45 protein-coding genes, 1 tRNA gene and 1 pseudogene are annotated in these 48,507 nt (G+C 55.2%); 32 read left to right on the forward strand and 15 right to left on the reverse strand.

From position 1 onward, the window contains the following. The first annotated feature begins 19 nt into the window (after positions 1 to 19). Positions 20 to 96, forward strand: a tRNA-Pro gene (locus tag RDN66_RS19380). A gap of 439 nt (positions 97 to 535) precedes the next feature. On the opposite strand, the gene hemY is transcribed toward RDN66_RS19380, so the two are convergent. Genes hemY through hemC form a run of 4 tightly spaced genes read right to left on the reverse strand, consistent with a single transcriptional unit; the run spans position 536 to position 4,629 of the window. Further along, positions 536 to 1,732, reverse strand: a complete 1,197-nt coding sequence (hemY, locus tag RDN66_RS19385) for a protoheme IX biogenesis protein HemY (protein WP_202216801.1) — start codon at positions 1,730 to 1,732, stop codon at positions 536 to 538. A gap of 3 nt (positions 1,733 to 1,735) precedes the next feature. After that, positions 1,736 to 2,929 carry a uroporphyrinogen-III C-methyltransferase gene (hemX, locus tag RDN66_RS19390; RefSeq protein WP_202216800.1) on the reverse strand — a complete coding sequence of 398 codons (1,194 nt, stop codon included), beginning with the start codon at positions 2,927 to 2,929 and terminating at the stop codon, positions 1,736 to 1,738. Between the two features lie 21 nt (positions 2,930 to 2,950). Further along, positions 2,951 to 3,691, reverse strand: a complete 741-nt coding sequence (hemD, locus tag RDN66_RS19395) for a uroporphyrinogen-III synthase (protein WP_035896457.1) — start codon at positions 3,689 to 3,691, stop codon at positions 2,951 to 2,953. After that, complete coding sequence (gene hemC / locus RDN66_RS19400; protein ID WP_123651774.1) at positions 3,688 to 4,629, reverse strand: hydroxymethylbilane synthase; 942 nt, start codon at positions 4,627 to 4,629, stop codon at positions 3,688 to 3,690. The genes hemD and hemC overlap by 4 nt, the downstream gene beginning before the upstream one ends. A 417-nt stretch (positions 4,630 to 5,046) precedes the next feature. Between hemC and cyaA the strand changes: the two genes are divergently transcribed. Continuing rightward, complete coding sequence (gene cyaA / locus RDN66_RS19405; RefSeq protein ID WP_035896459.1) at positions 5,047 to 7,593, forward strand: class I adenylate cyclase; 2,547 nt, start codon at positions 5,047 to 5,049, stop codon at positions 7,591 to 7,593. 97 nt (positions 7,594 to 7,690) lie between these two features. Here the strand turns inward: cyaA and cyaY are convergent, their stop codons facing one another. Beyond that, entirely contained in the window at positions 7,691 to 8,011 is a 321-nt protein-coding gene (cyaY, locus tag RDN66_RS19410) for an iron donor protein CyaY (protein WP_035896460.1), read from the reverse strand. Between the two features lie 139 nt (positions 8,012 to 8,150). On the opposite strand from cyaY, the gene RDN66_RS19415 reads away from it, so the two are divergent. From RDN66_RS19415 to corA, 8 genes are all read left to right on the forward strand, one after another. Beyond that, positions 8,151 to 8,354 carry a lipoprotein gene (locus RDN66_RS19415; protein ID WP_035896461.1) on the forward strand — a complete coding sequence of 68 codons (204 nt, stop codon included), beginning with the start codon at positions 8,151 to 8,153 and terminating at the stop codon, positions 8,352 to 8,354. A 35-nt stretch (positions 8,355 to 8,389) separates the two neighbouring features. Continuing rightward, a complete protein-coding gene (gene dapF, locus RDN66_RS19420; RefSeq protein WP_035896462.1) occupies positions 8,390 to 9,214 on the forward strand; it encodes a diaminopimelate epimerase in 825 nt (274 codons plus the stop codon). Then, positions 9,211 to 9,918, forward strand: a complete 708-nt coding sequence (locus tag RDN66_RS19425) for a DUF484 domain-containing protein (RefSeq protein WP_035896463.1) — start codon at positions 9,211 to 9,213, stop codon at positions 9,916 to 9,918. The genes dapF and RDN66_RS19425 overlap by 4 nt, the downstream gene beginning before the upstream one ends. Beyond that, the gene (xerC, locus tag RDN66_RS19430) at positions 9,915 to 10,817 is read left to right on the forward strand and encodes a tyrosine recombinase XerC (protein ID WP_035896464.1); all 903 of its coding nucleotides are present in this window, start codon (positions 9,915 to 9,917) and stop codon (positions 10,815 to 10,817) included. Before RDN66_RS19425 ends, xerC begins: the two co-directional genes overlap by 4 nt. Then, entirely contained in the window at positions 10,817 to 11,533 is a 717-nt protein-coding gene (gene yigB, locus RDN66_RS19435; protein ID WP_202216799.1) for a 5-amino-6-(5-phospho-D-ribitylamino)uracil phosphatase YigB, read from the forward strand. The genes xerC and yigB overlap by 1 nt, the downstream gene beginning before the upstream one ends. A 63-nt stretch (positions 11,534 to 11,596) precedes the next feature. Next, positions 11,597 to 13,759, forward strand: a complete 2,163-nt coding sequence (gene uvrD / locus RDN66_RS19440; protein WP_035896466.1) for a DNA helicase II — start codon at positions 11,597 to 11,599, stop codon at positions 13,757 to 13,759. A gap of 147 nt (positions 13,760 to 13,906) precedes the next feature. Beyond that, a complete protein-coding gene (ysgD, locus tag RDN66_RS24355) occupies positions 13,907 to 13,963 on the forward strand; it encodes a YsgD/CorL family protein (protein ID WP_368301982.1) in 57 nt (18 codons plus the stop codon). Between the two features lie 149 nt (positions 13,964 to 14,112). After that, on the forward strand, positions 14,113 to 15,063 hold the full coding sequence (gene corA / locus RDN66_RS19445; protein WP_035896467.1) for a magnesium/cobalt transporter CorA: 951 nt from the start codon (positions 14,113 to 14,115) through the stop codon (positions 15,061 to 15,063). 89 nt (positions 15,064 to 15,152) lie between these two features. Here the strand turns inward: corA and rarD are convergent, their stop codons facing one another. Both rarD and yigI read right to left on the reverse strand, forming a co-directional pair. Continuing rightward, the gene (gene rarD, locus RDN66_RS19450) at positions 15,153 to 16,046 is read right to left on the reverse strand and encodes an EamA family transporter RarD (RefSeq protein ID WP_202216798.1); all 894 of its coding nucleotides are present in this window, start codon (positions 16,044 to 16,046) and stop codon (positions 15,153 to 15,155) included. Positions 16,047 to 16,096: 50 nt separating this feature from the next. Further along, on the reverse strand, positions 16,097 to 16,564 hold the full coding sequence (gene yigI / locus RDN66_RS19455; RefSeq protein ID WP_035894400.1) for an acyl-CoA thioesterase YigI: 468 nt from the start codon (positions 16,562 to 16,564) through the stop codon (positions 16,097 to 16,099). A gap of 161 nt (positions 16,565 to 16,725) precedes the next feature. Between yigI and pldA the strand changes: the two genes are divergently transcribed. From pldA to rhtC, 3 genes are all read left to right on the forward strand, one after another. Next, a complete protein-coding gene (pldA, locus tag RDN66_RS19460; protein WP_308538123.1) occupies positions 16,726 to 17,592 on the forward strand; it encodes a phospholipase A in 867 nt (288 codons plus the stop codon). A 117-nt stretch (positions 17,593 to 17,709) separates the two neighbouring features. Next, on the forward strand, positions 17,710 to 19,539 hold the full coding sequence (gene recQ / locus RDN66_RS19465) for an ATP-dependent DNA helicase RecQ (protein WP_202216796.1): 1,830 nt from the start codon (positions 17,710 to 17,712) through the stop codon (positions 19,537 to 19,539). A gap of 81 nt (positions 19,540 to 19,620) precedes the next feature. Next, the gene (gene rhtC, locus RDN66_RS19470; protein ID WP_202216795.1) at positions 19,621 to 20,244 is read left to right on the forward strand and encodes a threonine export protein RhtC; all 624 of its coding nucleotides are present in this window, start codon (positions 19,621 to 19,623) and stop codon (positions 20,242 to 20,244) included. A gap of 45 nt (positions 20,245 to 20,289) precedes the next feature. On the opposite strand, the pseudogene RDN66_RS19475 reads toward rhtC, so the two are convergent. Beyond that, positions 20,290 to 20,646 (reverse strand): annotated as a pseudogene (locus RDN66_RS19475) (Rpn family recombination-promoting nuclease/putative transposase); the annotation flags it as partial. A 210-nt stretch (positions 20,647 to 20,856) separates the two neighbouring features. Continuing rightward, positions 20,857 to 21,477, reverse strand: coding sequence for a homoserine/homoserine lactone efflux protein (gene rhtB / locus RDN66_RS19480; protein ID WP_202216793.1), 621 nt, complete (start codon positions 21,475 to 21,477; stop codon positions 20,857 to 20,859). Positions 21,478 to 21,586: 109 nt separating this feature from the next. Between rhtB and pldB the strand changes: the two genes are divergently transcribed. The 3 genes from pldB to RDN66_RS19495 all read left to right on the forward strand — a co-directional run bounded on the left by pldB (position 21,587) and on the right by RDN66_RS19495 (position 24,406). Continuing rightward, positions 21,587 to 22,579 (forward strand): lysophospholipase L2, encoded by a 993-nt coding sequence (gene pldB / locus RDN66_RS19485; RefSeq protein ID WP_202216792.1) that lies wholly within the window; start codon positions 21,587 to 21,589, stop codon positions 22,577 to 22,579. Positions 22,580 to 22,620: 41 nt separating this feature from the next. Further along, entirely contained in the window at positions 22,621 to 23,421 is an 801-nt protein-coding gene (gene yigL, locus RDN66_RS19490) for a sugar/pyridoxal phosphate phosphatase YigL (RefSeq protein WP_308538124.1), read from the forward strand. 85 nt (positions 23,422 to 23,506) lie between these two features. Beyond that, on the forward strand, positions 23,507 to 24,406 hold the full coding sequence (locus RDN66_RS19495; protein WP_035894414.1) for a carboxylate/amino acid/amine transporter: 900 nt from the start codon (positions 23,507 to 23,509) through the stop codon (positions 24,404 to 24,406). Here RDN66_RS19495 and metR read toward each other — a convergent pair. Next, positions 24,294 to 25,247: an HTH-type transcriptional regulator MetR gene (gene metR / locus RDN66_RS19500; protein ID WP_035894415.1), complete on the reverse strand. Its 954-nt coding sequence runs from the start codon at positions 25,245 to 25,247 to the stop codon at positions 24,294 to 24,296. The two genes, RDN66_RS19495 and metR, sit on opposite strands and share 113 nt — an antisense overlap. 235 nt (positions 25,248 to 25,482) lie before the next feature. Here metR and metE point away from each other — a divergent pair, with 235 nt between their 5' ends. Then, positions 25,483 to 27,744: a 5-methyltetrahydropteroyltriglutamate--homocysteine S-methyltransferase gene (metE, locus tag RDN66_RS19505; RefSeq protein ID WP_115074968.1), complete on the forward strand. Its 2,262-nt coding sequence runs from the start codon at positions 25,483 to 25,485 to the stop codon at positions 27,742 to 27,744. Between the two features lie 45 nt (positions 27,745 to 27,789). Here the strand turns inward: metE and RDN66_RS19510 are convergent, their stop codons facing one another. After that, a complete protein-coding gene (locus tag RDN66_RS19510) occupies positions 27,790 to 28,602 on the reverse strand; it encodes a dienelactone hydrolase family protein (protein ID WP_202216790.1) in 813 nt (270 codons plus the stop codon). 237 nt (positions 28,603 to 28,839) lie between these two features. On the opposite strand from RDN66_RS19510, the gene udp reads away from it, so the two are divergent. Next, positions 28,840 to 29,601, forward strand: a complete 762-nt coding sequence (udp, locus tag RDN66_RS19515) for a uridine phosphorylase (RefSeq protein WP_035894418.1) — start codon at positions 28,840 to 28,842, stop codon at positions 29,599 to 29,601. Positions 29,602 to 29,648: 47 nt separating this feature from the next. Here udp and RDN66_RS19520 read toward each other — a convergent pair whose 3' ends face one another. After that, positions 29,649 to 30,086, reverse strand: a complete 438-nt coding sequence (locus tag RDN66_RS19520) for a CZB domain-containing protein (RefSeq protein WP_035894419.1) — start codon at positions 30,084 to 30,086, stop codon at positions 29,649 to 29,651. 416 nt (positions 30,087 to 30,502) lie between these two features. On the opposite strand from RDN66_RS19520, the gene rmuC reads away from it, so the two are divergent. The 8 genes from rmuC (at position 30,503) to tatD (ending at position 37,598) form a co-directional block, all read left to right on the forward strand. Then, on the forward strand, positions 30,503 to 31,912 hold the full coding sequence (gene rmuC / locus RDN66_RS19525) for a DNA recombination protein RmuC (protein ID WP_202216789.1): 1,410 nt from the start codon (positions 30,503 to 30,505) through the stop codon (positions 31,910 to 31,912). 100 nt (positions 31,913 to 32,012) lie between these two features. Then, positions 32,013 to 32,768 (forward strand): bifunctional demethylmenaquinone methyltransferase/2-methoxy-6-polyprenyl-1,4-benzoquinol methylase UbiE, encoded by a 756-nt coding sequence (gene ubiE / locus RDN66_RS19530; RefSeq protein ID WP_202216788.1) that lies wholly within the window; start codon positions 32,013 to 32,015, stop codon positions 32,766 to 32,768. Between the two features lie 14 nt (positions 32,769 to 32,782). Continuing rightward, positions 32,783 to 33,388: an SCP2 domain-containing protein gene (locus RDN66_RS19535; RefSeq protein ID WP_202216787.1), complete on the forward strand. Its 606-nt coding sequence runs from the start codon at positions 32,783 to 32,785 to the stop codon at positions 33,386 to 33,388. Continuing rightward, positions 33,385 to 35,025 (forward strand): ubiquinone biosynthesis regulatory protein kinase UbiB, encoded by a 1,641-nt coding sequence (gene ubiB, locus RDN66_RS19540; protein ID WP_202216786.1) that lies wholly within the window; start codon positions 33,385 to 33,387, stop codon positions 35,023 to 35,025. The genes RDN66_RS19535 and ubiB overlap by 4 nt, the downstream gene beginning before the upstream one ends. Before the next feature lie 201 nt (positions 35,026 to 35,226). Then, positions 35,227 to 35,481 carry a Sec-independent protein translocase subunit TatA gene (tatA, locus tag RDN66_RS19545; RefSeq protein ID WP_035894425.1) on the forward strand — a complete coding sequence of 85 codons (255 nt, stop codon included), beginning with the start codon at positions 35,227 to 35,229 and terminating at the stop codon, positions 35,479 to 35,481. Positions 35,482 to 35,484: 3 nt separating this feature from the next. Beyond that, on the forward strand, positions 35,485 to 36,006 hold the full coding sequence (tatB, locus tag RDN66_RS19550; RefSeq protein WP_035894426.1) for a Sec-independent protein translocase protein TatB: 522 nt from the start codon (positions 35,485 to 35,487) through the stop codon (positions 36,004 to 36,006). A 2-nt stretch (positions 36,007 to 36,008) separates the two neighbouring features. After that, the gene (gene tatC / locus RDN66_RS19555; protein ID WP_035894427.1) at positions 36,009 to 36,773 is read left to right on the forward strand and encodes a Sec-independent protein translocase subunit TatC; all 765 of its coding nucleotides are present in this window, start codon (positions 36,009 to 36,011) and stop codon (positions 36,771 to 36,773) included. A 30-nt stretch (positions 36,774 to 36,803) separates the two neighbouring features. Beyond that, positions 36,804 to 37,598, forward strand: a complete 795-nt coding sequence (tatD, locus tag RDN66_RS19560; RefSeq protein ID WP_167540414.1) for a 3'-5' ssDNA/RNA exonuclease TatD — start codon at positions 36,804 to 36,806, stop codon at positions 37,596 to 37,598. Between the two features lies 1 nt (position 37,599). Here tatD and rfaH read toward each other — a convergent pair whose 3' ends face one another. Then, positions 37,600 to 38,088: a transcription/translation regulatory transformer protein RfaH gene (gene rfaH, locus RDN66_RS19565; protein WP_035894429.1), complete on the reverse strand. Its 489-nt coding sequence runs from the start codon at positions 38,086 to 38,088 to the stop codon at positions 37,600 to 37,602. A 163-nt stretch (positions 38,089 to 38,251) separates the two neighbouring features. Between rfaH and ubiD the strand changes: the two genes are divergently transcribed. Together ubiD and fre are read left to right on the forward strand one after the other, a co-directional pair. Then, positions 38,252 to 39,730: a 4-hydroxy-3-polyprenylbenzoate decarboxylase gene (gene ubiD, locus RDN66_RS19570; protein WP_035894430.1), complete on the forward strand. Its 1,479-nt coding sequence runs from the start codon at positions 38,252 to 38,254 to the stop codon at positions 39,728 to 39,730. A gap of 87 nt (positions 39,731 to 39,817) precedes the next feature. Next, positions 39,818 to 40,519, forward strand: coding sequence for an NAD(P)H-flavin reductase (gene fre, locus RDN66_RS19575; RefSeq protein ID WP_035894431.1), 702 nt, complete (start codon positions 39,818 to 39,820; stop codon positions 40,517 to 40,519). A gap of 172 nt (positions 40,520 to 40,691) precedes the next feature. Here the strand turns inward: fre and fadA are convergent, their stop codons facing one another. Next, positions 40,692 to 41,855, reverse strand: coding sequence for an acetyl-CoA C-acyltransferase FadA (gene fadA / locus RDN66_RS19580; RefSeq protein WP_035894432.1), 1,164 nt, complete (start codon positions 41,853 to 41,855; stop codon positions 40,692 to 40,694). A 9-nt stretch (positions 41,856 to 41,864) separates the two neighbouring features. Continuing rightward, positions 41,865 to 44,054: a fatty acid oxidation complex subunit alpha FadB gene (gene fadB / locus RDN66_RS19585; RefSeq protein WP_202216784.1), complete on the reverse strand. Its 2,190-nt coding sequence runs from the start codon at positions 44,052 to 44,054 to the stop codon at positions 41,865 to 41,867. A gap of 191 nt (positions 44,055 to 44,245) precedes the next feature. Between fadB and pepQ the strand changes: the two genes are divergently transcribed. The 4 genes from pepQ to hemG are packed head-to-tail and all read left to right on the forward strand — an operon-like array spanning position 44,246 to position 48,231. Next, positions 44,246 to 45,577: a Xaa-Pro dipeptidase gene (gene pepQ / locus RDN66_RS19590; RefSeq protein ID WP_035894434.1), complete on the forward strand. Its 1,332-nt coding sequence runs from the start codon at positions 44,246 to 44,248 to the stop codon at positions 45,575 to 45,577. Beyond that, the gene (locus tag RDN66_RS19595; RefSeq protein ID WP_202216783.1) at positions 45,577 to 46,191 is read left to right on the forward strand and encodes an IMPACT family protein; all 615 of its coding nucleotides are present in this window, start codon (positions 45,577 to 45,579) and stop codon (positions 46,189 to 46,191) included. Before pepQ ends, RDN66_RS19595 begins: the two co-directional genes overlap by 1 nt. Positions 46,192 to 46,233: 42 nt before the next feature. Then, positions 46,234 to 47,685, forward strand: a complete 1,452-nt coding sequence (gene trkH / locus RDN66_RS19600; RefSeq protein WP_035894436.1) for a Trk system potassium transporter TrkH — start codon at positions 46,234 to 46,236, stop codon at positions 47,683 to 47,685. 12 nt (positions 47,686 to 47,697) lie between these two features. Continuing rightward, entirely contained in the window at positions 47,698 to 48,231 is a 534-nt protein-coding gene (gene hemG / locus RDN66_RS19605; protein WP_202216782.1) for a menaquinone-dependent protoporphyrinogen IX dehydrogenase, read from the forward strand. The last annotated feature ends 276 nt before the right edge of the window (positions 48,232 to 48,507 follow it).

The raw sequence follows: 48,507 nt of genomic DNA on the forward strand, positions 1-48,507 counted from the left end.
AATTCAAAAAGCAGTATTTCGGCGAGTAGCGCAGCTTGGTAGCGCAACTGGTTTGGGACCAGTGGGTCGGAGGTTCGAATCCTCTCTCGCCGACCAATTTTGAACCCCGCTTCGGCGGGGTTTTTTGTTTTCTCTCCTCGCCCCATCTCATCTATTTTTATTACCTCTACAGATTAATCCTGTTGTGAAACAAAGGGGATGTTATCAGTAACTGACTGTGACATAATGCGCCGCGTAGATGCTCATTCCACCTCTTATGTTCGCCTCAGGCCTCATAAACTCAGGAATGACGCAGAGCCGTTTACGGTGCTTATCGTCCACTGACAGATGTCGCTTTTGCCTCATCAGACACCATGGACATTACGTTGAGTGAAGCACCCATTATGTTGTCGAATTAAACCTGTTTAACGCCTGCTCCCAAAAGGAGCAGGCGTTTTTTTATGTCCAGCTTGTAGCCCGGCCAAGCGTAGCGCCGCCGGAGCCGCACAGCGGCCAAAAAAAAGGGGCCATTCGGCCCCTTAATTAGTGCTCTACCTTAGGCAGGCGGGTTATTCTGCAACGTCAGCATCAAGCCATCACGGCGCATTGCTGCGGCTTCTTCCGGCTGCTTCAGACGGTCAAGCGTATCGGCAAGCCACGCATAGTCGAACGCGTCCGGGCGCTGCTTGAGCGCGGCGCGGAACGCCAGGCTCGCTTCCTGCCACTCGCCGTGCTTCATTAGCGACTGCCCCAGCGTACTCCACAGCAGTGGACGATCGCCCACCGTTTTGATCTGCTGGCGCAGCAGTTTTTCCATCTGCTCCGGATTGTTGGTATGCAGACGCGGGATCAACATCACCAGACGATCGTCATACTGGCGCTTCAGCCCATCGATAATGATCTGCTGCGCGGTGTCATGATCGTCACATTCAATCAGGTGATCGGCCATGGCGACCTGCAACGCGACCTGATGGCGGGTTTTGCGGCTCTGGTTTTTCCACCAGTTACGCAGCCCTTCGCTACCCTGATCGGCACGTGCCTGGTCCATCAGGCCAATCCACGCCTGCTGTTCCAGCGCGGCGCGGTGTGCGTCGTCGCCAACGTGGGCTTTCGCCATGGATGGGATGATATCCAGCAGCGAGCTCCAGGCTCCGGTCTGAATATAGGCTTGTTCTGCCAGACGCAGCACTTCCGGGTGACGCGGCGCCACTTCCAGAAGCTTATCAATGCCATGACGCGCCGCGTGGTTTTCGTTGCGGGCAAGCTGCAGACGAACGCGAGTGATTTCAACCGGGATCAGATCGTTGCCCGCGTTCTCAGCCGCACGCTGAAGGTGCTGATTGGCGCGCGCTTCGTCACCACGCTGCTGGGCAGCTTCGGCGGCTAGCAGATAATTCACCACCGGTTGCTCGGCGTGATCGGCATTTTTCGACATCAGCTTCTCAACCTGCTGATAGTCGCCTTCTGCCAGCTTCAGCAGTGCCTGTTCGGTCTGCTTGCGCGCACGACGACGCTTGCGTCCAACGAACCAGCCGCGCGTGTGGGCGCTGGTGCGGAAGATACGGCGCAGAATCCACTCCAGGGCGAACAGCACCACCATTATCAGGATCATGATAATGACTAAGCCGGTTACGCTGGTCTCAATGTTGTAGTTGTCCGTCTGGATAAGCACATAGCCCTGATGGCCTGCGATCATCGGGCCAATCACCACGCCAGCAATTAACAGTGCAAAGAGTAAAAGAACTTTTAGCATCGATTACTCTCCTTGTGCTGGGGCGGGAGCTGGCGCTGGCTGCACGGGAGCAGCAGGTTCCGCTGTCGTGACGGCAGGTTGCGCCATCAGGTTACGCACGCGGGTTTGCATCAGCTTTTCCAGAATCGGCTGGCTTTGCAGCGTTTCCGGGATATTCATGGAGATACTCTGCTGGCTGAGCTTGTCTATCTCATCGAGGAACGTCTTCGTGGCGGCATCGTCGGTATCGTAGTAGGCCCGTACCCAGGTCGAGACGTTATCCAATGCCTGTTTGAAGGTTTCATCCTGGTGACGCGGCACCGCTTGTGATGCGGAAAGTAGCTGGGCGCGGATGTTTTCTCGCAGGTAGATATCCTGATTCGGCGCCAGCAGCGGAACGGCGGTCTCATCGCGGCGGCGAATAGTAATAAAGCTGTCCATAAAGTTCTGCCAGCTTTTTTGCAGATTCACGCGCCATTCGCTGAGCGACGCCGACAGCTCGCTGTCGTCGTTATCCATTGGAGAATCATCGGTATTGTTGTCTGCCAGGCGCAGGTTATCGACCTGGTTGGCGAGCTGATTCACCTTGAGGATGATACCGTCGTAATCCACCTGTGAAACGGCGGAGAGGCTGGCAATATCCTCGGTGATCGCGCGGCGAGCGGCGATTAAGCTTGGGTCGTTCATATCCGCCAGGCTGGCGTCCGCGCTTTTTAGCAGCGCCGCGGCGGTGGTGACATCCTGATCGCTCCACAGCTTGCGTCCGGCCAGCTTCACGAGGAAGTCAGACTGGGCCAGCAGCCAGGTTTTTGAGTCAGTGCCGGAAATAGCCGCCACTTTCTGCTGCATTTCATCCAGCTGTTTTGCCATGTCGGCCTGCTGGGTTTTGGCTTCCTGCAGCTGTTCAGCCTGCTGTTTAAGCGTGGCTTCCAGCGCCTCTTTTTGCGCATCCTGCGTTTTTTGCAGAGCAATCAGCTGATTGGCGAGGGTATCGCTGGTCTGAGTCTGGGTGACGGCCTGCTGTTTGCCCCAGCCGTACAGGCCTATACCTGCCGCCAGCGCGATGGCGATAGCGACGGCGCTAAGCGCCAGACTGGTTTTCCCGCCGTTATTTTTCTTCTCAGCATTTTCCGGCTTACGAGCTTCGGGCTGCGGCGAGGTTTTCACCGCATCTTCGGACTCTTCAACCACGGCGGAGTTTTCTTTTTGTTCCGTCATTATGGCTTCCAATTTTGAGAGTTATTGTAGTGCGCGCAGCAGCGCATCGTTGTCTGCGCCATCGGCAACCTGAATATCCTGCCAGCCCAACTCCTGGGCCAGTTTTGCAATACGCTCACTCACCACCAGTAGCCGACAGGTGAGCAGCCAGCGCTCGCGGTACCAGAGGGGAATCAGCGTCCAGAGTTGTTGCAGCATCTCACCGCTGGTCACCACGAGGGTGTTGACCTCTCTCGACTGCCAGCGCATGGCTTCTTCGGCACCGTCGTAGTGAATAGCGCAGCGTTGATAGCATTCGCAAAGGGTGACATCGGCACCGCGTGCGGTCAGCGTCTCGGCCAGTAGTTCGCGTCCGCCGTTGCCGCGCAGAATCAGCGCCTTCTTGCCCGCAATAGTTTGCAATTCAGGTAATTGTAGCAACACTTCGCTAATTTCCCGATCTAATGGGTAGCGAATATCGAGGCTGCTCACCTGATGGAGCGCCAGCGCCGTGGTACGGCCGATAGCAAAATAACGAGGCGTCGTAGGCCAGTTCAGGTGCTGTTGCTGGAGCTGTGCGTGTGCAAAGCTCACCGCATGCTGCGAAAGGGCGAAGACTAAATCACCTTCCCGCAGCTCGCTCAGCGCGGGTGCCAGCCTGTTCAGCTCGCGCCCGGGCGTGAAATCAATCAGTGGAAAACTCCAGGCTACTCGGCCCTGCGCGCGCAAACGGCTGACTAACTCTTCACCTTGCGGGGAGGGACGGGTAACCAGGATGGTCATACGGCGGCGTCTCCGTCGTAAACGGCGGTAAGAATTGCGCGAGCCCCGTTATCCAGCAGTTCATCCGCGAGCTCAATGCCCATACGCTCGGCATCTTCCGGCTTGCCGCGTCGCTCGCCGCACACCATTTCGCTACCGTCCGGTGCGCCAACCAACGCGCGCAGCCACAGCTCACCGTCGTTAAGCTCGGCGTAGCTGCCGATAGGAACCTGACAACCGCCTTCCAGGCGCGTATTCATAGCGCGCTCTGCGCGAACGCGAATGGCGGTGTCATCGTGGTTTAACGGCGCGAGCAGCGCGCGGGTCTGTTCATCATCCAGACGGCATTCAATGCCGACGGCGCCCTGACCGACGGCCGGAAGCGACTCTTCTGGCGACATCGGCTGACGAATACGATCGTTGAGCTCAAGGCGTTTTAGCCCCGCGACCGCCAGAATAATGGCATCGTACTCACCGTTATCCAGCTTGCTGAGGCGCGTGCCGACGTTGCCGCGCAGCGAGCGGATCACCAGATCCGGACGGCGCTTGGCCAACTGGCACTGGCGGCGCAGGCTGGAGGTGCCGACGATACTGCCTGCCGGGAGGTCATCCATGCAGGCGTAATGATTGGAGACGAAGGCATCGCGCGGGTCGTCTCGTTCGCAGATGGTCACCAGCCCAAGCCCTTCCGGGAACTCAACCGGGACATCTTTCATTGAGTGCACGGCGATGTCCGCACGGTTTTCAAGCAGCGCAAGTTCAAGCTCTTTGACGAACAGCCCTTTACCGCCCACTTTGGCCAGCGGCGTATCGAGGATGATGTCCCCTCGCGTGACCATCGGCACGAGCGTCACCGTAAGCCCTGGATGGCAGGCCATCAGGCGTTCTTGTACATAGTGCGCTTGCCAGAGAGCGAGCGGACTTTGGCGTGTGGCAATTCTCAAAACTTTGTCTAACATGCTTGTTACCGTCGTTATCATCCATTGACCATCCTAACATTGTTGCCCTAATGATGTTAGTTTTCACGGTCTTCGTAAAAATTCTTGCTGGGAATTAAGGGGTATGCACGAAGCGTGCCTTGAGAGCCTGTGAAGGTAAGCATAAACGGGGTTGTGTTTACCGTTCATTACTGGCACTGTCTTGATCGTATGCCGGGGTTTACAGCTGCATTCAATGCTACACTTGTTGTAGTGCAACATTCTTTACGGTCAACCGGCAAGGTGTTAAATTGATCACGTTTTAAACCATTTTTTGTCCAAAATTCGATAATCACAACGGCGGACAAAAAACGGTAACGGTTCTTCTTGTTGAAATATTAAAACCTCCGTACCGCTCTGACAGGATACGTCGAGGTTTTGAACATCAGGCGATATGTCTTGTACCTCTATATTGAGACACTGAAACAGAGACTGGATGCCATCAATCAACTGCGTGTGGATCGCGCGCTTGCTGCCATGGGACCTGCTTTCCAACAGGTTTACAGTCTACTGCCGACATTATTACATTATCATCATCCGCTGATGCCGGGTTACCTCGACGGTAACGTTCCCAAGGGCATCTGCCTCTACACGCCTGATGAAACCCAACGCCATTATCTTGATGAGCTCGAGCTGCATCGCGGCATGCCGCCGCAGACCTCCGCAAAAGGTGAACTGCCGATTACCGGCGTCTACTCTATGGGGAGTACCTCATCGGTAGGCCAGAGCTGCTCTTCCGACCTGGATATCTGGGTCTGCCACCAGTCGTGGCTCGATAATGATGAACGCCAATTGTTACAGCGTAAATGCAGCCTGCTGGAAAGCTGGGCGGCATCGCTCGGCGTTGAAGTCAGCTTCTTCTTGATCGACGAAAACCGCTTCCGTCATAACGAAAGTGGCAGCCTCGGCGGCGAAGACTGCGGTTCAACGCAGCACATTTTACTGCTCGACGAATTTTACCGTACGGCGGTCCGCCTCGCGGGCAAACGTATTCTGTGGAATATGGTGCCGGGCGAAGAAGAAGATCATTACGACGATTACGTGATGACCCTTTATGCCCAGGGCGTACTGACGCCGAACGAATGGCTCGACCTCGGTGGATTGAGCTCGCTCTCCGCCGAAGAGTACTTCGGTGCTAGCCTGTGGCAGCTCTATAAGAGCATCGACTCACCGTATAAAGCGGTGCTGAAAACCCTGCTGCTGGAAGCCTATTCCTGGGAATACCCAAATACGCACCTGCTGGCAAAAGACATTAAACAGCGCCTGCACGACGGCGAGATAGTCTCCTTCGGCCTCGATGCCTACTGCATGATGCTTGAGCGCGTGACCGAGTATCTGAAGGCGATTGAAGATGAAACCCGCCTCGACCTCGTGCGTCGCTGCTTCTATCTGAAAGTGTGCGAAAAGCTCAGCCGTGAGCGCGCCTGCGTTGGCTGGCGTCGTGAAGTGGTTGGCCAACTGGTGAAAGAGTGGGGCTGGAGCGAAGAGCGTCTGGCGATGCTCGATAACCGCGCCAACTGGAAAATCGACCAGGTCCGCGAAGCGCACAACGAACTGCTCGATGCCATGATGCAGAGCTACCGTAACCTTATCCGTTTCGCTCGTCGTAACAACCTGAGCGTTTCCGCCAGCCCGCAGGACATCGGCGTGCTGACGCGTAAGCTGTACGCTGCGTTTGAAGCGCTGCCGGGTAAAGTAACGCTGGTGAACCCGCAGATCTCCCCGGACCTGTCCGAACCAAATCTGACCTTTATCTATGTTCCGCCGGGACGCGCCAACCGTACGGGTTGGTACCTCTACAACCGCGCGCCGAACATGGAGTCCATCGTCAGCCATCAGCCGCTGGAATATAACCGCTATCTGAATAAGCTGGTGGCCTGGGCTTGGTTTAACGGCCTGCTGACCTCGCGTACGCGCCTGTTTATTAAGGGCAACGGTATTGTCGACCTGGCAAAACTGCAGGAGATGGTTGCTGACGTATCGCACCACTTCCCGCTGCGTCTGCCTGCGCCAACGCCGAAAGCGCTCTACAGCCCGTGTGAAATTCGCCATCTGGCGATTATCGTTAACCTCGAATATGACCCGACGGCGGCCTTCCGCAATCAGGTGGTGCATTTCGATTTCCGTAAGCTCGATACCTTCAGCTTTGGTGAAGATCAGAAATGCCTGGTCGGCAGCGTCGACCTGCTGTACCGCAACTCGTGGAACGAAGTGCGTACGCTGCACTTCAACGGCGAGCAGGCAATGATTGAAGCGCTGAAAACCATTCTCGGTAAAATGCACCAGGATGCCGCGCCGCCGGATAGCGTAGAAGTATTCTGCTATAGCCAGCACCTGCGTGGTTTAATCCGTACTCGCGTACAGCAACTAGTGTCTGAGTGCATCGAACTGCGCCTTTCCAGCACCCGTCAGGAAACCGGTCGCTTTAAAGCGCTGCGCGTCTCCGGGCAGACCTGGGGCCTGTTCTTTGAACGTCTGAACGTGTCGGTGCAGAAGCTGGAAAACGCCATTGAGTTCTACGGCGCCATCTCGCACAACAAGCTGCACGGGCTTTCCGTTCAGGTTGAAACTAACCACGTTGAGCTGCCGCAGGTAGTCGACGGTTTTGCGAGCGAAGGGATTATTCAGTTCTTCTTCGAGGAGTCGGGCGAAGATCAGGGCTTCAATATCTATATTCTGGACGAGAGCAACCGCGCAGAGGTGTATCACCACTGTGAGGGTAGCAAAGAAGAGCTGGTGCGTGACGTTAGTCGCTTCTATTCGTCGTCACACGATCGCTTCACCTACGGCTCAAGCTTTATCAACTTCAACCTGCCGCAGTTCTACCAGATTGTGAAGGTAGACGGACGTGCACAGGTGATTCCGTTCCGCAGCCAGGCTATCGTGCCGCCGCCGTCCAATCAGGACAATAACAACGCCCCGTTGTTGCAGCAGTACTTCTCTTAATCATGATGCCGGATGGCGGCTTCGCCTTATCCGGCCTACTCGTTTCGTGCCGTTTGTAGGCCGGATAAGGTGTTTACACCGCCATCCGGCAATTCACCTAGCGGAAGCTCACCTCTTCACCCGCCTGCTGCGTCGCCGCTTGTTCCAGCAAGTCCCAGAAGGTTTCGCCGCTGCGGTCGCAAATCCACTCATCGCCCTTCAGGTCGAAATGGTAGCCACCTTGCTTGGTCGCCAGCCATACCTGGTGCAATGGCTCCTGACGGTTAATAATAATTTTGCTGCCGTTTTCAAAACTGATGGTCAGCACGCCGCCATTGATCTCACAGTCGATATCGCTGTCGCCGTCCCAGTCGTCCAGACGCTCTTCGATGGTCAGCCACAGGGTATCGGCAAGGCGATGAAATTCACTGTCGTTCATTGTTGTTTCCCGTTATTTAGTGATGGCGGCAGTATAGCGTGAAACAAATCACGTTGCAGTCAGGTGCTTAACGCTTGCTTTTGCGCCTCCTCCTGCGATGATAGAAAATAGAAAGCATTGAACTACAGGCATCTTAAGAATGAATAAGATTTTTCGACCGCTGGCAGTGTTACTTGCATTATTTAGCCTTGCAGGCTGCGGCCTGAAGGGCCCGCTCTATTTTCCTCCGGCTGATAAAACGGCGGCCCCGCCGACGCAACCCGTCACTCAACCGATTCAGAGCAGCTCTCCGGATCGTAACGACCGTGGTGATAACGGCGGCCCGACGCAGGTTAATTACTAATATTACCGTTCTGTTCCGCGCAACTGGAGTAGATGATGCAGTTCTCTAAAATGCATGGCCTCGGCAACGATTTCATGGTCGTCGACGCGGTAACGCAGAATGTCTTTTTCTCGCCCGAGCTTATCCGCCGACTGGCGGACAGGCATCTTGGCGTGGGTTTCGATCAGCTGTTGGTCGTGGAGCCGCCTTATGACCCCGACCTGGATTTTCACTACCGCATCTTCAACGCCGACGGCAGCGAAGTCTCCCAGTGCGGTAACGGCGCTCGCTGCTTCGCTCGCTTTGTGCGCCTGAAAGGGTTGACCAACAAGCGCGATATCCGCGTGAGCACCGCCAATGGCCGTATGGTCTTAAGCGTGACTGATGATGAACTGGTTCGCGTGAACATGGGTGAACCGAACTTCGAGCCGTCTCAGGTGCCGTTCCGCGCGAACAAAGCGGAAAAGACCTATATCATGCGTGCTGCTGAGCAGACAGTATTGTGCGGCGTGGTCTCGATGGGGAATCCACACTGTGTGATTCAGGTTGATGATGTCGACACTGCCCCGGTGGAAACGCTAGGTCCGGTGATGGAAAGTCATGAACGTTTTCCAGAACGCGCTAACATTGGTTTTATGCAGGTAGTGAAGCGGGAGCACATCCGTCTGCGCGTTTACGAACGCGGTGCCGGTGAAACTCAGGCCTGCGGCAGCGGCGCATGTGCGGCGGTTGCCGTTGGCATCCAGCAGGGCTTGTTGGCGGAAGAGGTGCGCGTGGAACTGCCGGGCGGGCGACTTGATATCGCCTGGAAAGGCCCGGGCCAACCGTTGTTTATGACTGGCCCGGCGGCACATGTCTATGACGGATTTATTCACTTATGAAACACGTCGGGGAAGAACAGCAGGACGCTATCACCACGCTGAATGATGGCGCGGTTGTGGATTATCTGTTGCAACATCCTGAATTCTTTATACGTAATGCCGCTGTCGTTGAGCAAATGCGCGTCCCGCATCCGGTGCGGGGCATGGTGTCTCTGGTTGAGTGGCACATGGCGCGTTCGCGCAACTACATTGCCATGCTGGAAGAGAACATGAGCCAGCTGATGGAACAGGCGACGGCGAACGAAAGCCTGTTTTATCGCCTGCTGCATCTGCAAAACCGACTGGCCTGCGCGGAAAGCCTGGACGATCTCCTGCTGCGCTTCCACCGCTGGGCGCGCGAGTTGGGGCTGGCGGGCGCATCGCTGCGCCTGTTCTCTGACCGCTGGCGTCTTGGCGCCCCTTCCAGACATACCGATCTGGTGCTTTCCCGTCAGGCCTTTGAGCCGCTGCGCATTCAACGCTTAGGCCAGGGCAACCACTATCTCGGCACCCTTAACGGCCCCGAGTTGCTGGTGGTGCTTCCTGAAGCGAAAGCCGTCGGTTCAGTGGCGATGTCAATGATGGGCAGCGACGGCGATTTAGGCGTGATTCTCTTTAGCAGCCGCGACCCGCACCACTATCAGCCGGGACAGGGCACACAGCTGCTGCAGGAAATTGCCCTGATGCTGCCGGGTCTGCTGGAACGCTGGATCGAGCGCGTATGACCGGCACCGGGCTAGGGCAAGCCGTTACCCGCTTTCTGCGCTATCTGGGCGTAGAACGCCAGCTTAGCCCAATCACACTCCTCAACTACCAGCGTCAGCTTGATGCCATTATTGAACTGGCCGAAGGAATGGGCCTGCAGAATTGGCAACAATGTGATGCTGCGATGGTGCGCAGCTTTGCGACCCGCAGCCGCCGCAAAGGGCTAGGCGCCGCAAGCCTGGCGCTACGCCTGTCGGCGTTGCGCAGCTTCTTTGACTGGATGGTGGGTCAGGGCGAGCTTCCAGCGAACCCGGCAAAAGGCATCGCCGCGCCGAAAGCACCGCGCCATCTGCCAAAAAATATCGACGTCGATGACGTTAATCGCCTGCTGGATATCGATCTCAATGACCCGCTGGCGGTGCGCGACCGCGCCATGCTGGAGGTGATGTACGGCGCGGGGCTACGTCTTTCTGAACTGGTAAATCTGGATATTAAACATCTGGATCTCGATACCGGCGAAGTGTGGGTGATGGGTAAAGGCAGCAAAGAGCGCCGCTTGCCGATTGGCCGCAATGCCGTGACGTGGATTGAGCACTGGCTCGACCTGCGCGGGCTGTTTGGCAGCGACGAGGACGCGCTGTTTCTCTCGAAGCTCGGCAAGCGTATTTCGGCGCGTAATGTGCAAAAGCGTTTTGCTGAATGGGGCATTAAGCAGGGGCTGAACAGCCACGTGAATCCCCACAAGCTGCGCCACTCGTTTGCCACCCACATGCTTGAGTCGAGCGGTGACCTGCGCGGCGTGCAGGAACTGCTGGGCCACGCCAATCTATCGACCACCCAAATCTATACCCACCTTGATTTTCAACACCTTGCCTCGGTGTACGATGCGGCGCATCCGCGCGCCAAACGGGAGAAATAATGCGTTTTTATCGGCCGTTGGGCGCTATTGCCGCGCTGACGTTTGACCTTGATGACACTCTTTATGATAACCGCCCGGTGATTGACCGGACGATGCAGGAGTCGGTGGCCTTTGTGCGCGGCTACCATCCGGCGCTGGCAAACTTCGATGCTCGTACGTTACAGCAGTGGCGCGACGAGCTGTTAAAGACAGATCCTGAAATCTACCATGACGTCACTGAGTGGCGCTGGCGTGCGCTGGAGTCCGGTATGCGTCAGCTTGGACTGACAGCTCAGGAAGCCAAAGCCGGAGCCGACGAGGCGATGGCGAACTTCGCCCAGTGGCGCAGCCGGATTGACGTACCGCAGGAAACCCACGACACGTTGGCGAAACTAGGCCAAAAATGGCCGCTGGTGGCGATCACCAATGGTAATGCCCAGCCGGAGCTGTTCGGCCTGAGCGACTACTTCCAGTTTGTGCTGCGTGCTGGCCCAGACGGACGTTCGAAGCCATTCGCCGATATGTACCATCTGGCAGCAGACAAGCTCAATGTGCCGCTCGGCGAGATCCTGCACGTGGGCGATGACCTGACCACCGACGTGGCGGGTGCCATTCGCTGTGGCATGCAAGCCTGCTGGATCAAACCGGAAAATGCCGACCTGATGCAAACCGCGGACAGCCGTTTGTTGCCGCATGTCGAGATTTCCCGGTTGGCATCTCTGACCTCGCTGATATAATCATCAGCAACTCTGTATAAATTCCCAGTGTATTTCTGGGACTCTTTTTTTCCGGCGGTGCCAATGGACGTTTCTTACCTGCTCGACAGCCTCAACGATAAACAGCGCGAAGCCGTCGCGGCGGAGCGGACCAATATGCTGGTGCTCGCCGGGGCAGGTAGCGGCAAGACGCGCGTGCTGGTGCATCGCATTGCCTGGCTGCAAAGCGTCGAGAACTGCTCGCCGTATTCCATCATGGCCGTCACCTTTACCAACAAAGCGGCGGCAGAGATGCGCCACCGTATCGCTGAGCTGATGGGCACCTCGCAGGGCGGCATGTGGGTCGGTACCTTCCACGGGCTGGCGCACCGTCTGCTGCGTGCGCACCACCTGGATGCTAATCTGCCGCAGGATTTCCAGATCCTCGATAGCGAAGACCAGCTTCGCCTGCTCAAGCGCCTGATCAAAGCGATGAACCTTGACGAGAAGCAGTGGCCGCCACGCCAGGCGATGTGGTTTATCAACAGCCAGAAAGACGAAGGGCTGCGTCCGCATCACCTGCAAAGCTACGGTAACCCGGTTGAACAGACCTGGCAGAAGGTTTATCAAGCCTATCAGGAAGCGTGCGACCGTGCGGGACTGGTGGACTTTGCCGAGCTGCTGTTGCGCGCCCATGAGCTGTGGCTTAACAAGCCGCATATCCTCCAGCACTATCGCGAACGCTTTACTAATATCCTGGTGGATGAATTCCAGGATACCAACAACATCCAGTACGCGTGGATCCGCCTGCTGGCGGGCGACACCGGTAAGGTGATGATCGTTGGCGATGACGACCAGTCGATTTACGGCTGGCGCGGGGCGCAGGTGGAGAACATCCAGCGCTTCCTCAACGATTTCCCGGGCGCAGAAACTATCCGTCTGGAACAGAACTACCGTTCAACCAGCAACATCCTCAGTGCGGCGAACGCCCTGATTGAAAACAACAACGGGCGTCTGGGCAAAAAGCTGTGGACCGACGGCGCCGACGGCGAACCGATTTCACTCTACTGCGCGTTTAACGAACTCGATGAAGCGCGCTTTGTGGTGAACCGCATCAAGACCTGGCAGGACAACGGCGGCGCGCTGACGCAATGCGCCATCCTCTATCGCAGCAACGCCCAATCGCGCGTGCTGGAAGAGGCGCTGCTGCAGGCCAGCATGCCGTACCGTATCTACGGCGGTATGCGCTTCTTCGAACGCCAGGAAATCAAAGACGCGCTCTCGTATCTGCGTCTTATTGCCAACCGTAACGATGACGCGGCGTTTGAACGCGTGGTGAATACGCCAACTCGCGGCATCGGCGATCGCACACTCGACGTGGTGCGTCAGACCTCGCGTGACCGCCAGCTGACGCTGTGGCAGGCCTGCCGCGAACTGCTGCAGGAGAAAGCCCTTGCCGGTCGCGCAGCGAGCGCCTTACAGCGTTTTATGGAGTTGATTGACGCGCTGGCGCAGGAAACGGCCGATATGCCACTGCACGTGCAGACCGACCGCGTGGTGAAGGACTCCGGTCTGCGCATGATGTACGAACAGGAAAAAGGCGAGAAGGGCCAGACGCGAATCGAGAACTTAGACGAACTGGTGACGGCAACGCGCCAGTTCAGCTACAACGAAGAAGATGAAGATTTAATGCCGCTGCAGGCGTTCCTCTCCCACGCGGCGCTAGAAGCCGGTGATGGTCAGGCCGACACCTGGCAGGACGCGGTACAGCTGATGACCCTGCACTCGGCGAAAGGCCTGGAGTTCCCGCAGGTGTTTATCGTCGGCATGGAAGAAGGCATGTTCCCGAGCCAGATGTCGCTGGATGAAGGCGGTCGCCTGGAAGAAGAGCGCCGTCTGGCCTACGTTGGCGTCACCCGCGCAATGCAAAAACTGACGCTGACCTACGCCGAAACGCGCCGCCTGTACGGCAAAGAGGTGTATCACCGTCCGTCGCGCTTTATCGGCGAACTGCCGGAAGCCTGCGTGGAAGAGGTTCGTCTGCGCGCCACGGTCAGCCGTCCGGTGAGCCATCAGCGAATGGGCACGCCAATGGCGGAGAACGATACTGGCTATAAACTCGGCCAGCGCGTACGTCACGCGAAGTTTGGTGAAGGGACTATCGTCAACCTGGAAGGCAGCGGTGAACATAGCCGTTTGCAGGTGGCGTTTCAGGGGCAAGGAATTAAATGGCTGGTGGCAGCCTACGCCAGACTAGAAATGGTATAACTTTCAGAAAAATATCATTATTTTGTAACCATATGCTAGCCTTACTGAACAGAAGGTAATTAATCCCGGTTAGCGTTTCGTTGCGTGTTGACGGCGTTTTTTTGCTGGCGTAACATGCGCGCACGATTACGCTAAGAGGACAAAGCCTTGGACACACCCAGTAGATGCTGGCTCACCTTCCTGTCATTCAGGAACAACTCCTAAGGCTATCCTCTTATGCTGATAGCCTTAGCGGTTGTCAGCGACTCGTATTTCCCGTCGCATTGAGTCAGGCTGTTTAATGGTCTGAAACCCCTGTAGTTTCTGTGTGCCCACCGGCTGTCCGATAATTTTTTGCATTGGGAGTCCCGGTCATGCTGAGCGCATTTCAACTGGAAAACAATCGTTTAACGCGTCTTGAGGCGGATGAGATTGATCATCTTGCCAGCTCGGTCTGGGTTGATTTAGTCGAGCCTGACGACGACGAACGAAACCGTGTGCAAAAGGATTTGGGCCAGAACCTGGCCACGCGCCCTGAACTGGAAGACATCGAAGCATCCGCACGTTTTTTTGAAGACGAAGACGGCCTGCATATTCACTCCTTCTTCTTTTATGAAGATGCGGACGATCACGCGGGTAACTCCACCGTGGCATTCACCATCCGCGAAGGGCGTCTGTTTACCCTGCGTGAACGTGAGCTGCCGGCATTCCGCCTTTACCGCATGCGTGCGCGTAATCAGGAGATGGCGGACGGTAACGCCTACGAGCTGCTGCTCGACCTGTTTGAAACCAAAATCGAACAGCTGGCGGATGAAATCGAAAACATCTACAGCGATCTCGAAAAGCTGAGCCGCGTCATTATGGAAGGACATCAGGGCGACGAGTACGACGAAGCGCTCTCGACGCTGGCTGAACTGGAAGATATCGGCTGGAAGGTACGCCTGTGTCTGATGGATACCCAGCGCGCGTTGAACTTCCTCGTGCGTAAGGCGCGTCTGCCAGCGAATCAGCTTGAGCAGGCGCGAGAAATCCTGCGAGATATCGAATCTCTGCTGCCGCACAACGAATCGCTGTTCCAGAAGGTTAACTTCCTGATGCAGGCGGCGATGGGCTTTATCAACATTGAGCAGAACCGCATCATCAAGATCTTCTCGGTGGTTTCCGTGGTCTTCCTACCGCCGACGCTGGTGGCTTCCAGCTATGGTATGAACTTTGAGTTTATGCCGGAGCTGAGATGGAGTTTTGGTTACCCTGGGGCGATTATCTTTATGATTCTGGCGGGGCTTGCGCCGTATCTGTACTTTAAGCGCAAGAACTGGCTGTAATGGATGTGCCGGATGGCGCTTCGCTTATCCGGCTTACAGCAGCACATCAATGTAGGCCGGATGAGGCGCAGCCGCCATCCGGCATTGCTTTAGCTCCGACGTCCCCGTCTTTGCGTATACAGCGCATCCATCACGAATATCGCCAGCGCGACCCAAATAAACGCAAAGGTCACCATCTTATCCGCACCAGGCACTTCACCGTAGAACGTTACCGCCAGCAGGAACATCAGCGTAGGGCCGATGTACTGGAAGAAGCCCAGCGTTGACAGACGCAGGCGCGTTGCCGCACCGGTAAAGCACAGCAATGGGATAGTCGTCACGACGCCTGCGGCAATCAGCAGCAGATTCAGCGACCATGAGTTGCTACCCATGTGGCTGGTGGCGCTATCGGCGATGCCGAACAGATAAATCGCGGCCACGGGAAGCAGCCAGAGCGTCTCAAACAGCATGCCTGTCTGTGCATCGACGGCAATTTTCTTACGCACCAGCCCGTAGAAGGCAAAGCTAAACGCCAGCCCCAGCGCAATGATTGGCAGCGAGCCAAAGGTCCAGAGCTGTACCAGAACGCCGCAAATCGCCAGCGCAACGGCTAACCACTGCATCCGACGAAAACGCTCGCCGAGGAAAATCATCCCCAACAGAATATTCACCAACGGGTTGATGAAGTAGCCGAGGCTCGCCTCCAGCATATGGTGGTTATTGACCGACCAGATAAACAGCAGCCAGTTGCCGCCGATTAATACTGCCGATAGCGCGAGCAGGAAGATCTTCTTTGGGGTCTTCAGCAGCGTTTTGACCTGCGCCCACTGGCGGCTAATACTGATGAGCGCCACCATAAAGAAAAATGACCAGATAACACGGTGGGTCAGGATTTCATCGGCTGGAACGTAGTAAATCAGCTTGAAGTAGGCTGGAGCGATGCCCCAGATGAAATAGGCGGCAAGGGCCAGAAGCACGCCTTGTCGCGTTTGTTTGGGATCCATGTGAAACATCCATTTCGAAAAAGTAACGCAATTTTACGCGATTCTGACGGTTATCCCACCATATAAGTCGCCGTGGCGCTGGCGATATGCGTTTTCTCTTCGTTGTGCAATTCAACGCGGGCAACGGCAACCTTATTGCCTGCGCGCAGCAGCGTGCTGGAAGCGGTAAAGCGCGTGCCGCGCCCTGGGCGAAGATAGTCGACGCGCAGGTCGATGGTGCCCATTTTTGATAGCCGCTGTCTCAGCTCATCTTCATTGATGGTGTCATGGCGTGCCAGCGTGCTGCCCACACATACCAGGCCTGCCGCGACGTCCAGCGCCGAGGCGATCACCCCGCCGTGTAGGATACTTTGCGCCCAGTTGCCGACCATCATTGGCTGGTTGTTGAAACTCAGCTGTGCGAACGCTTTCTCATAGACCTCTAGCTCCAGATTCAGCGCCCGGTTGAACGGCATGTGGTAGACAAAAATTTCGCCAACCAGCTTGAGTGCGGCTTCCGCGGTGAGTTCTGCAGACATAGTAACCTTACATTTCATTGTTAATAAAATGTTGATTTTATGCCTATTGGATGTTGATTTCTACTTTCGGAAAGGTTTGATGAGCAAGAGCCGCATAAACGGGTAGAATATGTGTCAATTTATTATCCATTATTTATATATATCTCAGGGGAAGTTGATTGATGCGGATCTCACTAAGTGGGCTGCTGGCGCTGCTACTGCCTGTCGCGGCGCTGGCGCAGGAAGCGACAATTAAAGAAGTACATGATGTACCCGCGGTGCGCGGCAGTATTATCGCCAACCTCCTACAAGAGCATGATAATCCGTTCACGCTTTATCCCTACGAAAGCAACTATCTGCTCTACACCTGGACCAGCGACCTTAATAAAGAGGCGATTCGAACCTATGATTGGGCTGAGAATGCGCGGAAAGACGAGGTGAAATTCCAGCTTAGCCTGGCGTTCCCGCTGTGGCGCGGCATTTTGGGTGATAACTCGGTGCTGGCCGCCTCATATACTCAGCGCTCCTGGTGGCAGATGTCCAACAGCGACGAGTCGGCGCCATTTCGTGAGACCAACTATGAGCCGCAGCTCTTTCTCGGCTTTGCCACCGACTACCGCTTCGCCGGCTGGACGCTTCGTGATGTGGAAGTGGGCTACAACCACGATTCTAACGGCCGCTCGGACCCAACTTCCCGTAGCTGGAACCGTCTGTACACGCGCTTAATGGCGCAGAACGGCAATTGGCTGGTTGAAGTGAAGCCCTGGTACGTGATTGGCGATACCGACGATAACCCGGATATCACCAAATATATGGGCTACTACCGGCTGAAAATCGGCTATCAGCTGGGCGATGCCGTGCTCAGCGCGCAGGGGCAATATAACTGGAACACGGGCTACGGCGGCGCTGAGCTTGGCATTAGCTATCCTATCAGTAAGCACGTTCGCCTCTATACTCAGGTGTATAGTGGATACGGCGAATCGCTTATCGACTATAACTTTAACCAGACTCGCGTTGGGGTCGGGGTGATGCTTAACGATCTGTTTTAAGAGCAATTCCTGCGGTTTGTTGCGAGCATGGCCGAAGGAATTCGTCTAAAACGTTGCAGTTTGGCACGCGGGCGCTGAAAATAGCGCCTGTTTTTATTTAACGGTAATGGGGTCAATGTGGCACAGGCGGAAGTTTTAAATCAGGAATCGCTGGCTAAACAGGTTTTGCAAGAGACCTTTGGCTACCAGCAGTTCCGTCCTGGCCAGGAAACCATTATCGATACCGTGCTGGAAGGGCGCGACTGCCTGGTCGTGATGCCAACCGGCGGCGGCAAATCGCTGTGCTATCAAATTCCTGCGCTGGTGCTTAACGGCCTGACGGTGGTGGTTTCACCGCTGATCTCGCTGATGAAGGACCAGGTCGATCAACTGCTGGCGAACGGCGTGGCGGCGGCTTGTATCAACTCCACCCAGACTCGTGAGCAACAGCAAGAGGTGATGGCCGGCTGCCGTACCGGACAGATTCGCCTGCTCTATATCGCACCGGAACGCCTGATGCTGGATAACTTCCTTGAGCATCTGGCGCACTGGAATCCGGCGATGCTGGCGGTCGATGAAGCGCACTGTATCTCGCAGTGGGGACATGATTTCCGCCCGGAATATGCCGCCCTGGGTCAACTGCGTCAGCGTTTCCCTGCGCTGCCGTTTATGGCGCTGACGGCTACCGCCGACGACACCACGCGTAGCGATATTGTCCGTTTGCTGGGGCTGAACGATCCGTTTATCCAAATTAGCAGTTTCGACCGCCCGAATATTCGCTACATGCTGATGGAGAAGTTTAAGCCCATCGACCAATTGATGCGCTACGTGCAGGAGCAGCGCGGTAAATCCGGCATTATTTACTGTAATAGCCGTGCGAAGGTGGAAGACACCGCAGCCCGTTTGCAGAGCCGTGGCATCAGCGCGGGGGCTTATCACGCCGGGCTTGAAAACAACGTGCGCGCCGACGTGCAGGAGAAATTCCAGCGCGACGACCTGCAAATTGTCGTCGCTACCGTGGCTTTCGGGATGGGTATCAACAAGCCCAACGTTCGTTTCGTGGTGCACTTCGACATTCCGCGCAATATCGAATCCTACTATCAGGAGACCGGTCGTGCTGGCCGAGACGGCCTGCCGGCGGAAGCGATGCTGTTTTACGACCCGGCAGATATGGCGTGGCTGCGCCGCTGTCTGGAAGAAAAACCTGAGGGCATGTTGCAGGATATTGAACGGCATAAGCTCAACGCGATGGGGGCGTTTGCTGAAGCGCAGACCTGCCGTCGCCTGGTGCTGCTCAACTATTTCGGCGAAGGTCGCCAGGAGCCGTGCGGTAACTGCGATATCTGCCTCGACCCGCCTAAACAGTACGACGGCGTGCAGGATGCGCAGATTGCGCTCTCAACCATTGGCCGGGTTAACCAGCGCTTTGGGATGGGCTATGTCGTTGAGGTGATTCGCGGTGCGAACAGCCAGCGTATTCGCGAGTTCGGACACGATAAACTGAAAGTCTATGGCATGGGGCGCGACAAAAGTCATGAACATTGGGTGAGCGTCATTCGCCAGCTTATCCACTTAGGTTTTGTCACCCAGAATATCGCCCAACATTCTGCGCTACAGCTTACCGACGCATCCCGCCCGGTGCTGCGAGGCGAAGCGCCGTTGCAGCTTGCCGTACCGCGTATCGTGGCGCTGAAGCCGCGCGTGATGCAGAAAGCGGCGGTAGGCAATTACGACAAGCAGCTGTTTGCCAAGCTGCGCAAGTTGCGTAAAGCCATTGCCGATGAAGAAAATATCCCACCTTATGTGGTATTTAACGACGCGACGCTGATTGAAATGGCAGAACAGATGCCTATCTCTCCGAGCGATATGCTCAGCGTCAACGGCGTCGGCACGCGTAAGCTCGAGCGTTTTGGCCGCGAGTTTCTGGCGCTTATCCGCGCTCACGTCGACGGCGACGATGAGGAGTAGTCAGTTCGTGGAAAAAGTGCAAAGATAGTTACTCACTGTACTAATTTCCGCGAATTTATCGCCCCGTTTGGTAGGTCTATCATGATTACGCTGTTTCTGACCGTCGCGCTGGTGCACATCATTGCTTTGATGAGCCCGGGGCCGGACTTCTTTTTTGTCTCCCAGACTGCCGTTAGCCGCTCGCGCAAAGAGGCGATGATGGGCGTACTGGGGATCACCTGTGGCGTGATGGTCTGGGCTGGCGTTGCGCTGCTCGGTCTGCACCTGATTATTGAAAAAATGGCGTGGCTGCACACCATCATTATGGTCGGCGGCGGTCTGTACCTGTGTTGGATGGGCTACCAGATGCTGCGCGGGGCGCTGAAGAAAGAGAAAGTCGATTCAGCCGAAGAACCGCAGGTTGAACTGGCTCAGGGCGGGCGCAGCTTTATGAAAGGCCTGCTGACTAACCTTGCCAACCCAAAAGCGATTATCTACTTTGGCTCGGTGTTCTCGCTGTTTGTTGGCGATAACGTCGGCGCGGCCGAGCGCTGGGGGATCTTCCTGTTGATTATCCTTGAAACACTGGCCTGGTTTACCGTGGTGGCGAGTCTGTTTGCGCTACCCGCTATGCGTCGCGGCTACCAGCGTGCGGCGAAGTGGATTGATGGCGTGGCGGGCACGTTATTTGCGGGCTTCGGCATTCACCTGATTATTTCGCGCTAAGTGATTGGCCCACTCGTTGTTGTCATCGAGTGGGCTATGCGGTGTTTAGTGGCGGAGTTGCTGGAGTTCATCATGGGAAAGTCCGGTGATCTCAGTGATGATGTCGCTATCAAGACCCCTCGCCAGCATTGCTTGTGCGACATTCTGCAATGTGGCAAGTTTACCTTCCTGAATACCTTGTTGAATCCCTTCCTGGCGGCCAATCAATTTTAACTGTTCTGCCATGGTCATAAGCTTTTCTCCATGCTGCGGCACGCGCTGTGCCAATCCATACAATGGTTTTTGAACATCCTGGGCTTGTCCGGCCTGCATCAGGTAGTTTACCAGTACGGTTATTTGTTGTCCGCTGGTGTGTCCCAGAATAAACAAACTGGCTAGCTTGTCCTGTAGCAGCGCCGTATCAGCGCAGGAAAGGAAGGTTTTAAAGACCGCATCATGCGGTGTGGCTGTCTCCGTCATCGTTTATCATCCGTGAATGAAAAGTCTGGCGGCATTCTGTCACTGAGCCTATTTGTCGCTTAGCGATAATTCGAGCTCTCTTTCCGGGATGCGTAACCGCTCGCGCGATTTTGTCAGCGAGTTATCCCCGCGACAAAATTTTGTGCGCCGGATTCATGCATGGCGAGCCGATGCCAGCAGCGCCCCTACCAGCATAAACAGCGAACCAAACACCTTATTCAGTGCCTTCATCTGCTTCGGCCCTTTAATCCACGCCGAGATCCGCTGCGCGAGCGTGGCATAGCCAATCATCACGATGATATCGACAACGATAGTCGTCACCCCAAGAATCAGGTACTGCATAATCTGCGGCTGATGGGGCACGATAAACTGTGGGAATAGCGCGGCCAGAAACACAATGCTTTTTGGATTGGTGAGGTTGACGAATACCGCGCGCTGAAACAGCTTGCCGCAGCTTTGCGTCTTCGCCAGCGTTTTCAGGTCGATGGAGCCTGCGGCGCGCCATTGCTGAATACCAAGCCAGATAAGGTATGCGGCACCCGCCCATTTCAGCACCTCAAAGGCCAGCAGGGAGCGCGAGAAGAGTGTCCCGAGGCCTACGCCAACCAGCACGATGTGTATCGCCAGGCCGGTTTGAAGACCGGCAATCGATGCTGCTGCTCCGCGATAGCCATGGTTAATCGAGGTGGTCATCGTGTTGATCGCCCCTGAGCCCGGAGAAAGGCTAAGAATTATGGATGTGAGCAGGTAGGCGAACCACCATTCGAAGGTCATGAGAAACTCCCTGATTGTCTGTTTTTATGCCACAATACGCTATTGTCCAGACGTTGTGTTATGCGTCAAAAAAAAATGATTTTCAGCGGTTAGCAGGGGTGGAAGCCCGATGTTTCGACAGCAAAAGGATTGGAATACAAGAGAAAACGCGTTTGCTGCCTTTACGACCGGCCCGCTGATGGATTTCTGGCGGGGGCGAGAGGAAGCAGAGTTTATCGGCGTTGATAGCGTTCCGGTACGGTTCGTGCGGTTCAGTTCGCCTGCGCATGACAGCGTGATTGTGGTCTGCCCCGGGCGAATTGAAAGCTACGTAAAGTATGCCGAACTGGCGTACGATCTTTTCCATAGCGGCTTTGATGTACTGATTATCGACCACCGTGGCCAAGGACGTTCCGGACGTATGTTGTCCGATACCCATCGCGGCCACGTGGCGAAATTCAGCGACTATGTCGACGATCTGGCTGCATTCTGGCAGCAACAGGTGCTGCCGGGACACTGTCGGCGGCGGTTTATCCTCGCTCACTCTATGGGCGGGGCTATCGCGACGCAGTTTTTGCAGCGTAATCCGCAAGGCTGTGACGCCATCGCGCTTTGTGCGCCGATGTTCGGTATTATTATGCGCCTGCCGGAATGGGTAGTCAGGCCACTTCTCGATTGGGCTGAGGGCCATCAGCGTCTTCGGGAAGGTTATGCAATGGGAACAGGCCGATGGCATGCCTTGCCATTTGGTATTAATGTCCTGACCCATAGCCGCGAACGCTATCGGCGTAACGTTCGTTTTTATGCCGATGAACCCCGGTTGCGCGTGGGCGGCCCCACGTATCACTGGGTCAGAGAAGGTATCCTGGCAGGGGAGCAAATCCTCGCCGGTGCTGCAAAAGAGACGTTTCCTGTTCTGCTGATTCAGGCGGAGGAAGAACGCGTCGTTGATAATCGCATGCACGATCGTTATTGCGAGCTTCGCGCCGAAGCGGGCCATCCTTGTGATGGCGGTAAGCCGCTTGTCATACAGGGCGCCTATCATGAGATCCTTTTTGAAAAGGACGCTATGCGCTCAGTCGCACTCACTGCCATCGTCGATTTTTTCCATCGACATCGTTAATTCGGCGCCAGCGCCGCACTGTTTAGAGGTTAAATTCGAATATGTACCAGGTTGTTGCGTCTGATTTAGATGGCACCTTACTCTCCCCTGACCACCACTTAACGCCGTATGCGAAAGAAACGCTGAAGCTGCTCACCGAGCGCGGCCTGAATTTTGTTTTCGCGACCGGCCGCCACTACATCGATGTGGGCCAGATTCGCGATAATCTGGGGATCAAATCCTACATGATCACCTCCAACGGCGCGCGCGTACACGACGCTGACGGAAAACAGGTCTTCGCCCATAACCTCGATCGCGATATCGCCGCCGATCTCTTCGGCATCGTGAATACGAATCCGGACATCGTCACCAACGTTTATCGTGAAGACGAATGGTTTATGAACCGCCACCGCCCGGAAGAGATGCGTTTCTTCAAAGAAGCGGTCTTCAACTACACCCTATATGAACCAGGTATGCTGGAGCCGGAAGGGGTCAGCAAGGTGTTCTTCACCTGCAACGACCACGAAACGCTGCTGCCTTTGGAACAGGCAATTAACGCGCGCTGGGGCGATCGCGTCAACGTCAGCTTCTCCACGCTCACCTGTCTGGAAGTGATGGCGGGCGGCGTGTCGAAAGGTCATGCGCTGGAAGCGGTGGCGAAAGCGATGGGCTATACCCTGAAAGACTGCATCGCCTTTGGCGATGGGATGAACGACGCTGAAATGCTGTCGATGGCGGGGAAAGGCTGCATTATGGGAGGCGCGCACCAGCGTCTGAAAGACCTGCATCCGGAGCTTGAAGTGATCGGCTCTAACGCCGATGACGCAGTCCCGCACTTCCTGCGTGACATGTATCTGCGTTAATTATCAACAACTGACTATTTAGTGGTCAGTTGTCAACCAGCAACTCCGCTACAATGAATGCTCATCTTCCTATGAGACATTCATTGTGGCGCTCCTGATTATTACCACGATTCTGTGGGCTTTCTCTTTTAGCTTCTACGGCGAGTACCTTGCCGGGCACGTCGACAGCTACTTTGCGGTGCTGGTGCGCGTAGGCCTGGCGGCGCTGGTCTTTCTGCCGTTTCTGCGCACCCGCGGGCACAGCCTGAAAACCGTTGGTTTGTACATGCTGGTGGGCGCAATGCAGCTTGGCATCATGTACATGCTGAGCTTCCATGCTTATCTCTACCTCACCGTGTCTGAATTGTTGCTGTTTACCGTCCTCACGCCGCTCTACATCACGCTGATTTATGACCTGATGAGCGGCCGCCGCCTGCGCTGGAGCTACGCGTTTAGCGCGCTGCTGGCGGTGATCGGCGCGGGGATTATTCGCTATGACCATATCACCAATCATTTCTGGACGGGGCTTATCCTGGTGCAGCTTTCCAATATCGTCTTTGCGATTGGCATGGTGGGCTATAAGCGACTGATGGAAACCCGACCGATGCCGCAGCATAACGCCTTTGCCTGGTTCTACCTTGGGGCGTTTCTGGTGGCGACGGTGGCCTGGATGCTGCTCGGCAACGCGCAGAAAATGCCGCAGACTCTCCCGCAGTGGGGGATTCTGGTGTTCCTCGGCGTGGTGGCTTCAGGGATTGGTTACTTTATGTGGAACTACGGTGCCACGCAGGTGGATGCAGGCACCTTAGGGATTATGAACAATATGCATGTCCCGGCAGGACTGCTGGTGAACCTGGCTATCTGGCATCAACAGCCTCACTGGCCAAGCTTCCTTACAGGGGCTGCGGTGATACTGGCCTCACTGTGGGTGCATCGCCATTGGGTCGCTCCGCGTTCTTCACGAACGGCAGATGATCGCAAGCGTGGTTCCGCGCTGAGCGAATAAACGCATCCGTCACCGGCTGACGCTGCTCGCCATCACGCACGGCGGCGTACAGTCGGCTCCACAGCCCTTCGCCCAGGGTTTTGGTCACAATCAGACCCTGGCGCTCGAAACTCTCCACCACCCAGTGCGGCAGGGCGGCAATGCCCATCCGCGCAGCAACCATCTGCACCAACAGCAACGTGTTATCAACGCTTTTCAGCTGCGGGCTTATGCCAGCAGGCTGCAGGAAATGACGCCAGATATCCAGACGCTGGCGCTGTACTGGGTAAATCAGCAGCGTTTCTGATGCCAAATCTTCCGGCGTAATGCGTGCTTTGGTTGCCAGCGGGTGATCCGGCGACAGGACCAGTCGCACTTCAAAATCAAACATCGGCGAATAGTGCAGGCCGCTGCGCGGCAGGATGTCAGAGGTGAGCACCACATCCAGCTCGCCCTGTTGGAGGGCAGGCTGCGGGTCGAAGGTCACGCCGGACTTAAAGTCCATTTCAACCTGCGGCCACTGCTTACGGAAATTCTCCAGCGCAGGGGTCAGCCACTGAATACAGCTATGACATTCGATGGCGATGCGAAGGGTAGTCTGCTGCGGCTCATGGCACGCCTGCAGCGCTTGGGCTATCTGCGGCAGCACCTGGTTCGCCAGCTGCAGCAGGATTTCACCCTGCGGGGTAAAGCGCAGCGGCTGGCTTTTACGTACGAATAGCCGGAAGCCAAGGCGCTGTTCCAGATCGCTGAACTGGTGAGACAGGGCGGATTGGGTCTGATGCAGCGTCGCCGCCGCGGCTGCCAGAGAACCACTGTTCCGCAACGCCTGGAGCGTTTTCAGATGTTTAATTTCGATCATGAAAGTCCTTCACTTCGGCATGAACAATTTGCGCTTGAGGATTATACAGTACATTCACATTATGGATGTGTAAACATCTGGACGGCTAAAATCCTTCGTCTTTTAAATTTATGGTGCGTTGGCTGCGTTTATTCACCCCAGTCACTTACTTAAGTAAGCTCCCGGGGATTCATAAACTTGCCGCCTTCCCTAAATTGAAAATCCAAAGGATTTCAACAATTAAGAGAGGCATATGATGACTATTCAAAACCACACCCTCGGTTTCCCTCGCGTTGGACTGCGTCGCGAGCTGAAAAAAGCGCAAGAGAGCTATTGGGCGGGTAACGCCTCCCGTGAAGAACTGCTGGCCGTTGGCCGCGAGCTGCGTGCCCGTCATTGGGAGCAGCAGAAGCAAGCGGGTATCGACCTGCTGCCGGTGGGCGATTTCGCCTGGTACGATCATGTACTGACCACCAGTCTGCTGTTAGGTAACGTCCCGGCTCGCCATCAGAACAACGATGGTTCTGTCGATATCGACACCCTATTCCGTATTGGCCGTGGCCGCGCACCGACCGGTGAACCTGCGGCGGCGGCAGAAATGACCAAATGGTTTAACACCAACTATCACTACATGGTGCCTGAGTTCACCAAAGGACAGCAGTTCAAACTGACCTGGACCCAACTGCTGGACGAAGTCGACGAAGCGCTAGCGCTCGGCCACAACGTGAAGCCTGTCCTGCTCGGGCCGGTAACCTATCTGTGGCTGGGGAAAGTGAAAGGTGAGCAGTTTGACCGTCTGACCCTGCTAAACGACATCCTGCCGGTGTACCAGCAGGTACTGGCCGAGCTGGCTAAACGCGGTATTGAGTGGGTACAGATTGATGAACCAGCGCTGGTTCTCGAACTGCCGCAGGCGTGGCTGAACGCTTTTAAACCAGCCTATGATGCGCTGCAGGGGCATGTGAAGCTGCTGCTCACCACCTATTTCGAAGGCGTGACGCCGAATCTGGACACCATCGCCGCGCTGCCGGTGCAAGGACTGCATGTTGATTTGGTACACGGTAAAGATGACGTTGACGCGCTACATCAGCGCCTGCCGGGGGATTGGCTGCTCTCCGCTGGTCTGATTAATGGTCGTAACGTCTGGCGCGCCGATCTCACCGAAAAGTATGCGCAGATTAAAGCGCTGGTTGGAAAACGTGAACTCTGGGTCGCCTCTTCCTGCTCCCTGCTGCACAGCCCTATCGACCTGAGCGTTGAAACCCGTCTGGATGCGGAAGTGAAGAGCTGGTTCGCCTTCGCCCTGCAAAAATGCGGTGAGCTGGCGCTGCTTCGCGATGCGTTGAATACCGGCAACGCGGCGGCGCTGGTCGAGTGGAGCGCGCCGATTCAGGCTCGTCGTCACTCAACCCGCGTACACAATGCGGCGGTGGAACAGCGTTTGGCGGCGATTACTGCCAAAGATAGCCAGCGCACGAGCGCCTACCCGGAGCGCGCTGAAGCGCAGCGTGCGCGCTTTAACCTGCCCGCGTGGCCAACCACAACCATTGGCTCATTCCCGCAAACCACGGAAATCCGCAGTCTGCGTCTGGACTTCAAAAAGGGCAACCTGGATGCCAACCACTACCGCACCGGGATCGCCGAACATATCAAGCAGGCGATTATTGAGCAGGAGCGTCTGGGCCTTGATGTGCTGGTGCACGGTGAAGCCGAGCGTAACGACATGGTAGAATATTTCGGTGAACACCTCGATGGCTTCGTCTTCACCCAGAACGGCTGGGTGCAGAGCTACGGTTCCCGCTGTGTGAAGCCACCGATCGTCATCGGCGATGTTAGCCGCCCGGAAGCGATCACCGTGGAGTGGGCGAAGTACGCCCAGTCTCTGACCGACAAGCCGGTGAAAGGTATGCTGACCGGCCCGGTCACGATTCTTTGCTGGTCCTTCCCGCGTGAAGACGTGACCCGCGAAACTATTGCTAAGCAGATTGCCTTGGCGCTGCGTGATGAGGTGGCGGATCTGGAAGCGGCCGGCATTGGTATTATTCAGATTGACGAACCGGCGCTGCGTGAAGGTCTGCCGTTACGTCGCAGCGACTGGGCGGCCTATCTGGAGTGGGGCGTGGAAGCTTTCCGTATCAACGCGGCGGTGGCGAAAGACGATACTCAAATCCACACTCACATGTGTTACTGCGAATTCAACGACATCATGGATTCTATTGCGGCGCTGGATGCGGATGTGATTACCATTGAAACCTCCCGTTCAGACATGGAGCTTCTGGAGTCGTTTGAAGAGTTCGACTACCCGAACGAAATCGGGCCGGGCGTTTATGATATTCACTCACCGAACGTACCGAGCGTGGAGTGGATTGAAGCCCTGCTGAAAAAAGCGGAGCAGCGTATTCCGGCAGAACGTTTGTGGGTGAACCCGGACTGCGGTCTGAAAACTCGCGGCTGGCCAGAAACCCGCGCGGCGCTGGCGAACATGGTAAAAGCGGCGCAAAACCTGCGTCAGGCGTAAAAAATGAAACGGAGGCATTGGCCTCCGTTTCGCTCTATATAAGGCTTAGCCTTTTTTCCCATTGTACTGCGCAAACCATGCCAGCATGCGCTGCCAGCCGTCTTTGGCCGACTCTTCATGATAGCTTGGGCGATAATCAGCGTTAAACGCATGCCCGGCTTCTGGATAAACCACGATGTCTGCTTTCGCATTGGCCGCGCGCAGGGCATGACGCATGGTTTCGACGGACTCCAGCGGGATCCCGGTATCCTCTCCACCGTACAGCCCCAGCACCGGCGCGCTCAGATCGACGGCGACATCTATTGGGTTTTTTGGGTTGTTCAGCGTTTTATCACCGACCAGACGGCCATACCAGGCAACGGCGGCTTTCAACTGCGGGTTGTGCGCGGCATAGAGCCACGTAATGCGCCCACCCCAGCAAAAGCCGGTGATGCCCAAGCGGCTGGCGTCACCACCGTTACGCGCAGCCCAACTGGCAACGTGATCGAGGTCGGCCAGAACCTGCGCATCGGGAACTTTTGAGACCAGGCCAGCAAACAGTGTAGGGATGTCAGCGTAATCATTAGGATCGCCCTGACGGAAGTAGAGCTCTGGTGCGATCGCCAGATAACCCTCCAGCGCCAGACGGCGGCAAATATCACGGATGTGTTCGTGGACACCAAAAATCTCCTGCACTACGATGATTATCGGCAGCGGCGCGTCGCTGTGCTTGGGGCGCGCGTGGTACGCCGGCAACATCTCACCTTGTGAAGGAATAGACGTTTCTCCGGCTGAGATGCTCTCGTCGGAGGTATGAACAGCGGTTGAGGTATGAGGCGAAGCAGCAGGGGCAAATCCAGGTTGTTTGTTGATTGTCATGGCATTCTCCGTACCCTTTTAATGAACTCATAGCTGAATCACAGTGCCTGAATGCGGCGTATTTTTGTGCAGCAGGTGATAACAATAACTTGTTAATGTGATGTGAATCACTAATTGCGTGGAATTTAATGTAATATTTTTAATTCTTAGTGATGGTAGTCACGAAAAGATGTTGTGGTCTTCTATAAAGTACATTTTTGCTTCTTCTGACAAAACTGAACCACAGAGGAGTTCTTTATGTCCAAGTCTGATGTTTTTCATCTCGGCCTCACCAAAAGTGACCTTCAAGGGGCTACGCTGGCCATCGTCCCTGGTGACCCGGAACGTGTGGAAAAGATCGCCGCGCTGATGGAAAAGCCGGTAAAACTGGCATCTCACCGTGAATTCACTTCCTGGCGTGCCGAGCTCGACGGCAAGTCAGTGATCGTTTGCTCTACCGGCATCGGTGGACCATCCACTTCTATCGCCGTGGAAGAGCTGGCGCAACTGGGTATTCGTACTTTCCTGCGCGTGGGTACCACTGGCGCTATTCAGCCGAATATTAACGTCGGTGACGTACTGGTCACGACGGCTTCCGTTCGTCTGGACGGGGCGAGCCTACATTTTGCACCGATGGAATATCCAGCTGTTGCTGACTTCGCGTGTACGACTGCACTGGTAGAAGCGGCGAAATCAGTAGGCGCGACCACTCATGTGGGCGTTACCGCCTCTTCTGACACCTTCTACCCGGGTCAGGAACGCTATGACACCTTCTCCGGTCGCGTAGTAAGAAACTTCAAAGGCTCCATGGAAGAGTGGCAGTCAATGGGCGTGATGAACTACGAGATGGAGTCCGCGACGCTGCTGACCATGTGCTCAAGCCAGGGTCTGCGCGCAGGGATGGTTGCTGGGGTTATCGTTAACCGTACCCAGCAGGAAATCCCAAATGCTGAGACCATGAAGCAGACTGAAAGCCACGCGGTGAAAATCGTGGTGGAAGCGGCACGCCGCCTGCTGTAATCAGGTCTGAGATGATTGAAGGCCTCATTATGAGGCCTTTTTTGTATTTAGCGCTGTGAGGCTTCCAGCAATGCGCCAAGCGACAGTCCTACTTCTTCAGACAATGGCATTAGATCATTACTGACGGCGGCGAAGGCATCCAGAAAATGGCCTTTCTGATGTAACGCAACGATATTCCCAGCGCATTGATGAAATTTTGCATGCAGAATGCGGAAGTGTTCGTATTCAGGATAGTTGGCGAATGATGCACCTTCGTTGTATATCCATTTCCCTACCTGGCAGACTGCATCGCTGGAAACCTGCGTAATATCAAAATCGTGTCCTCTATTCTCACGCAATGCAGTTAACCAACGTTCTCGCCAGGCAATATGATAGGCAATTGCCTCTTCGAGTATCAGACCATTTAAGTTTTGCTTCTCCCTGGGGACTCCAAGAGCGGCATCTTCTCCGGCAATTCTTTTTTTTATCCATGTCCCAAATTCCATAATATTCTCCGTTAGTTATTGTGTTCATTGAGGTGATAAAATAAAGCAGTGATTCAGCGTTTATTTAAATTAGAGCTGTAAAATAAAAAACAAGAATCAGAGGTTTATTGATATTTTGTATATTAGTGGCGCCAGTGTCTGAGTGGGAACTAATTTTCGATAGATTATCTTGAATGTTTTTGTCAGGCAATAAAAACGCAGTGGTAATTTGTGACACGCTTTTGTTTTAATGTATTAAAATATATTTCTCTACTCTATTTTATTTGTTTAAAATAAAATTACTTATTTTTGAATTTACCTTATGAATATTTAATAATGATTTTTGCGCTGAGCCTCGCAGGAAACCGCTTTAAAACTGGACGTTTATACAGCACAATTCTATTTTGTGCAGATAACGGGTTCAAGCAGGAGGCGTTGTGGATATTGCCGTAGTGATTTATGCGTTGGTCGCGCTGGCGGGCATAGCGATTGGCTGGCTGGCCGCAAGCTATCGTGTTGCGCAGCAGCGGGCCGAACAACTAGCTGAAGAGCGTGATGTGTACGCTGAGCTTAGCGCGGCAAAACAGCAAATTGCCCAGAACGCCCATTGGCGTGAAGAGTGCGAACTGCTCAACAACGAACTGCGCAGCCTGCGAGAAATCAACTCGTCGCTGGAAGTTGATCTACGAGAGGTCACTACGCTGCTGGAGACCACGCGGCAGCACGGTGATGAAAAATACCGTTTGATGCTCAACAGCGAACAGCGTCTGAGCGAGCAGTTTGAAAATCTCGCGAACCGTATTTTTGAGCAGAGCAACCGTCGGGTGGAGGAGCAAAATCGCCAGAGCTTACATGGTCTCCTTACGCCGCTTCGTGAACAGCTTGATGGTTTTCGCCGTCAGGTTCAGGAAAGTTTTGGTCAGGAGGCGCGCGAGCGTCACACCCTGGCGCATGAAATTCGCAACCTCCAGCAGCTCAATGCCCAGATGGCGCAGGAAGCGGTTAACCTGACCCGCGCGCTAAAAGGCGACAACAAAACCCAGGGGAACTGGGGTGAAGTGGTGCTCACGCGTGTGCTGGAGGCATCTGGTCTGCGTGAAGGGCACGAATATGAAACTCAGGTGAGTATCAACACCGATGCCAATTCCCGTATGCAGCCTGACGTTATCGTGCGCCTGCCGCACCGCAAAGACGTGGTGGTGGATGCCAAAATGACGCTGGTGGCCTACGAGCGCTACTTTAACGCCGAAGATGATTACACCCGCGAAGCCGCGCTGCAGGAGCATATTGCCGCAGTGCGTAACCACATTCGGATGCTGGGGCGCAAAGATTACCAGCAGCTCCCGGGGCTGCGTTCACTGGACTATGTCCTGATGTTTATTCCCGTCGAACCGGCATTCCTGCTGGCGCTGGACCGCCAGCCCGAGCTTATCAGCGAAGCGCTCAAAAACAATATCATGCTGGTGAGCCCGACCACGCTGCTGGTGGCGCTGCGGACAATCGCCAATCTCTGGCGCTATGAGCATCAAAGCCGAAATGCGCAGCATATTGCTGAACGCGCGAGCCGCTTATATGACAAAATGCGCCTTTTCGTGGATGACATGTCGGCCATTGGCCAGAGTATCGATAAAGCGCAGGAAAACTACCGGCAGGCGATGAAAAAGCTCACTTCCGGGCGCGGCAACCTGCTAACGCAGGCCGAAGCGTTCCGCCACCTTGGGGTGGAGGTAAAACGCGAGATTAATCCGGAACTGGTTGAACAGGCGACGGCACAGGACGATGATTTTCGTCTGCGTGACGACACAGACACGAATGATGACAATCCGTTAGCCGCAGAACGTCGCTAAGACGCTCGCCGCACGGGTTTGGTAACGGGGTGGAATCGTAGGGCAATTGCGTCCAATCTGTTACACTCCATGAACATTTTCTTGATAAGCAGGCATAGAGATGGTTGAGGATTCACAAGAAACGACGCACTTTGGCTTTCAAACAATCGCCAAATCACAGAAAGAAAACATGGTGGCGCATGTCTTCCATTCTGTCGCCGCAAAATACGATGTGATGAATGATCTGATGTCATTCGGTATTCATCGTCTCTGGAAGCGTTTTACCATTGATTGCAGCGGCGTGCGCCGTGGACAGACGGTCCTCGATCTGGCGGGCGGCACCGGTGACCTGACGGCAAAATTTTCGCGTATGGTCGGTGAAACCGGCCGCGTGGTGCTGGCAGATATTAACGACTCCATGCTCAAAATGGGGCGTGAGAAACTGCGTAATATCGGCGTAGTAGGTAATGTGGAATACGTACAGGCTAACGCCGAAGCGCTGCCGTTCCCGGATAATACCTTTGACTGCATCACCATCTCTTTTGGTCTGCGTAACGTCACCGACAAAGACAAAGCGCTGCGTTCAATGTATCGCGTACTGAAGCCTGGTGGGCGCCTGCTGGTGCTGGAGTTCTCCAAGCCGGTTATCGACCCACTGAGCAAAGCTTACGATGCCTACTCGTTCCACATTCTGCCGCGTATTGGCGAAATGGTGGCGAACGATGCAGAAAGCTATCGCTATCTGGCGGAATCTATTCGTATGCACCCCGATCAGGACACCCTGAAAGGGATGATGCAAAACGCCGGGCTTGAAAACGTTGAATACTTCAACCTGACAGCCGGGATTGTCGCGCTGCATCGCGGCTATAAATTCTGATAAGCGGGGGCCATATGCCTTTAAAACCCTTAGTGACCGGCAGTATTGAAACCGCCATTAATGCGCTGCTATGGCGCGAAAAAGCGTTGAAACCTGCCCGTCAGCGTCTTATCGGAAAAGTATTACGCATTGAGCTGAAAGAGTTTTCTTCTCCGCTGGTGCTGATTTTTAGTGAGCGTCAGGTTGACGTGATCGGCGCGTGGGACGGCGAGGCGGATTGCACCGTTATTACCCGTGTTAGCGTATTGCCTCAACTGCGCAACCGTCAGCAGCTCACGGCGCTCATCCGCAATAACGACCTGGAAGTGCAGGGCGATCTTCAGGTAGTGCAAAACCTGGTTTCGCTGGCGGATCTGGCGGAGTTCTCTCCTGCAGAACTGCTGGCGCCCTATACCGGCGATGTGGCAGCAGAGGGGATCAGCAAAGCGCTGCGCGGTGGGGCGAAGTTCATTCAGCACGGGCTGGCACGCCAGCAGCGCTATGTGGCGGAAACCCTGACTGAAGAGTGGCGACTGGCTCCCGGCGCGCTGGAAGTGGCCTGGTTTGCGGAAGAAACAACGGCCGTTGAACGTGATGTTGCCGCGCTGACGAAACGGTTGGAAAAACTGGAGGGGAAATGACGCCAGGAGAATTACGGCGCCTGTATTTTATCATCCGCACCTTTTTGAGTTACGGGCTTGATGAGCTCATTCCCAAAATGCGTATCACGCTGCCGCTGCGCATTGGGCGGCGGCTGCTGTTCTGGATGCCGAATCGCCATAAGGATAAATCGTTAGGCGAACGTCTGCGTCTGGCATTACAGGAGCTTGGCCCGGTATGGATCAAGTTTGGGCAGATGCTCTCTACCCGCCGCGACCTTTTCCCTCCGCAAATTGCCGACCAGCTCATCATGCTGCAAGACCGCGTGGCACCGTTCGACGGTAAGCTGGCGAAACAGCAGATTGAAAAATCGATGGGCGATATTCCCGTTGAAAGCTGGTTTGATGATTTTAGCATCGAGCCGCTGGCTTCGGCCTCCATTGCCCAGGTGCACACTGCTCGCCTGAAAGAGAACGGCAAAGAGGTGGTCATTAAGGTTATCCGCCCGGATATTTTGCCGATTATCAAAGCGGACATGAAGCTTATCTATCGCCTGGCGCGCTGGGTACCTCGCCTGCTGCCGGACGGTCGTCGTCTGCGCCCGCTTGAAGTGGTGCGTGACTATGAAAAAACGCTCATTGACGAACTGAACCTGCTGCGCGAAGCGGCAAACGCCATTCAGCTGCGCCGTAACTTCGAAAACAGCCCGATGCTATACGTGCCGGAAGTCTATTCCGACTACTGCCGCGTTGACATGCTGGTGATGGAGCGCATCTACGGTATTCCGGTCTCTGACGTAGAAACACTGGAAAAACAGAATACCAATATGAAACTGCTGGCCGAACGCGGCGTGCAGGTCTTCTTCACCCAGGTGTTCCGCGACAGCTTCTTCCACGCGGACATGCACCCGGGGAATATTTTCGTCAGCTATGAGCACCCGGAAGACCCGCAGTACATCGGCATCGACTGCGGTATCGTTGGCTCGCTCAACAAAGACGACAAGCGCTATCTGGCGGAAAACTTTATTGCCTTCTTTAACCGCGATTACCGTAAGGTGGCAGAACTGCACGTCGATTCAGGCTGGGTTCCTGCGGACACCAACGTGGAAGAATTTGAGTTTGCTATCCGCACCGTCTGTGAGCCGATTTTTGAAAAACCGCTGGCTGAGATCTCCTTCGGCCACGTGCTGCTGAACCTGTTTAACACCGCCCGACGCTTCAATATGGAAGTTCAGCCGCAGCTGGTGTTGCTACAAAAGACATTACTTTACGTAGAAGGGGTAGGACGTCAGCTCTATCCTCAGTTAGATTTATGGAAGACGGCGAAGCCTTTCCTTGAGTCATGGCTGAAAGACCAGGTTGGTATTCCGGCATTGGTTCGCGCACTGAAGGACAAAGCGCCGTTCTGGATTGAAAAGATGCCGGAACTGCCGGAGCTGGTATATGACAGCCTTCGTCAGAGTAAGCAGGTTCAGGCGAGCCTTGAGAAACTCTCGCAGAATCTGACGACGCATCATACCCGTCAGGGGCAATCGCGTTATCTCTTTGGTATAGGCGCGGTTTTACTCCTGAGCGGTACAATATTGCTAGTTAATCGCCCGGAATGGGGCCTGACACCCGCATGGCTTATGGCCGGAGGGCTGGTGGTATGGTTCGCCGGGTGGCGGAAGACGCGCTGAATTATGCGTCGCTAAGAGAGCGTTGCATAACGTATAATGCGCGCTGATTATTTCATCATCTATGCACAAAATCATTCAAGCTGCATCAAGGCGGCAAGTGAGTGAATCCTCAGGAGCTTACTGTAGTAAGTGACTGGGGTGAACGAACGCAGCCAACGCAGAGGCAGCTTGAAGGATGAAGTGTATATCAGAGGGACATGTATGGGTGGTATTAGTATTTGGCAGTTGCTGATTATCGTCGTTATCGTAGTTCTGCTTTTCGGGACTAAAAAGCTGAGCTCACTGGGATCCGATTTAGGTTCGTCTATCAAAGGCTTTAAAAAAGCCATGAGTGATGAAGACGACACCAAAAACAAAGCGGACCAGGATGCAGATTTCACTGCAAAATCAATCACTGATAAGCAGGAAAGTGCAAAGAAAGACGAAGCGAAACGCCACGACAACGAGCAGGTGTAATTCGTGTTTGATATTGGTTTCAGTGAACTGCTGCTGGTGTTTATTATTGGCCTTGTTGTGCTTGGGCCAAAACGCTTACCGGTAGCAGTGAAGACGGTTGTTGGCTGGATCCGCGCGCTGCGCTCTCTGGCAACAACCGTACAAAACGAGCTGACGCAGGAGCTTAAACTCCAGGAATTTCAGGACAGCCTGAAAAAAGTGGAGAAAGCGAGTCTGGATAACCTGACGCCAGAACTGAAGGCCTCCATGGACGAGCTGCGTGAAGCTGCAGAGTCGATGAAGCGTTCTTATACGGCGAACGACCCTGAAAAGGCGAGCGACGAGGCCAATACCATCCATAACCCGGTGGTGAAGGATAAGGACGCTGTGAAGCCGGAAGTTGCTGAGCCGCACGTTGACGAGCCTAAAGCATCGTCGGCGGAGGCACCTGCGCCTGACGCCGAGGCAGTAAAGCCTGTAGAGAAAGAGAAAGTCCCTGCGGCCGCTGTTCCTGATTCATCCCCCGCATCGAGTGATAAACCGTAAACATGAGCGTAGAAGATACTCAACCGCTGATCGCTCATTTGATTGAGCTGCGCAAGCGCCTGCTCAACTGCATCATTGCGGTCATCGTGATTTTCCTGGCGTTGGTCTACTTCGCCAATGACATCTATCAGATGGTCTCCGCCCCGCTGATTAAGCAGATGCCGGCAGGCGCGACGATGATTGCCACCGACGTGGCGTCGCCGTTCTTTACGCCTATCAAGCTGACCTTTATGGTCTCGCTGATTCTGTCCGCCCCGGTCATCCTGTATCAGGTTTGGGCATTTGTAGCGCCTGCGCTGTACAAGCATGAACGTCGATTGGTCGTGCCGCTGCTGGTTTCCAGTACTCTACTGTTCTACATCGGCATGGCGTTCGCCTACTTTGTGGTGTTCCCGCTGGCATTTGGCTTCCTGACGCATACCGCGCCGGAAGGGGTGCTGGTCTCGACCGATATTAAGAGCTACCTCGATTTTGTCATGTCGCTGTTCATTGCGTTCGGCGTGTCGTTCGAGGTGCCGGTGGCGATTGTGCTGCTTTGCTGGGTGGGTGTTACCACGCCGGACGATCTGCGGAAAAAACGCCCGTACGTGCTGGTTGGCGCCTTCGTTGTTGGCATGCTGCTAACGCCGCCGGATGTGTTCTCGCAAACGCTGCTGGCGATTCCGATGTACTGTTTGTTCGAAGTGGGGGTTTTCTTCTCTCGCTTCTACGCTGGGAAGCGGCTAACGCGTGATGAAGACGCGGAAGAAGAACAAGCTGAAGAATAATCACCAACCGCCCGCCAGGGCGGTTGTCATATGGGAGTGATGATGTTTGACATTGGGGTCAATCTGACCAGCTCACAGTTTGCTCGCGATCGCGATGAAGTGGTCGCACGAGCACGCACCGCCGGTGTACACGGCATGCTGCTAACGGGCACAAACCTTCACGAAAGCGAAGAAGCGCAGCGGCTGGCTGAACGCTTTGAATGCTGCTGGTCTACCGCTGGCGTGCATCCGCATGATGCCAGCAGTTGGTCTGCGGAAGTCGCTGAAGCCATCTACACGCTGGTCAATAAGCCGGAAGTGGTGGCGGTGGGCGAGTGTGGTCTCGATTTTAATCGCAACTTCTCTACGCCAGCCGAGCAGGAAGTGGCGTTTACCGCGCAGCTGGCAATGGCCGCTGAACTCGGCATGCCGGTGTTTCTACACTGCCGCGACGCGCACGACCGTTTTCTCACCCTGCTGGAACCGTGGCTCGACCATCTACCTGGCGCGGTGCTGCACTGTTTTACCGGAACGCGGCATGAAGCGCAGGCGTGCCTGGATCGCGGGCTGTCGATTGGCATTACCGGCTGGGTATGCGATGAGCGTCGTGGACTCGAACTTCGCGAACTGCTGCCGATGATTCCGGCGGACAGGTTACTGCTGGAAACGGATGCACCGTACCTGCTGCCGCGCGATATGATGCCAAAGCCAGCCTCACGGCGTAATGAACCTGCCTACGTGACGCATATTCTGGAGCGGGTTGCGAATTGGCGCGGTGAAGAGGCGCAATGGCTGGAAGCCGTCACGGACAATAACGCCAGACGGCTGTTTAATATCCACTTTTAAGTCAGGCTTTGCGGAAATCGGTGTTTTTAACGCTCTGCTTAATCTGTTTATTCAGCAGGTTGAGCAGCAGCATTGAACGTGCTTCACCGTCCGGCTCGGCAAAGATTGCCTGCAGCCCTTCGAATGCACCTTCGGTGATCACCACGCTGTCGCCAGGGTACGGCGTTTCCGGGTCGGTAATATCGTCAGGTTTATAAATGGAAAGCTGATGGATAACCGAAGACGGCACCGTTGCCGGGCTCATCCCAAAACGAACAAAATGGCTGACGCCGCGGGTGGCGTTGATGGTGGTGGTGTGAATAACCTCAGGGTCAAATTCCACAAACAGATAGTTCGGGAACAGCGGCTCACTGACTGACGTGCGTTTCCCTCGCACCATTTTCTCCAGGGTGATCATTGGCGTCAGGCAGTTGACCGCCTGTCGTTCCAGATGTTCCTGGGCACGCTGAAGTTGCCCGCGTTTGCAGTATAGTAAGTACCAGGCTTGCATAATGACTCATTTCCGCTGTTTAGCGCGAAAGCATAACAAAAGTACGGCTAAATCGCGATGTTGATTATTACTGCCTTGATTTACTTTAATTTAACAAAAATACAGCATCACAGGACCATTCGCCGTATACTAAGGCGCTTACCAGGAGGCCAAGAATTACCCCATGAAATACCATGACCTACGCGACTTTCTGACATTGCTCGAACAGCAGGGCGAGCTAAAACGTATTAGCCTCCCGGTTGATCCCCATCTGGAAATTACCGAAATTGCCGATCGCACGCTGCGTGCCGGTGGTCCAGCGCTGCTGTTTGAAAATCCAAAGGGTTACGACATGCCAGTGCTGTGCAACCTGTTCGGCACGCCTAGGCGCGTCGCGATGGGGATGGGGCAGGAAGATGTCAGCGCATTGCGCGAAGTGGGTAAGCTCTTAGCCTTTCTGAAAGAACCGGAGCCGCCGAAAGGCTTCCGCGACCTGTTCGACAAGCTGCCGCAGTTTAAGCAGGTGTTGAACATGCCAACCAAACGCCTGCGCGGCGCCCCTTGCCAGCAAAAGATTATCGCCGGTGATGACGTTGATTTGTCCCGCATTCCGGTGATGACCTGCTGGCCAGAAGATGCCGCGCCGCTGATTACCTGGGGTCTGACGGTGACCCGTGGCCCGCATAAAGAGCGGCAGAACCTGGGTATCTATCGCCAGCAGGTGATTGGCAAAAACAAACTGATTATGCGCTGGCTGTCGCATCGAGGCGGCGCGCTGGACTTCCAGGAGTGGTGTGCGGCGCATCCGGGCGAACGCTTCCCGGTATCCGTTGCGCTTGGCGCTGACCCGGCGACCATTCTGGGCGCGGTAACGCCGGTGCCGGATACGCTCTCTGAGTATGCTTTTGCGGGCCTGCTGCGCGGTACTAAAACGGAAGTGGTGAAGTGTATTTCTAACGATCTGGAAGTGCCCGCCAGCGCGGAAATCGTGCTGGAAGGGTATATCGAGATTGGCGAGATGGCACCGGAAGGCCCGTATGGCGACCATACCGGTTATTACAACGAAGTGGATAGCTTCCCGGTCTTCACCGTCACGCATATTACCCAGCGTGAAGATGCTATCTACCACTCCACGTATACCGGTCGTCCGCCGGATGAACCCGCGGTGCTGGGCGTGGCGCTGAATGAAGTCTTCGTGCCAATCCTGCAAAAACAGTTCCCGGAGATTGTTGATTTCTACCTGCCGCCGGAAGGGTGTTCCTATCGCCTTGCCGTGGTGACGATGAAAAAACAGTATGCGGGGCATGCAAAACGCGTAATGATGGGTGTATGGTCGTTTTTACGCCAATTTATGTACACAAAATTCGTGATTGTCTGCGATGATGACGTCAACGCACGCGACTGGAACGATGTGATATGGGCGATTACCACCCGAATGGATCCCGCTCGGGATACGGTTCTGGTCGAGAACACGCCGATTGATTATCTGGATTTCGCCTCGCCGGTTTCCGGCCTGGGGTCGAAAATGGGCCTGGATGCCACCAATAAATGGCCTGGGGAAACCCAGCGCGAATGGGGCCGTCCTATTAAGAAGGATCCCGCCGTTACGGCGCGTATCGATGAAATCTGGGACGAGCTGGCCATTTTTTCCGACGATAAATGATAATGATCTCCTTTGAGAACTTCACGCCGCAGACAACGCATCCGCAGCGTGAAGTGTGATGAGGAAAAGACCCGACAGAGGGAGCGCATGACAACCTTAAGCTGTAAAGTGACCTCGGTGGACGCCATTACCGATACGGTATATCGCGTTCGTTTAGTACCCGAAGCTGACTTCTCATTTCGTGCCGGGCAGTACCTGATGGTCGTAATGGATGAACGTGACAAGCGCCCGTTCTCTATGGCTTCTACGCCGGATGAAAAGGCGTTTATTGAGCTGCATATCGGCGCGTCAGAGCTGAACCTGTACGCCATGGCGGTAATGGACCGCATCCTCAAAGAACGTGAAGTGGTTGTCGATATCCCACACGGTGAAGCCTGGCTGCGTGAAGAAGACGATCGTCCGTTAGTGCTGATTGCTGGCGGCACCGGCTTCTCTTATGTGCGTTCAATTCTGCTGACCGCATTGACGCAAAACCCGAACCGCGAAGTGGCGATTTACTGGGGTGGCCGTGAAGAGAAGCATCTGTACGATCTCTCTGAGCTGGAAGCACTGTCGGTAAATCATCCGAACCTGCGCGTGGTGCCGGTAGTTGAGCAACCGGAAGAAGAGTGGCGCGGACGTTCTGGTACCGTACTGACGGCGGTACTGCAAGATTATGGCACGCTGGCGAATCACGATATTTATATCGCTGGTCGTTTTGAAATGGCGAAGATTGCCCGTGACCTGTTCTGCAACGAACGTCAGGCGCGTGAAGATCGCCTGTTCGGCGATGCGTTTGCCTTTATCTGATAAGCAATAAAAAACCCGCCCCTGACAGGCGGGAAGAACGGCAACTAAACTTTGTTGTGTTGTCGACCTGTGCGACGCTTGCGTCGCCATCCGGCGTGTTTGCCGGTGGCGCTGTGCTTGCCCGGCAAACCATAACGGTATACTGCGCGCCCCGACTAACGGGGCGCGTTTTTTATACGCGCTCGATAACCGTCGCGATGCCCTGACCTAACCCGATGCACATGGTCGCCAGACCAAACTGGACATCCTTGCGCTCCATCAGGTTCAGCAGGGTGGTGCTGATACGCGTACCGGAGCACCCGAGCGGGTGGCCCAGCGCGATCGCGCCGCCGTTAAGGTTTATCTTCTGGTCAATCTGTTCCATCAGCCCCAGATCCTTAATGCATGGCAGGATCTGCGCGGCAAACGCTTCGTTCATCTCAAACAGATCGATATCGTTCGCGGTCAGGCCGGCTTTCTTCAGCGCCAGCTTCGAGGCCGGAACCGGGCCGTAACCCATAATGGATGGGTCGCAGCCGACCACCGCCATCGAACGGATACGCGCGCGCGGCGTTAAGCCCAGCTCGCGAGCGCGGCTTTCGCTCATCACCAGCATGGCGGAAGCGCCGTCGGAAAGTGCAGAAGAGGTGCCTGCCGTTACCGTTCCCGTCACCGGGTCGAAGGCCGGTTTCAGCGTTGAAAGCGCTTCAACGGTGGTCTCCGGACGAATGACCTCATCATAGTTAAACTGCTTCAGTACGCCGTCTGCATCATGGCCGCCGGTCGGAATGATTTCATTCTTAAAGGCACCAGATTGTGTTGCAGCCCAGGCGCGAGCGTGGGAACGAGCGGCAAACGCGTCCTGCATTTCACGGCTGATACCGTGCATACGGGAGAGCATTTCAGCCGTGAGTCCCATCATGCCTGCGGCTTTCGCCACGTTACGGCTCATGCCCGGGTGGAAATCGACGCCGTGGCTCATTGGCACGTGGCCCATATGCTCTACGCCGCCAACCAGACAGACCTGTGCGTCGCCGGTCATGATCATGCGGGCCGCATCGTGCAGCGCCTGCATGGAAGAACCACACAGACGGTTCACGGTCACTGCCGGTACTGAATGCGGGATTTCCGCCAGCAGCGACGCGTTACGGGCGATGTTAAAGCCTTGCTCCAGCGTCTGCTGCACGCAGCCCCAGTAGATGTCGTCGATGGCGGCCGCTTCCAGCGCGGGGTTACGCGCCAGCAGGCTGCGCATCAGGTGCGCGGAGAGATCCTCGGCGCGCACGTTACGGAACGCACCGCCTTTGGAACGGCCCATCGGGGTACGAATTGCATCAACAATAACAACCTGTTCCATCGTGACTCCTTAAGCCGTTTTCAGCTCACCAGCCGGACGGGCTGGCTCAACTGGAGGATAATACGCTTCGTTATGGCGCGCTTTGTCGCGCAGGCCGGCCGGGACTTCATACAACGGACCGAGGTGCTGATATTGCTGCGCCATATCAAGGTACTTCGCGCTGCCGAGCGTATCCAGCCAGCGGAACGCGCCGCCGTGGAATGGAGGGAAGCCCAGGCCGTAGACCAGCGCCATGTCGGCTTCTGCCGGGCTGGCGATAATGCCTTCTTCCAGGCAACGCACCACTTCGTTGACCATTGGGATCATCATGCGGGCAATGATCTCGTCGTCGCTGAAGTCGCGCTTCGGCTGGCTAACGTCTGCCAGCAGGCTATCGACCGCCGCGTCTTCTTCTTTCTTCGGTTTGCCTTTGCTGTCTTCTTTATAGCGCCAGAAGCCCAGGCCGTTTTTCTGGCCGTAGCGGCTGGCGTCGAACAACGCATCGATAGCGTCGCGATAATCTTTTTGCATACGCTGAGGGAAACCGGCCGCCATCACCGCCTGCGCGTGGTGCGCGGTATCAATCCCGACCACGTCGAGCAGGTAGGCTGGGCCCATCGGCCAACCAAACTGTTTCTCCATGACCTTATCAACCTTGCGGAAGTCCGCGCCGTCGCGCAGCAACTGGCTGAAACCAGCAAAGTACGGGAACAGTACGCGGTTAACGAAGAAGCCAGGGCAGTCGTTGACCACGATAGGTGTTTTGCCCATCTGGCTCGCCCAGGCGACCACTTTCGCAATGGTGCTTTCTGAAGTTTTCTTACCGCGGATGATTTCAACCAGCGGCATACGGTGCACCGGGTTGAAGAAGTGCATACCGCAGAAGTTTTCCGGGCGCTCCAGCGCATCGGCCAGTTCACCGATAGGAATAGTTGAGGTGTTAGAAGCCAGCACGGTATCCGGGCGCACTTTCTGCTCGGTCTCTGCCAGTACCGCTTTTTTCACCTTCGGGTTTTCCACGACGGCTTCAACGACCACATCAACGCGGTCGAAACCGGCATACTCCAGCGTCGGCTGAATAGTTGAAATCACGCTTGCCAGCTTCAGACCGTTGATTTTGCCGCGTTCAAGCTGCTTGTTGAGCAGTTTGCTGGCTTCGGTCATGCCGAGGGTCAGCGATTTTTCATTAATATCCTTCATGATAACCGGCACGCCTTTCCAGGCAGACTGGTAAGCGATCCCGCCACCCATGATGCCTGCACCCAGTACGGCGGCATGTTTTGGCGGTTCGATGTGTTTGGTCAGTTTCTTAGCCTGACCTTTTACGTATTGATCGTTGAGGAAAATACCGACCAGCGCACGGGCTTCATTAGAGTGGGCCAGTGGAACAAAACTTTTGTTTTCCAGATTGAGCGCTTCCTCGCGGCCAAAGCGCGCGGCGGCTTCAATCGTTTTCACCGCCGTGATTGGCGCCGGGTAGTGTTTACCCGCCGTCTGCATCACCATCGCTTTAGCAATAGAGAAACTCATGGTGGCTTCAATCTTGCTGAGCTTCAGCGGCTCAAGTTTCGGCTGACGCTTGGCTTTCCAGTCGAGGTCGCCGTTAATCGCCTGACGCAGTACTGCCAGCGCGCCATCGATTAGTTTTTCCTGCTTCACGACGCCGTCGACCAGGCCAATCTTCAGCGCTTGATCGGCACCGACATCTTTACCGGCGGCGATGATTTCCAGTGCACTATCGGCACCCAGCAGACGCGGCATACGCACAGAGCCGCCAAAGCCCGGCATGATGCCCAGCTTGGTTTCCGGCAGACCGATACGCAGATCTGGCGTTGCCAGACGGTAGTCGGTGGCCAGCACGCATTCGCAGCCGCCGCCTAGCGCATAGCCGTTGACGGCAGAGATAGTTGGGACCGGCAAATCTTCCAGACGGTTGAAGACGCTGTTGGCGAAGTGCAGCCACTGGCTGAACTGTTCTTCTGGCACCAGGAACAGCGAAAGGAATTCGGTGATATCCGCGCCGACAATAAAGGCCGCCTTTTCAGAGCGCAGCAGCAGCCCCTTCAGCTCTTTTTGTTTTTCGAGGACGTCGAGCGCCTGCCCGAGGCTGGCTACGGTTGCGGTATCTAATTTGTTAACTGAGCCTGGGGCATCGAACACCAGTTCGGCAATGCCATCTTCTAGCCAGTTGAGGTACAGGGTGTCGCCTTTGTAGAGCATGTCAGTCTCCTGAATCCAGCAAAGTGATCTGGTCATACCAGATAATCAGGAGTGTGTATTTTGTGTTAAATAAATGCAAATAAGACTTTAAATATTTGCTGGTCGGATCACGTCCGGCGGAAATCACGCAGGGTGGGAGAGGTGTGCTAATATGCGGTGACTAAAGGGTAAAAAAATCAAAAGGGTAAATCATGGAATCACTGGCCGCACTCTATAAAAATCATATTGTTACCTTACAAGAGCGAGCACGTAACGCACTCGACCGTTTCAAACTCGATGCGCTGCTTATCCACTCTGGCGAGCTGATGAATGTTTTTCTGGATGACCACGCGTACCCGTTCAAGGTCAACCCGCAGTTCAAAGCATGGGTGCCGGTGACTCAGGTGCCAAACTGCTGGCTGCTGGTGGACGGCGTTAATAAACCGAAGCTGTGGTTCTACCTGCCGGTTGATTACTGGCACAACGTCGAACCGCTGCCGACCTCGTTCTGGACAGAAGAGGTTGAAGTCATTGCGCTGCCAAAAGCGGACGGCATTGGCAGTCAGCTGCCCGCTGCACGTGGCAACATCGGCTATATTGGTCCGGTTCCGGAGCGTGCGCTGGGCTTGGGCATTGCCGCGAGCAACATCAACCCGAAAGGGGTGATTGACTACCTGCACTATTATCGCGCCTATAAGACTGACTATGAGCTGGCGTGTATGCGTGAAGCGCAGAAGATGGCGGTCAACGGCCACCGTGCGGCAGAAGAAGCCTTCCGTTCCGGCATGAGTGAGTTTGATATCAACCAGGCCTATCTGACGGCTACCGGTCATCGCGATACCGATGTGCCTTACGGCAATATCGTGGCGCTGAACGAGCATGCGTCGGTGCTGCACTACACCAAGCTGGATCACCGCGCACCAGCTGAAATCCGCAGCTTCCTGCTGGATGCTGGGGCGGAATATAACGGCTATGCCGCTGACCTTACCCGTACCTGGGCGGCACACAGCGACAATGAATTTGCTCAGTTGATTAAAGATGTGAACACTGAACAGCTGGCGCTGATTGCCACCATGAAGGCGGGCACCAGCTACGTGGATTACCACATCCAGTTCCATCAGCGTATCGCCAAACTGCTGCGTAAGCATCAGATAGTCACCGATATGAGCGAAGAAGCGATGGTCGAAAATGACCTGACTGGACCGTTTATGCCGCACGGTATTGGCCACCCGCTGGGCCTGCAGGTGCATGACGTCGCTGGTTTTATGCAGGATGACACCGGCACGCATCTGGCAGCACCGTCTAAGTATCCATACCTGCGCTGCACCCGCGTGCTGCAACCCGGCATGGTGCTGACCATCGAACCGGGCATCTACTTTATTGAGTCTCTGCTCGCGCCGTGGCGTGAAGGTCAGTTCAGCAAGCACTTCAACTGGCAGAAAATTGAAGCGCTGAAGCCGTTTGGCGGCATTCGTATTGAAGATAACGTGGTTATTCACGAGAACAATATCGAAAACATGACGCGTGACCTGAAACTGGCGTAATGGAAAGCTGGCGAATACCGGCCGAGCCGGTCACCTTTGTTGAAGAGATAAAGAAGAGTCGTTTCATCACCCTGTTGGCGCACACCGACGGGGTGGTGGCGGCGAAAGTGTTCGTTGAGTCTGTACGTGCTGAACACCCGGATGCCCGCCACCACTGCGTGGCGTGGGTGGCGGGTCGACCGGATGATTCACAGCAGCTTGGCTTCTCTGATGATGGTGAACCGGCGGGTACGGCCGGTAAACCGATGCTCGCTCAGCTGATGGGCAGCGGTGTCGGTGAAATCACCGCCGTAGTGGTTCGCTACTACGGTGGTATCTTGTTAGGTACCGGTGGGCTGGTAAAAGCCTACGGCGGTGGCGTGCAGCAGGGGCTCAATCTGCTGACAACGCAGATCAAAACGCCGTTAACCGAATATACTCTGCTATGTGAATACGGGCAGCTTGCGGGCATTGAGTCGCTGGTTGGGCAGTATGCCGGGCAGATTGTTGCCAGTGATTATCAGGCGTCGGTACAGCTCCGTATCGCGCTGCCGCAGGCAAAAGTGCATGATTTTTCCGCAAGACTGGCGGATTTTAGTCGTGGTTCATTGCAATTGTTGGCGATTGACGAATAATCCCCCTCCTGACTTTTTTGATTATCAAAGGACGCGCCGGAAATGCATTTTCGTGCCATTACTCGAATTGTTGGACTTCTGGTCATCTTATTCTCGGGGACAATGATCCTCCCGGGATTGGTGGCTCTGATTTACCGCGATGGCGCCGGGCGCGCATTTACTCAAACCTTTTTTGTCGCGCTGGTGATTGGTTCGCTGCTGTGGTGGCCGAACCGTCGGGAGAAGGGCGAACTGAAATCGCGCGAAGGCTTCCTGATTGTTGTTCTGTTCTGGACGGTGCTGGGCAGCGTGGGTGCGCTACCGTTTATCTTCTCTGAACAGCCGAACCTGACGGTCACCGATGCGTTCTTTGAATCGTTCTCCGGTTTAACAACCACCGGGGCGACCACGCTGGTGGGGCTGGACTCGCTGCCCCACGCCATCCTTTTCTATCGACAAATGCTGCAGTGGTTTGGCGGGATGGGGATCATTGTGCTGGCGGTGGCAATCCTGCCTATTCTTGGCGTAGGTGGGATGCAGCTATATAGAGCGGAAATGCCGGGGCCGCTGAAGGACAACAAGATGCGCCCGCGAATTGCCGAAACGGCGAAAACGCTGTGGCTCATTTACGTACTATTAACTGTGGCCTGTGCGCTGGCGCTGTGGTTTGCCGGGATGCCCGCGTTTGATGCGATTGGCCACAGCTTTGCGACTATTGCCATCGGCGGCTTCTCCACGCATGACGCCAGCGTTGGCTTCTTTAATAGTCCCACCATCAATACCATTATTGCTATCTTCCTGCTGATCTCCGGCTGTAACTACGGCCTGCACTTCTCTTTATTAAGTGGACGCAGCCTGAAGGTGTACTGGCGTGACCCGGAATTCCGCATGTTTATCGGGGTACAACTGACGCTGGTGATTATCTGCACCCTGGTGCTGTGGTTCCATGACATCTATAGCTCGGCGGTGACGACGCTTAACCAGGCGTTCTTCCAGGTGGTCTCGATGGCGACGACCGCGGGCTTTACTACCGACAGCATCGCGCGCTGGCCGCTGTTCCTGCCGGTTCTTCTTTTATGTTCCGCCTTTATCGGTGGCTGTGCAGGTTCAACGGGTGGTGGTTTGAAGGTCATTCGTATCCTGCTGCTGTTCAAACAGGGGAACCGCGAGCTGAAACGCCTGGTTCACCCGAATGCGGTCTACAGCATTAAACTGGGTAACCGTGCGCTTCCGGAACGTATCCTTGAGGCGGTATGGGGATTCTTCTCCGCCTACGCGCTGGTCTTTATTATTAGCATGCTGGCAATCATCGCGACCGGCGTGGATGACTTCTCTGCGTTTGCCTCTGTGGTGGCGACGTTGAACAACCTCGGCCCTGGGCTCGGCGTGGTGGCGGATAACTTTGCCAGCATGAATCCGGTGGCGAAGTGGATCCTGATTGCGAATATGCTGTTTGGTCGTCTTGAGGTCTTTACGCTGCTGGTGCTGTTTACCCCAACATTCTGGCGCGAATAACAGGAGTCAGCGTTGAAAACATTAATGCTCTTTTCTACCCGTGATGGGCAGACGCGCGAAATTGCGGCCTATCTTTGCTCGCAGCTCAGTGAGTTGGGTGTGGATACCGCTATGGTGGACTTGAATCGTACGGAAAGTATTGATTGGCAGCTGTATGACCGGGTGGTGATTGGCGCTTCTATTCGTTACGGCCATTTCCATTCTGCGCTCGATCGTTTTGTTAAGAAGAACACGACGGCGCTGCAGGCGATTCCGAGCGCGTTCTTTGCGGTGAATCTGGTAGCACGCAAACCAGAGAAGCGTTCTCCGCAGACCAACAGCTATACACGTAAGTTCCTGCTGCGTTCACCATGGCAGCCAAACGCCTGCGCCGTGTTCGCTGGCGCGCTACGTTACCCTCGCTATCGCTGGTTTGACCGCTTTATGATTCGCCTCATTATGAAGATGACCGGTGGGGAAACGGATACCAGTAAAGAAGTGGTGTATACCGACTGGGAGCAGGTGGCCGGATTTGCCAAAGAATTAGCGCAACTTTCGCCCAAATAGGGTGCTAAATCGACGCATTGCCTGGAAAGTGAGCGAACGAAAAGTTTTTTAAGATTTATGCTTGCGGGATCTCAATTACTCCCTATAATGCGGCCCCACTGAGACGGAACAACGGCAAACAAGCCGCCGGGTCAGCGAGGTTCTCCAGAGAATCTCAACAGAGAAAAGCGAAATTAAACGCTTGACTCTGAAAGAGGAAAGCGTAATATACGCCACCTCGCAACAGTGAGCGAAAGCCGTGTTGCACTGCTCTTTAACAATTTATCAGACAATCTG

Origin of the sequence: uncultured Kluyvera sp. (assembly GCF_902485085.1) — a bacterium.
GTDB lineage: Bacteria > Pseudomonadota > Gammaproteobacteria > Enterobacterales > Enterobacteriaceae > Kluyvera > Kluyvera ascorbata.

Excerpts from the sequence above, each read along its gene's own strand:
- RDN66_RS19535 (WP_202216787.1), top strand. The coding sequence starts at position 32,783 with ATGCCTTTAAAACCCTTAGTGACCGGCAGTATTGAAACCGCCATTAAT.
- rfaH (WP_035894429.1), bottom strand. The coding sequence starts at position 38,088 with ATGCAAGCCTGGTACTTACTATACTGCAAACGCGGGCAACTTCAGCGT.
- udp (WP_035894418.1), top strand. The coding sequence starts at position 28,840 with ATGTCCAAGTCTGATGTTTTTCATCTCGGCCTCACCAAAAGTGACCTT.
- ubiE (WP_202216788.1), top strand. The coding sequence starts at position 32,013 with ATGGTTGAGGATTCACAAGAAACGACGCACTTTGGCTTTCAAACAATC.
- hemD (WP_035896457.1), bottom strand. The coding sequence starts at position 3,691 with ATGACCATCCTGGTTACCCGTCCCTCCCCGCAAGGTGAAGAGTTAGTC.
- RDN66_RS19520 (WP_035894419.1), bottom strand. The coding sequence starts at position 30,086 with ATGGAATTTGGGACATGGATAAAAAAAAGAATTGCCGGAGAAGATGCC.
- rhtC (WP_202216795.1), top strand. The coding sequence starts at position 19,621 with ATGATTACGCTGTTTCTGACCGTCGCGCTGGTGCACATCATTGCTTTG.
- cyaY (WP_035896460.1), bottom strand. The coding sequence starts at position 8,011 with ATGAACGACAGTGAATTTCATCGCCTTGCCGATACCCTGTGGCTGACC.
- corA (WP_035896467.1), top strand. The coding sequence starts at position 14,113 with ATGCTGAGCGCATTTCAACTGGAAAACAATCGTTTAACGCGTCTTGAG.
- yigB (WP_202216799.1), top strand. The coding sequence starts at position 10,817 with ATGCGTTTTTATCGGCCGTTGGGCGCTATTGCCGCGCTGACGTTTGAC.
- metE (WP_115074968.1), top strand. The coding sequence starts at position 25,483 with ATGACTATTCAAAACCACACCCTCGGTTTCCCTCGCGTTGGACTGCGT.
- tatD (WP_167540414.1), top strand. The coding sequence starts at position 36,804 with ATGGGAGTGATGATGTTTGACATTGGGGTCAATCTGACCAGCTCACAG.
- trkH (WP_035894436.1), top strand. The coding sequence starts at position 46,234 with ATGCATTTTCGTGCCATTACTCGAATTGTTGGACTTCTGGTCATCTTA.
- fadB (WP_202216784.1), bottom strand. The coding sequence starts at position 44,054 with ATGCTCTACAAAGGCGACACCCTGTACCTCAACTGGCTAGAAGATGGC.
- pldA (WP_308538123.1), top strand. The coding sequence starts at position 16,726 with ATGCGGATCTCACTAAGTGGGCTGCTGGCGCTGCTACTGCCTGTCGCG.
- yigI (WP_035894400.1), bottom strand. The coding sequence starts at position 16,564 with ATGTCTGCAGAACTCACCGCGGAAGCCGCACTCAAGCTGGTTGGCGAA.
- RDN66_RS19415 (WP_035896461.1), top strand. The coding sequence starts at position 8,151 with ATGAATAAGATTTTTCGACCGCTGGCAGTGTTACTTGCATTATTTAGC.
- hemY (WP_202216801.1), bottom strand. The coding sequence starts at position 1,732 with ATGCTAAAAGTTCTTTTACTCTTTGCACTGTTAATTGCTGGCGTGGTG.
- rarD (WP_202216798.1), bottom strand. The coding sequence starts at position 16,046 with ATGGATCCCAAACAAACGCGACAAGGCGTGCTTCTGGCCCTTGCCGCC.
- uvrD (WP_035896466.1), top strand. The coding sequence starts at position 11,597 with ATGGACGTTTCTTACCTGCTCGACAGCCTCAACGATAAACAGCGCGAA.
- xerC (WP_035896464.1), top strand. The coding sequence starts at position 9,915 with ATGACCGGCACCGGGCTAGGGCAAGCCGTTACCCGCTTTCTGCGCTAT.
- pepQ (WP_035894434.1), top strand. The coding sequence starts at position 44,246 with ATGGAATCACTGGCCGCACTCTATAAAAATCATATTGTTACCTTACAA.
- ubiD (WP_035894430.1), top strand. The coding sequence starts at position 38,252 with ATGAAATACCATGACCTACGCGACTTTCTGACATTGCTCGAACAGCAG.
- rhtB (WP_202216793.1), bottom strand. The coding sequence starts at position 21,477 with ATGACCTTCGAATGGTGGTTCGCCTACCTGCTCACATCCATAATTCTT.
- hemC (WP_123651774.1), bottom strand. The coding sequence starts at position 4,629 with ATGTTAGACAAAGTTTTGAGAATTGCCACACGCCAAAGTCCGCTCGCT.
- RDN66_RS19595 (WP_202216783.1), top strand. The coding sequence starts at position 45,577 with ATGGAAAGCTGGCGAATACCGGCCGAGCCGGTCACCTTTGTTGAAGAG.
- RDN66_RS19425 (WP_035896463.1), top strand. The coding sequence starts at position 9,211 with ATGAAACACGTCGGGGAAGAACAGCAGGACGCTATCACCACGCTGAAT.
- metR (WP_035894415.1), bottom strand. The coding sequence starts at position 25,247 with ATGATCGAAATTAAACATCTGAAAACGCTCCAGGCGTTGCGGAACAGT.
- pldB (WP_202216792.1), top strand. The coding sequence starts at position 21,587 with ATGTTTCGACAGCAAAAGGATTGGAATACAAGAGAAAACGCGTTTGCT.
- RDN66_RS19510 (WP_202216790.1), bottom strand. The coding sequence starts at position 28,602 with ATGACAATCAACAAACAACCTGGATTTGCCCCTGCTGCTTCGCCTCAT.
- tatA (WP_035894425.1), top strand. The coding sequence starts at position 35,227 with ATGGGTGGTATTAGTATTTGGCAGTTGCTGATTATCGTCGTTATCGTA.
- hemX (WP_202216800.1), bottom strand. The coding sequence starts at position 2,929 with ATGACGGAACAAAAAGAAAACTCCGCCGTGGTTGAAGAGTCCGAAGAT.
- fre (WP_035894431.1), top strand. The coding sequence starts at position 39,818 with ATGACAACCTTAAGCTGTAAAGTGACCTCGGTGGACGCCATTACCGAT.
- dapF (WP_035896462.1), top strand. The coding sequence starts at position 8,390 with ATGCAGTTCTCTAAAATGCATGGCCTCGGCAACGATTTCATGGTCGTC.
- yigL (WP_308538124.1), top strand. The coding sequence starts at position 22,621 with ATGTACCAGGTTGTTGCGTCTGATTTAGATGGCACCTTACTCTCCCCT.
- fadA (WP_035894432.1), bottom strand. The coding sequence starts at position 41,855 with ATGGAACAGGTTGTTATTGTTGATGCAATTCGTACCCCGATGGGCCGT.
- tatC (WP_035894427.1), top strand. The coding sequence starts at position 36,009 with ATGAGCGTAGAAGATACTCAACCGCTGATCGCTCATTTGATTGAGCTG.
- ubiB (WP_202216786.1), top strand. The coding sequence starts at position 33,385 with ATGACGCCAGGAGAATTACGGCGCCTGTATTTTATCATCCGCACCTTT.